54 protein-coding genes and 1 pseudogene (1 of these 55 running past the window's edge) are annotated in these 55,508 nt (G+C 71.8%); 38 read left to right on the top strand and 17 right to left on the bottom strand.

Features of this window, described 5'->3' with window-relative positions; translation table 11 throughout:
- Positions 1-763: the 5' portion of an alpha/beta fold hydrolase gene (locus ACIA8F_RS35680; protein WP_399385182.1), read on the bottom strand. Its footprint begins 14 nt before the window's first position; the window shows 763 of its 777 coding nt (coding positions 1-763); it begins with the start codon at positions 761-763; the stop codon falls past the left edge of the window.
- 100 nt (positions 764-863) lie between these two features.
- Here ACIA8F_RS35680 and ACIA8F_RS35675 point away from each other — a divergent pair, with 100 nt between their 5' ends.
- From ACIA8F_RS35675 to ACIA8F_RS35665, 3 genes are all read left to right on the top strand, one after another.
- Positions 864-1,067 carry a DUF4287 domain-containing protein gene (locus ACIA8F_RS35675; RefSeq protein ID WP_399385181.1) on the top strand — a complete coding sequence of 68 codons (204 nt, stop codon included), beginning with the start codon at positions 864-866 and terminating at the stop codon, positions 1,065-1,067.
- Between the two features lie 120 nt (positions 1,068-1,187).
- Positions 1,188-2,030 carry an NAD(P)H-binding protein gene (locus ACIA8F_RS35670; protein ID WP_399385180.1) on the top strand — a complete coding sequence of 281 codons (843 nt, stop codon included), beginning with the start codon at positions 1,188-1,190 and terminating at the stop codon, positions 2,028-2,030.
- A 54-nt stretch (positions 2,031-2,084) separates the two neighbouring features.
- Positions 2,085-3,011, top strand: coding sequence for an AraC family transcriptional regulator (locus ACIA8F_RS35665; RefSeq protein WP_399385179.1), 927 nt, complete (start codon positions 2,085-2,087; stop codon positions 3,009-3,011).
- 43 nt (positions 3,012-3,054) lie between these two features.
- On the opposite strand, the gene ACIA8F_RS35660 is transcribed toward ACIA8F_RS35665, so the two are convergent.
- Positions 3,055-3,540 carry a GNAT family N-acetyltransferase gene (locus ACIA8F_RS35660; RefSeq protein WP_399385178.1) on the bottom strand — a complete coding sequence of 162 codons (486 nt, stop codon included), beginning with the start codon at positions 3,538-3,540 and terminating at the stop codon, positions 3,055-3,057.
- 158 nt (positions 3,541-3,698) lie between these two features.
- Between ACIA8F_RS35660 and ACIA8F_RS35655 the strand changes: the two genes are divergently transcribed.
- Positions 3,699-4,244 (top strand): anthrone oxygenase family protein, encoded by a 546-nt coding sequence (locus tag ACIA8F_RS35655; RefSeq protein WP_399385177.1) that lies wholly within the window; start codon positions 3,699-3,701, stop codon positions 4,242-4,244.
- On the opposite strand, the gene ACIA8F_RS35650 is transcribed toward ACIA8F_RS35655, so the two are convergent.
- A complete protein-coding gene (locus ACIA8F_RS35650; protein WP_399385176.1) occupies positions 4,241-4,732 on the bottom strand; it encodes a DUF1772 domain-containing protein in 492 nt (163 codons plus the stop codon). The two genes, ACIA8F_RS35655 and ACIA8F_RS35650, sit on opposite strands and share 4 nt — an antisense overlap.
- Before the next feature lie 305 nt (positions 4,733-5,037).
- Between ACIA8F_RS35650 and gdhA the strand changes: the two genes are divergently transcribed.
- Together gdhA and ACIA8F_RS35640 are read left to right on the top strand one after the other, a co-directional pair.
- Positions 5,038-6,402 (top strand): NADP-specific glutamate dehydrogenase, encoded by a 1,365-nt coding sequence (gene gdhA, locus ACIA8F_RS35645; protein WP_399385175.1) that lies wholly within the window; start codon positions 5,038-5,040, stop codon positions 6,400-6,402.
- A gap of 355 nt (positions 6,403-6,757) precedes the next feature.
- Entirely contained in the window at positions 6,758-8,095 is a 1,338-nt protein-coding gene (locus tag ACIA8F_RS35640; RefSeq protein WP_399385196.1) for an AMP-binding protein, read from the top strand.
- A gap of 69 nt (positions 8,096-8,164) precedes the next feature.
- Here the strand turns inward: ACIA8F_RS35640 and ACIA8F_RS35635 are convergent, their stop codons facing one another.
- A complete protein-coding gene (locus ACIA8F_RS35635) occupies positions 8,165-8,635 on the bottom strand; it encodes a MarR family winged helix-turn-helix transcriptional regulator (RefSeq protein WP_399385174.1) in 471 nt (156 codons plus the stop codon).
- 132 nt (positions 8,636-8,767) lie between these two features.
- Here ACIA8F_RS35635 and ACIA8F_RS35630 point away from each other — a divergent pair, with 132 nt between their 5' ends.
- Both ACIA8F_RS35630 and ACIA8F_RS35625 read left to right on the top strand, forming a co-directional pair.
- Complete coding sequence (locus ACIA8F_RS35630) at positions 8,768-9,574, top strand: alpha/beta fold hydrolase (protein ID WP_399385173.1); 807 nt, start codon at positions 8,768-8,770, stop codon at positions 9,572-9,574.
- A gap of 52 nt (positions 9,575-9,626) precedes the next feature.
- Positions 9,627-10,520 (top strand): DMT family transporter, encoded by an 894-nt coding sequence (locus ACIA8F_RS35625; protein ID WP_399385172.1) that lies wholly within the window; start codon positions 9,627-9,629, stop codon positions 10,518-10,520.
- 111 nt (positions 10,521-10,631) lie between these two features.
- Here ACIA8F_RS35625 and ACIA8F_RS35620 read toward each other — a convergent pair whose 3' ends face one another.
- From ACIA8F_RS35620 to ACIA8F_RS35610, 3 genes and pseudogenes are all read right to left on the bottom strand, one after another.
- On the bottom strand, positions 10,632-11,063 hold the full coding sequence (locus tag ACIA8F_RS35620) for a GNAT family N-acetyltransferase (protein ID WP_399385195.1): 432 nt from the start codon (positions 11,061-11,063) through the stop codon (positions 10,632-10,634).
- 36 nt (positions 11,064-11,099) lie between these two features.
- A pseudogene (locus tag ACIA8F_RS35615) lies at positions 11,100-11,810 on the bottom strand (alpha/beta fold hydrolase); the annotation flags it as partial.
- 9 nt (positions 11,811-11,819) lie between these two features.
- Positions 11,820-12,902 carry an endonuclease/exonuclease/phosphatase family protein gene (locus ACIA8F_RS35610; protein WP_399385171.1) on the bottom strand — a complete coding sequence of 361 codons (1,083 nt, stop codon included), beginning with the start codon at positions 12,900-12,902 and terminating at the stop codon, positions 11,820-11,822.
- 768 nt (positions 12,903-13,670) lie between these two features.
- On the opposite strand from ACIA8F_RS35610, the gene ACIA8F_RS35605 reads away from it, so the two are divergent.
- Both ACIA8F_RS35605 and ACIA8F_RS35600 read left to right on the top strand, forming a co-directional pair.
- Positions 13,671-13,880: a hypothetical protein gene (locus ACIA8F_RS35605; RefSeq protein ID WP_399385170.1), complete on the top strand. Its 210-nt coding sequence runs from the start codon at positions 13,671-13,673 to the stop codon at positions 13,878-13,880.
- A gap of 89 nt (positions 13,881-13,969) precedes the next feature.
- Positions 13,970-15,034: an ABC transporter substrate-binding protein gene (locus ACIA8F_RS35600; protein ID WP_399385169.1), complete on the top strand. Its 1,065-nt coding sequence runs from the start codon at positions 13,970-13,972 to the stop codon at positions 15,032-15,034.
- Between the two features lie 22 nt (positions 15,035-15,056).
- Here the strand turns inward: ACIA8F_RS35600 and ACIA8F_RS35595 are convergent, their stop codons facing one another.
- From ACIA8F_RS35595 to ACIA8F_RS35580, 4 genes are all read right to left on the bottom strand, one after another.
- Positions 15,057-16,004, bottom strand: coding sequence for an NAD-dependent epimerase/dehydratase family protein (locus ACIA8F_RS35595; RefSeq protein ID WP_399385168.1), 948 nt, complete (start codon positions 16,002-16,004; stop codon positions 15,057-15,059).
- 140 nt (positions 16,005-16,144) lie between these two features.
- Positions 16,145-16,900: an SDR family NAD(P)-dependent oxidoreductase gene (locus ACIA8F_RS35590; RefSeq protein WP_399385194.1), complete on the bottom strand. Its 756-nt coding sequence runs from the start codon at positions 16,898-16,900 to the stop codon at positions 16,145-16,147.
- Positions 16,901-16,967: 67 nt separating this feature from the next.
- A complete protein-coding gene (locus tag ACIA8F_RS35585) occupies positions 16,968-18,230 on the bottom strand; it encodes a cytochrome P450 (RefSeq protein WP_399385167.1) in 1,263 nt (420 codons plus the stop codon).
- Between the two features lie 155 nt (positions 18,231-18,385).
- Positions 18,386-19,324: a ScbA/BarX family gamma-butyrolactone biosynthesis protein gene (locus tag ACIA8F_RS35580; protein WP_399385166.1), complete on the bottom strand. Its 939-nt coding sequence runs from the start codon at positions 19,322-19,324 to the stop codon at positions 18,386-18,388.
- Between the two features lie 165 nt (positions 19,325-19,489).
- Here ACIA8F_RS35580 and ACIA8F_RS35575 point away from each other — a divergent pair, with 165 nt between their 5' ends.
- The 18 genes from ACIA8F_RS35575 to aroA all read left to right on the top strand — a co-directional run bounded on the left by ACIA8F_RS35575 (position 19,490) and on the right by aroA (position 40,268).
- Complete coding sequence (locus ACIA8F_RS35575; RefSeq protein ID WP_399385164.1) at positions 19,490-20,185, top strand: ScbR family autoregulator-binding transcription factor; 696 nt, start codon at positions 19,490-19,492, stop codon at positions 20,183-20,185.
- Between the two features lie 224 nt (positions 20,186-20,409).
- Positions 20,410-22,023, top strand: coding sequence for a class I adenylate-forming enzyme family protein (locus ACIA8F_RS35570; RefSeq protein WP_399385162.1), 1,614 nt, complete (start codon positions 20,410-20,412; stop codon positions 22,021-22,023).
- Complete coding sequence (locus ACIA8F_RS35565; protein ID WP_399385160.1) at positions 22,020-22,403, top strand: hypothetical protein; 384 nt, start codon at positions 22,020-22,022, stop codon at positions 22,401-22,403. The genes ACIA8F_RS35570 and ACIA8F_RS35565 overlap by 4 nt, the downstream gene beginning before the upstream one ends.
- 198 nt (positions 22,404-22,601) lie before the next feature.
- Entirely contained in the window at positions 22,602-22,880 is a 279-nt protein-coding gene (locus tag ACIA8F_RS35560; protein WP_399385158.1) for a LysR family transcriptional regulator, read from the top strand.
- Positions 22,881-23,239: 359 nt separating this feature from the next.
- Entirely contained in the window at positions 23,240-24,748 is a 1,509-nt protein-coding gene (locus ACIA8F_RS35555; RefSeq protein WP_399385156.1) for a 4-hydroxyphenylacetate 3-hydroxylase family protein, read from the top strand.
- Between the two features lie 80 nt (positions 24,749-24,828).
- Complete coding sequence (locus tag ACIA8F_RS35550) at positions 24,829-25,326, top strand: flavin reductase family protein (RefSeq protein ID WP_266914258.1); 498 nt, start codon at positions 24,829-24,831, stop codon at positions 25,324-25,326.
- A 1-nt stretch (position 25,327) separates the two neighbouring features.
- A complete protein-coding gene (locus ACIA8F_RS35545; RefSeq protein ID WP_399385154.1) occupies positions 25,328-26,371 on the top strand; it encodes a hypothetical protein in 1,044 nt (347 codons plus the stop codon).
- Between the two features lie 188 nt (positions 26,372-26,559).
- Complete coding sequence (locus tag ACIA8F_RS35540) at positions 26,560-28,104, top strand: FAD/NAD(P)-binding protein (RefSeq protein ID WP_399385152.1); 1,545 nt, start codon at positions 26,560-26,562, stop codon at positions 28,102-28,104.
- Positions 28,105-28,211: 107 nt separating this feature from the next.
- Positions 28,212-29,024 (top strand): class II aldolase/adducin family protein, encoded by an 813-nt coding sequence (locus ACIA8F_RS35535; protein ID WP_399385150.1) that lies wholly within the window; start codon positions 28,212-28,214, stop codon positions 29,022-29,024.
- A 66-nt stretch (positions 29,025-29,090) separates the two neighbouring features.
- Positions 29,091-29,738 (top strand): NAD(P)-dependent oxidoreductase, encoded by a 648-nt coding sequence (locus ACIA8F_RS35530; RefSeq protein WP_399385148.1) that lies wholly within the window; start codon positions 29,091-29,093, stop codon positions 29,736-29,738.
- Positions 29,739-29,768: 30 nt separating this feature from the next.
- Positions 29,769-31,046 carry a multidrug effflux MFS transporter gene (locus tag ACIA8F_RS35525; RefSeq protein ID WP_399385146.1) on the top strand — a complete coding sequence of 426 codons (1,278 nt, stop codon included), beginning with the start codon at positions 29,769-29,771 and terminating at the stop codon, positions 31,044-31,046.
- Positions 31,047-31,204: 158 nt separating this feature from the next.
- On the top strand, positions 31,205-32,596 hold the full coding sequence (locus tag ACIA8F_RS35520; protein ID WP_399385145.1) for a class II 3-deoxy-7-phosphoheptulonate synthase: 1,392 nt from the start codon (positions 31,205-31,207) through the stop codon (positions 32,594-32,596).
- A gap of 48 nt (positions 32,597-32,644) precedes the next feature.
- Positions 32,645-33,022: a chorismate mutase gene (aroH, locus tag ACIA8F_RS35515; RefSeq protein WP_399385143.1), complete on the top strand. Its 378-nt coding sequence runs from the start codon at positions 32,645-32,647 to the stop codon at positions 33,020-33,022.
- Positions 33,022-34,146 (top strand): prephenate dehydrogenase, encoded by a 1,125-nt coding sequence (locus ACIA8F_RS35510; protein ID WP_399385193.1) that lies wholly within the window; start codon positions 33,022-33,024, stop codon positions 34,144-34,146. Before aroH ends, ACIA8F_RS35510 begins: the two co-directional genes overlap by 1 nt.
- 129 nt (positions 34,147-34,275) lie before the next feature.
- Positions 34,276-35,463, top strand: a complete 1,188-nt coding sequence (gene aroC / locus ACIA8F_RS35505) for a chorismate synthase (protein WP_399385142.1) — start codon at positions 34,276-34,278, stop codon at positions 35,461-35,463.
- 71 nt (positions 35,464-35,534) lie between these two features.
- A complete protein-coding gene (gene aroB / locus ACIA8F_RS35500) occupies positions 35,535-36,599 on the top strand; it encodes a 3-dehydroquinate synthase (RefSeq protein ID WP_399385192.1) in 1,065 nt (354 codons plus the stop codon).
- 214 nt (positions 36,600-36,813) lie between these two features.
- Positions 36,814-38,991, top strand: a complete 2,178-nt coding sequence (gene tkt / locus ACIA8F_RS35495) for a transketolase (RefSeq protein ID WP_399385141.1) — start codon at positions 36,814-36,816, stop codon at positions 38,989-38,991.
- Entirely contained in the window at positions 38,988-40,268 is a 1,281-nt protein-coding gene (gene aroA, locus ACIA8F_RS35490) for a 3-phosphoshikimate 1-carboxyvinyltransferase (RefSeq protein WP_399385140.1), read from the top strand. The genes tkt and aroA overlap by 4 nt, the downstream gene beginning before the upstream one ends.
- Before the next feature lie 83 nt (positions 40,269-40,351).
- On the opposite strand, the gene ACIA8F_RS35485 is transcribed toward aroA, so the two are convergent.
- A complete protein-coding gene (locus ACIA8F_RS35485) occupies positions 40,352-41,089 on the bottom strand; it encodes a helix-turn-helix domain-containing protein (RefSeq protein ID WP_399385138.1) in 738 nt (245 codons plus the stop codon).
- A 222-nt stretch (positions 41,090-41,311) separates the two neighbouring features.
- On the opposite strand from ACIA8F_RS35485, the gene ACIA8F_RS35480 reads away from it, so the two are divergent.
- The 3 genes from ACIA8F_RS35480 to ACIA8F_RS35470 are packed head-to-tail and all read left to right on the top strand — an operon-like array spanning position 41,312 to position 43,800.
- The gene (locus tag ACIA8F_RS35480; protein WP_399385136.1) at positions 41,312-41,980 is read left to right on the top strand and encodes a DUF4097 family beta strand repeat-containing protein; all 669 of its coding nucleotides are present in this window, start codon (positions 41,312-41,314) and stop codon (positions 41,978-41,980) included.
- A gap of 12 nt (positions 41,981-41,992) precedes the next feature.
- Positions 41,993-43,012, top strand: coding sequence for an ATP-binding cassette domain-containing protein (locus ACIA8F_RS35475; RefSeq protein WP_399385134.1), 1,020 nt, complete (start codon positions 41,993-41,995; stop codon positions 43,010-43,012).
- The gene (locus tag ACIA8F_RS35470; RefSeq protein WP_399385132.1) at positions 43,009-43,800 is read left to right on the top strand and encodes an ABC transporter permease; all 792 of its coding nucleotides are present in this window, start codon (positions 43,009-43,011) and stop codon (positions 43,798-43,800) included. Before ACIA8F_RS35475 ends, ACIA8F_RS35470 begins: the two co-directional genes overlap by 4 nt.
- A 94-nt stretch (positions 43,801-43,894) precedes the next feature.
- On the opposite strand, the gene ACIA8F_RS35465 is transcribed toward ACIA8F_RS35470, so the two are convergent.
- Both ACIA8F_RS35465 and ACIA8F_RS35460 read right to left on the bottom strand, forming a co-directional pair.
- Positions 43,895-44,305, bottom strand: coding sequence for a hypothetical protein (locus tag ACIA8F_RS35465; RefSeq protein ID WP_399385130.1), 411 nt, complete (start codon positions 44,303-44,305; stop codon positions 43,895-43,897).
- A complete protein-coding gene (locus tag ACIA8F_RS35460; protein WP_399385128.1) occupies positions 44,299-44,874 on the bottom strand; it encodes a MarR family transcriptional regulator in 576 nt (191 codons plus the stop codon). The genes ACIA8F_RS35465 and ACIA8F_RS35460 overlap by 7 nt, the downstream gene beginning before the upstream one ends.
- Before the next feature lie 378 nt (positions 44,875-45,252).
- Here ACIA8F_RS35460 and ACIA8F_RS35455 point away from each other — a divergent pair, with 378 nt between their 5' ends.
- Together ACIA8F_RS35455 and ACIA8F_RS35450 are read left to right on the top strand one after the other, a co-directional pair.
- On the top strand, positions 45,253-46,509 hold the full coding sequence (locus tag ACIA8F_RS35455) for a helix-turn-helix domain-containing protein (protein WP_399385127.1): 1,257 nt from the start codon (positions 45,253-45,255) through the stop codon (positions 46,507-46,509).
- An 88-nt stretch (positions 46,510-46,597) separates the two neighbouring features.
- Entirely contained in the window at positions 46,598-46,939 is a 342-nt protein-coding gene (locus ACIA8F_RS35450; RefSeq protein ID WP_399385125.1) for a DUF6415 family natural product biosynthesis protein, read from the top strand.
- Between the two features lie 18 nt (positions 46,940-46,957).
- Here the strand turns inward: ACIA8F_RS35450 and hisC are convergent, their stop codons facing one another.
- From hisC to gap, 3 genes are all read right to left on the bottom strand, one after another.
- The gene (gene hisC, locus ACIA8F_RS35445) at positions 46,958-48,043 is read right to left on the bottom strand and encodes a histidinol-phosphate transaminase (protein ID WP_399385123.1); all 1,086 of its coding nucleotides are present in this window, start codon (positions 48,041-48,043) and stop codon (positions 46,958-46,960) included.
- 133 nt (positions 48,044-48,176) lie between these two features.
- Entirely contained in the window at positions 48,177-49,091 is a 915-nt protein-coding gene (locus ACIA8F_RS35440; RefSeq protein WP_399385121.1) for a pyridoxamine 5'-phosphate oxidase family protein, read from the bottom strand.
- Between the two features lie 81 nt (positions 49,092-49,172).
- Positions 49,173-50,180, bottom strand: coding sequence for a type I glyceraldehyde-3-phosphate dehydrogenase (gene gap, locus ACIA8F_RS35435; RefSeq protein ID WP_383946266.1), 1,008 nt, complete (start codon positions 50,178-50,180; stop codon positions 49,173-49,175).
- Between the two features lie 266 nt (positions 50,181-50,446).
- On the opposite strand from gap, the gene ACIA8F_RS35430 reads away from it, so the two are divergent.
- The 5 genes from ACIA8F_RS35430 to ACIA8F_RS35410 all read left to right on the top strand — a co-directional run bounded on the left by ACIA8F_RS35430 (position 50,447) and on the right by ACIA8F_RS35410 (position 55,379).
- Positions 50,447-51,406, top strand: a complete 960-nt coding sequence (locus ACIA8F_RS35430) for a helix-turn-helix domain-containing protein (protein WP_399385119.1) — start codon at positions 50,447-50,449, stop codon at positions 51,404-51,406.
- A 114-nt stretch (positions 51,407-51,520) separates the two neighbouring features.
- Positions 51,521-52,333 (top strand): class I SAM-dependent methyltransferase, encoded by an 813-nt coding sequence (locus ACIA8F_RS35425; protein WP_399385118.1) that lies wholly within the window; start codon positions 51,521-51,523, stop codon positions 52,331-52,333.
- Positions 52,330-53,991, top strand: coding sequence for an AMP-binding protein (locus tag ACIA8F_RS35420; protein ID WP_399385117.1), 1,662 nt, complete (start codon positions 52,330-52,332; stop codon positions 53,989-53,991). Before ACIA8F_RS35425 ends, ACIA8F_RS35420 begins: the two co-directional genes overlap by 4 nt.
- A 111-nt stretch (positions 53,992-54,102) precedes the next feature.
- Positions 54,103-54,783, top strand: coding sequence for a TetR family transcriptional regulator (locus ACIA8F_RS35415; protein ID WP_399385115.1), 681 nt, complete (start codon positions 54,103-54,105; stop codon positions 54,781-54,783).
- 35 nt (positions 54,784-54,818) lie between these two features.
- Complete coding sequence (locus tag ACIA8F_RS35410; RefSeq protein ID WP_399385113.1) at positions 54,819-55,379, top strand: CGNR zinc finger domain-containing protein; 561 nt, start codon at positions 54,819-54,821, stop codon at positions 55,377-55,379.
- The last annotated feature ends 129 nt before the right edge of the window (positions 55,380-55,508 follow it).

Genomic DNA, 55,508 nt, shown 5'->3' with positions numbered 1-55,508 from the left:
ACGAGGTGGCCGTACGGGGGTCACTACGGCCACCCGGTTGCCGGAGCCCGGACCTTGGCCGGGTCCACCCTGTGAGGAACGCCGACAGCAGGGAGTGCACGACGGCGGGCCGGTCCAGGTGGACGTCGTGGCCGGAGCCGGGGACGGAGACCGCCGTCGTCACGGTGGACGGGTCGGCCGAGTCGAGCATCCGGACGGACTCCTCGGGCGGCACGATGCCCTTCTCCCCGATGACGAGCAGGGTGGGACACCGGACCGCTCGCCACTGCGGCCACCACGCGCGGGTGCTGTTCTCGGTGATGGCCGCGACCATCACCGAGCGTTCGAAGCGCGGGTGCCAGCCGTCCGCGCGCTGCTCCAGGCCGGCTGCCCAGGCCTCGCCGGCCTCGACCAGCACGAGGCCCCGTACGAGCTCCGGGTGGGCGGCGGCGGTGAGCATCGCGGTGTGACCGCCGAGCGACTGGCCCACCAGCACCGGGCGCTGCACGCCGAGCTGTTCGCAGACGGCACGCACGTCCGCGACGAACGCGGCGCGGGAGACGTCCGCGGGACGGCGCTCGCTGGCTCCGTGACCGCGCTGGTCCACCGCCACCACGCGGTGGTGCGGGGCCAGGTGCGCGGCGGCCGCGTCCCATTCGCCCGCGTGGCCCGCGAGACCGTGGAGGAGGACCACCGGGGGTGTGGAGGCAGGGTGGTGGGGGTTCCAGTCGCGGCAGGTCAGGCGGACGCCGGCTCGGGTGACGGTGCGCTCGGTCCACATCATGGGGAGATCATCCGATACTTCTTTCGGTGGGCCGATGAGTTTTCGCGCGGGTCCCGGTCTACCTCTCGTACGTCGCATCGGCAGAGAGAAGAGGACCGTCATGAGCGAGCCGGTGAAGGGCCCCGCCAGCTACTTCCCTTCCATCGAGAAGAAGTACGGCCGCCCGATCGCGGAGTGGCAGGAGCTCATCCGGGATTCGCCGCTGACCAAGCACATGGAGCTCGTCGGCTGGCTCAAGACCGAGCACGGGGTCGGACACGGGCACGCCAACGCGCTCGTGAAGCACACGCTCACCGAGCCGTAGCCGTAGCCGTAGCCGTAGGGCGTGGGCGGGGGGTGCGGGCGAGGGGGCGTGGACGCAGGCGTATGTGGTTGAGCTTCTCGGCGATGTTCCGTCTCAGGCCGCCGGAGTTGACTGGTTCTCATGACGGAGACGACGCAGCAGACGCAGAACGACACCGCCCTCCGCACGCTGGTCATCGGCGGCACGGGCAAGACCGGCCGGCGTGTGGCCGAGAAGCTGACCGCGCTGGGCCGTCCGGTCCGCATCGGGTCGCGCTCCGGTGAGCCGGTCTTCGACTGGAACGAACCCGCGAGCTGGGGACCGGCCCTGGAGGGTGTGGACCGGGCGTACGTCACGTACTACCCCGACCTCGGTTTTCCCGGCGCCGCCGAGCACGTCGGGGCCTTCGCCCGGGCGGCGGTGGCCGCCGGGGTCCGCCGGCTCGTGCTGCTCTCGGGGCGCGGCGAGGAGGCGGCGCAGCGGAGCGAGGAGGCGCTGAAGGAGTCCGGGGCCGACTGGACGGTGGTGCGCGCCGCCTGGTTCAACCAGAACTTCGACGAGAGCTTCTTCCTGGAGCCGGTGCTCGCCGGCGAGATCGCCCTGCCGACGGCCGACGCCGTCGAGCCGTTCGTCGACACCGAGGACATCGCCGACGTGGTGGTGGCCGCGCTGACCGGGGACCGGCACATCGGCCGTACCTACGAGCTCTCCGGCCCGCGGCTGCTCAGCTTCGCCGACGTCGCGGCCGAGCTGTCGAAGGCGACCGGGCGCGAGATCGCGTACGTTCCGGTCTCGGACGAGGCCTACCGGGCGGTGCTGCGGGAGAACGGGCTGCCGGAGGAGTTCGCGGAGCTGTTCACGCTGATCCTGGACGGGCGCAACGCGCACCTGGTGGACGGGGTCGAGGAGGTACTGGGCCGCAAGCCGCGGGACTTCTCGGAGTTCGCGCGGGAGGCGGCTGCCCGCGGCGTCTGGGACGTGTAGGGGATGGGGGGTCGGGCCGCGGGTGGTCGGGGTGCGGGTGGGGAGAATGGGCCGATGGATACGCTGACGGCTCTGCTCGAAGGCCCCAAGGCCACATCGGCCTTCCTCGTGAAGTGCGTGTTCAACCCGCCCTGGTCGGTGCGGATCGAGGACCGTGCCCCGCTGTCGGTGATGACGTCGGTGCACGGATCGGCGTGGCTGCTGCCGGACGGCGACGAGCCCGTGCTGCTCGCGCCGGGCGAGGCGGCCCTGGTGCGAGGACCGCTTCCGTACACCCTGGCCGACGCCAGGGACACGCCGCCGCAGATCAGGGTGGGTCCGGACCAGCGGTGCAGCAGGGTGGACGGCGGGGAGGACGTGTCGGACTCCATGGCCCTCGGGGTACGGACCTGGGGTGCGGCGGAGGGTTCGGCGGTCCTGCTGAGCGGTACCTACCAGGATCCGGGCGAGATCGGCAGCCGCCTGCTCACCACGCTGCCGCGGGTGCTGGTCGGGCCGGTGGACCCCACGCTGGTCGGGCTGCTGGGGGCGGAGATCTCCCGTACGGAGCCGGCTCAGGAACTCGTCCTGAACCGGATCCTGGACCTGCTGCTGATCGGCGTCGTACGCGGCTGGCTCGCGGAGCGCGGCGGCGCCGAGAACGACCCGGTGACCGGTCCGGCGCTGCGGCTGCTGCACGAGAATCCCGCCTACGGCTGGACCGTGGAGTCGCTGGCCCGCAAAGTCGGCGTCTCGCGGGCCGCGTTGGCCCGTCGTTTCACCGAGCTGGTCGGCGAGCCACCGATGTCCTACCTGACGGGCTGGCGGCTGGCACTGGCGGCCGACCTGCTGCGCGACCCGTCCACGACGCTCGCCTCGGCCGCCCACCGGGTCGGCTACGGCTCGGCGTTCGCCCTGTCGACGGCCTTCAAGCGGGTACGGGGGGTCAGCCCGCGGGAGTACCGGGCGGGGGCGGCGGCCACCAACACTGCCGCGGGCTAGCGGCGGCGGCGAGGGCGGACGAACGGGCGGACCGGGCGGGGTACTAAGGGTTGGCGAGTTCCAGGACGCCCACGGTTTCGCCGTCGCTCTGTTCGCCCGTCGGGCGGAAGCCGAGGGAGAGGTAGAAGGGTTCGGGGGTGCCGGGGCCCGGGTGCCAGGTGACGTAGGCGTGGGAGGCGCCCCGGCGGCGGAGTTCGTCGGTGAGCGCCGTGACCGCGAAGCGGCCGTAGCCCTTGGACTGGTGGGCCGCCGAGATGTTCAGGCGCCAGAGGCCGGAACGGATGTCCTCGGGGTCCTCGGCCGGGTTCCAGGCGATGTCGAGGAAGGCCATCAGGAAGCCGACGACCTCGTCGCCGTCGACGATCGCCCTGGGCCAGGCCGTCTCCCCGTGGGCGTAGGCCTCGGCCAGTGACTTCACGACGGGGGAGACGAGGTGCTCCTGGTCGGGGCGGACCGACAGCGCGCAGACGGCGGCGAAGTTGTCGGGAGTGACCGGGGCGAGACGGAGGGAGGTGGTGCGTGCGCTCATCCGCGCAGCCTACGTGTGCGGTACATGCGAGTTGGAGGGGTGGTGCGGCATTGAAGGTTCACTGGCCGGATGGTGCCGGTGATGGCACGATCGGCAGCCGTCGGGGGCGGTGCAGGCCTCCCGGTTCGGATTTCGACGGATATACGGGGGCACAGCTGATGGGATCCACCGGAACCAGACTCTCCACCGCACTGCTCGTCCTGTCGACCGTTCTGGTCGGCCTGATGGCGGGGCTGTTCTTCGCCTTCGACGTCTCGGTGATGCCGGGACTGGCGAAGACCGACGACCGGACGTACGTCACCGCGATGCAGAGCTTCAACGCCGTCATCGACGGGAACCCGCTCTTCGGGACGGTCTTCGTCGTCGCGCTGCTCGCCGCCTTCGCCGCGGCCTTCGTCGAGGCGCGGGCCGGACGCCGCGCGGTCGCGCTGCGGGCCGCGGTGGCCGCGGCGGCGTACCTCGTCGTGCTCGTCGTCACCTTCGCCGTCAACATTCCGCTCAACAACGAACTCGCCGACGTGGGTGATGCCGCGAAGCTGACCGACTTTCCGGTCGTGGAGAAGTTCAAGGGCACCTGGGAGACGGCGAACATCCTGCGCACCCTGCTCTGCGCGGCGGCGCTGACCGCCCTGGCACGGGCGCTCGTGCTGTACGGGCGGGCGACGGGGGCGGCTGCCCGGTCCGATCGGCAAGACACCGCCTAGGCGACGGCCGCCAGGAGGGCCCAGGACTGGCAGGCCAGGGCGGCCGTGCAGAGTGCGGTGCGCCAGCGGTTGGCCGGTACCCACTTCCTCTCGAACGCGGCGCGTACGGCGGCCGGGTCCGCGATCCGCTCGGCGGGACCCGCCGCCTCCAGGGCGTTGTTGAGGGGGATGTTCACCCGGCCGGTGACCGCGACGGCGAGCACGTAGAGGACGAGGGCGCCCGCCAGCGCGGGCACCGGCGCGTGCTCGTCGGAGGGCAGGTGCAGGGCCAGTGCGAGGGCCGTGAACAGGAGCGCGCCCAGGAACGCCAGCATGAACCAGCCGTTGATGATGGACGTGTTCACGCGCTGCATGACGGAGATGAGGGTCCGGTCGTCGGAGCGCTTCAGCGCGGGCATCACCGAGACGTCGAAGGCGAAGAAGAGGCCCGCCATCAGGCCCGTGGTCAGCGTCGCGGCGACGAGGGCGGCGGCCCGTGCGATGTCCATAAGGCCTGTCTATGTCCTGCCTCGTGGTTCTGTCCATGGTGGAGCAGGGCCCGGCCGTGGTGGAGCACGGTCTGTCCCCTGTGGGGCACGACCTGTCCGCGGTGGAGCAGGGGTCGAGTCGTCCGTGGTGGAGTGGGCGTCGATGGGAGCAGGCCGGAATGGCTCGTGGCCGTGGTCGGCGGGAGGGGTACCCTCCCGCTGGGGACTATTTTCGGATAATAATTTCCGCCATGTGGAAATGACGTCCGGAGCTTCGAGCCGCATCTCGAGGCCGGTCCCCGCATCGAGACCTGGAGGAACAGACCGTGACGGACCCCAAGGACCCGCAGGGCCGGCTTGACGCGCTGCGTGCCGACATCGAGCGCCGGAACCCCGCCCAGCCCGAGTTCCACCAGGCCGTACGGGAGGTCCTGGACACCCTGGCCCCCGTGTTCGCGGCGCGCCCCGAGTACGCGGAGCCGGGTGTGGCCCTGCTGGAGCGGCTCACCGAGCCGGAGCGGCAGATCATCTTCCGGGTGCCGTGGCAGGACGACCGCGGTCGCGTCCACGTCAACCGTGGCTACCGCGTCGAGTTCAACAGCGCGCTGGGCCCGTACAAGGGCGGCCTGCGCTTCCACCCGTCGGTGGACATCGGCGTGGTGAAGTTCCTCGGCTTCGAGCAGATCTTCAAGAACGCGCTGACCGGGCTCGGCATCGGCGGCGGCAAGGGCGGCAGCGACTTCGACCCGCACGGGCGGTCCGATGCCGAGGTCATGCGCTTCTGTCAGTCCTTCATGACCGAGCTCTACCGTCACATCGGCGAGCACACGGACGTCCCCGCGGGCGACATCGGCGTCGGCGGCCGCGAGATCGGGTACCTCTTCGGCCAGTACCGGCGCATCACCAACCGCTGGGAGGCCGGCGTCCTGACCGGCAAGGGCCAGGGCTGGGGCGGCTCGCTGATCCGTCCGGAGGCCACGGGCTACGGCAGCGTGCTGTTCGCCGCCGAGATGCTGGCGGTCAAGGGGCTCTCGCTGGACGGGCTGACGGCGGTCGTGTCCGGCTCGGGCAACGTGGCGCTGTACACGATCGAGAAGCTGCAGCAGCTCGGTGCGAACCCGCTGACGGCGTCCGACTCCCAGGGCTACGTGGTGGACGAGAAGGGCATCGACCTCGCGCTGCTGAAGCAGATCAAGGAGGTCGAGCGCGGGCGCGTGAGCGAGTACGCGCAGCGTCGCGGGCCGTCGGCCCGGTTCGTGCCGGGCGGTCGCGTGTGGGACGTGGCGGCGGAAGTCGCCTTCCCGTCGGCCACGCAGAACGAGCTGACCGCCGATGACGCGCGGACGCTGATCGCGAACGGCGTCAAGGCGGTGTCGGAGGGCGCGAACATGCCGACCACGCCGGAGGCGGTGCACCTGCTGCAGGCGGCCGGGGTCTCCTTCGGGCCGGGCAAGGCGGCGAACGCGGGCGGTGTCGCGGTCAGCGCGCTGGAGATGGCGCAGAACGCCGGACGCGTGGCGTGGAGCGCGGAGCGGGTCGAGGCGGAGCTGGCGGGGATCATGCGGGACATCCACGCGGTGTCCTACGCGACCGCCGAGCGGTACGGCTCCGCCGGGGACTACGTGACCGGGGCGAACATCGCGGGCTTCGAGCGGGTGGCGGACGCGATGCTCGCGCAGGGGCTGATCTGAGGCGCTGCTCGGCGATGTTCGGCGTTGCTCGGCGCTCGTCGGTGCTGTGGCGCTGACGGGCTGACGCGCTGGGGTGAGGGGCGGGTACGGGGTGCGGGGCGCCGGTTGTGGGTGGCGCTGCGTGAGGTGGTCCCCGACCCGCCCTTCCTCCGTTCCCGGGGGGCCCCCCCCGCCCCCCCGGGGGGGGGGGGCGGGGGGGGGGGGGGGGGGGGGGGGGGATGGAGTCCGTGGCGGGGCCTGCGGCTTGGATGCCGGCGGGGGTGGGTTTCGGCCCGGACCCCGGCCTCGCGTTCGGCGGGGCGGGGGCGGTCGTAGGGTGGGGCGGTTGGATGTGATCGACTCCGTGGGGGGATCAATGCTGACCGCGCTCACCGGGGTGTACGGAGACCGGCCCGACGCTCTGCGGGTGGCCGGGCGGGACGCCTCCTACGAGGACCTGCTCGGTGCGGCCCGTGCCGTGGCCGCCGATGTCGCCGGGGCGCCCGCCTTCGCGGTGACCGCGACGGCCTCGCTGGAGACCGTCGCCGCCGTCGTCGGGGGGCTGCTGGCCGGGGTGCCCTTCGTACCGCTGCCGCCCGACGCGGGGCCCGCCGAGCGGGAGCACATCCTGCGGGACTCCGGCGCGGTGCTCGTCGACGTGGACTTCGCGCGGCGTGGCGATGCGGGGGGCGGGGTCGCGGCCGGGTCCGAGCGGCCGGCGCTGATTCTGTACACCTCCGGGACGACCGGGCCGCCCAAGGGGGTCGTTCTCACCGCCGAGGCCCTGGCCGCCGATCTCGACGCCCTCGCCGAGGCCTGGCAGTGGAGCGCCGAGGACACCCTCGTGCACGGGCTGCCGCTGTTCCACGTGCACGGGCTCGTCCTCGGGGTGCTCGGAGCACTGCGCACCGGCAGCCGCCTCGTGCACACCGGGCGGCCGACCCCCGAGGCCTACGCGGAGGCCGGGGGCAGCCTGTACTTCGGGGTGCCGACCGTGTGGTCCCGTATCGCGGGGGCTCCGGCGGCGGCCGCCGCGCTGGGCGGGGCCCGGTTGCTCGTCTCCGGCAGCGCCGCGCTGCCCGCGCCGGTCTTCCGGGACCTGGAGCGGCTGACCGGGCTGCGGCCCGTGGAGCGGTACGGGATGACCGAGACGCTGATCACCGTGAGCGGGCGTGCGGGCGGGGAGGTACGGCCCGGTACGGTCGGTACCCCGCTGCGGGGCATCCGCACGCGGATCGCGGCGGAGGCGGGCGCGGAGATCGGCGAGCTGCAGCTCACGGGGCCGACGCTGTTCTCCGGGTATCTGGGCCGGCCCGAGGCCACGGCCGCCGCCTACACCGAGGACGGGTGGTTCCGTACGGGCGACATCGCGGCCGTCGACGAGACCGACGGGGTCCACCGGATCGTCGGCCGGGCCTCCATCGACATGATCAAGTCGGGCGGTTACCGGATCGGCGCCGGCGAGATCGAGAACGCGCTGCTGGACCACCCCAAGGTGAGCGAGGCGGCGGTGGTGGGGCTGCCGGACGCGGATCTCGGGCAGCGGATCGTGGCCTTCGTGGTGGCCGAGGGCGTCACGGGGCCGGAACTGACGGACTTCGTCGCCGCGCACCTGTCAGTGCACAAGCGGCCGCGCGAGGTGCGGTTCGTGGCGGCGATCCCGCGCAATGCGATGGGCAAGCCGCAGAAGAAGCTGCTGCTGGGCGACGGCTGAGGCCTAGGGTCCCTTTCGGGGGAGTGCGGTCAGGCGGTCGCGCGGGGCACCAGGTTCGGGGGAGTGCGGTCAGGCGGTCGCGCGGGGCACCAGGTGGCGGGCCAGGACCTCCAGGGCCCGGGTCAGCTCCGGCAGCCGCTGCGCCTCGGCCTCGCCGAGGGCACGGGCGAGGGCGTCCTCGACCTTGGACGCCCCGGCGGCGCGTACGGCGGCCACGCGCGGGGAGATTCCGGGGGCCTGGCGGACCAGCGTGCGGCGGCGGTCGGCCGGGTCGGGCGAGGTCTCCACGGAGCCGGCCTCGCGCAGGCGGGCGACGGCTCCGGACACCTGGCTCTGCGGGAGGCCCGTGCGCTGGGCCGTCTCGCCGACCGTCGTGCCGGGATGGGCGGCGATGTCGCCGGCGACGATCACGACGGAGCGGGTGCCGCCGGCGTACTGGCCCGGGCCGCCGGGGGGCTCGGGCAGGGCCTCCTCGCCGAGCTTCATCAAAGCGCGGCCCAGCAGGAAGAGTTCGATTCCGTCCACGGGAGCACGGTACATCGGAACCCGGCGAACCATCGAAGAAGATGCATCTTTTTCGATCCATCTCTATTGATGTATCTTAATCGATGGGTTAGGGTGATTGCAGAGAGTGACGGACTGGGGGTCCGGAGCCGCGAGCAAGGAGTTGCCATGAGTGCTGTACTCCACCACCAACTGCAGGGCTCCGGCCCGATGCTGCTCATCGCGCAGAGCGGGGAGGGGGACGCCGACCGCACCGTGGATCTCGTCCCGCACCTCACCGATGACTTCACCGTACTGACCTACGACCGCCGCGGACTCTCGCGCAGCCGGCCGGCGGAGTCCGGCCGGGCCGTGTCGCTCGCCGAGCACGCCGATGACGTCCACCGGCTGCTTGCCTCCGTCACCGACGAGCCGGTGCTGATGCTCGGCTGCAGCCTCGGGGCCGTCATCGGACTGCACCTGGCCGTTCGGCACCCGGAGCAGGTGAGCACCCTCATCGCGCACGAGCCGGTGGCTCCGAGGCTGCTTCCCGAGGGGGAGCGGGCCCGGCACGAGGCGGAGCTCGAGGAATTGCAGGGGATCTACCGGACGGGCGGGCTCGAAGCCGTCTTTCCGCAGATGGCGCGGGTCCTCGGGATAGACCTCGCGCGACGCGATGCGGAGCCGGGGCTCACCCCGCAGCCCCTGGACGAGCGACGGCGTGCCAACTTCGGCTACTTCATCGAGCACGACTTCACCGCCGTCGTGGAGGACACCCTCGACCTGGACGCCCTGACCCGGACCCCGACGCGCATCATCCCCGCGCTGGGTGCCGCCACACCGTCCAGCGTTTTCGACCACCGGTGCGCTACGGAACTGGCGGCTCTCCTGGACACGGAGATACAGGTCTTCCCGGGCGGCCACAACGGCAACACCACGCACCCCCGGGGCTACGCGGAGCGGCTGCGGGGGCTGCTGGCTCCGGCCGGGGCGTAGGCGCTCGGAAAAGGGCAACGGGCCTTTCGGACGGGGCAGGTAGCTTGCTCGCATGGACAAGACGTCTGATCAGGTCAGGGTCGATCGCCGGGCTCTGATAGCCGCTGGAGTGACCGTCGTGCTGTGGGCCTCCGCGTTCGTTTCCATCCGCTCGGCGGCCGCGCACTTCGGGCCCGGAGCGCTGGCGTTCGGACGGTTGCTGACCGCCTCCGTCGTGCTCGGGCTGGTACTGGTCGTCAAGCGGGTGCCGCCGCCGCCGAGGCAGGCGTGGCCCGGGATCCTGATCTCCGGGGTGCTCTGGTTCGGGCTCTACATGGTGACGCTGAACTGGGGCGAGCAGCTCGTGGACGCCGGCACCGCGGCCATGATCGTCAACATCGGCCCGATCGTGATCGCACTGCTCAGCGGCTGGCTGCTCAAGGAGGGCTTCCCGCCCCTGCTGCTGGCGGGCATGGCGGTCTCCTTCGCCGGGGCGGTGTTGGTCGGACTGTCGACCTCGAACGGCGGGTCTGCTTCGGTGGGAGGGGTCCTGCTCTGCCTGGTCGCCGCGCTCACGTACGGGGCCGGGGTGGTCGCGCAGAAGCCGGCACTGGCCCATGCGAGTCCGATCCAGGTGACCACGTACGGCTGCTTCGTCGGTACGGCCGTCACCCTGCCCTTCGTCGGGCAGCTCGTCGATCAGCTCCCCGGGGCACCGCTCGCCGCCGTCCTCAACATGCTCTACCTGGGACTCTTCCCGACCGCACTCGCCTTCACCACCTGGAGTTACGCGCTGTCGCGGACCACCGCGGGGAAGATGGGCGCGACCACCTACGCGGTGCCCGCCGTCGTGGTGCTCATCGCCTGGATCGCCCTCGACGAGGTCCCGGCCGCGCTGACCCTGCTCGGTGGTGCGGTGTGCCTGGCCGGAGTCGCCGTCTCCCGGAAGCGCCGGAGCCCGGCCTAGGCCGTCGCCCGGTGCGAGTCCGCGTCCGCGTAGTCGGGGGTGCGGTTCATGGCGAGGGAGATGCCCGGCAGAAGGTGCGGTCCGCGAGTTCGAGGCGGATCCGGGGGACGCTCAGGCGAGGCGCAGGTCTACGAAGGGCACGGTGTCGCCGGGGAGGACGTAGCGGTCGAACTCGACGAATCCCGCTCGGTGCGCGAACGTCAGGCCCTCGGGGTTGGATGCGAGGACCACGGTCTCGATGACCTCGGCGCCGAGGGAGCGTGCCTGCGCGAGTGCGGAGGAGTACAGCTCCCGGCCGAAGCCCCGTCCCCGGTACGCGGGCAGGACGCGCGCGATCACGGTGGCGGTCGTGGAGCCGGCGGCGGGCGGCCGGACCGTGGTGCACCCGACGAGGGTGTCGCCGAGGTGGGCGAGGTGCAGGACGTGGCGTCCGGAGCGCTCCCGTACCTCCTCCAAGGAGAGGACGGCCGTCGGGATGACGGTGTTGTGGACGTACTGCCAGTCGCTCAGGGCGGCATCGGAAGCGGCGTTCACCGGGTGGATGCGGAGAGCCGAAGCCGGCGGCGGGGTGTCCTGCTCGGCGGCGTCGAGCAGGACACGGGCCAGGGCGGACGGGGCGGAGAACATCGGCCAGTGGCCCGTGTCCAGGGTGACCCACTGCCAGTCCGGGCCGGCGGCCAGGAGCTTCGCCACCTCGGGATGGGGTTCGGCGCCGTCCAGCAGGCATTTGACGTAGGTCGCGGGGAGCTCGGAGAGGGGGTGGGTCAGCACGGCCGGCTCGGTGAGCGTCGCGCCCGGATGCGGGGTGGCACCGGCGAGGAGCCGCTCGGTCTGCTCGGCGGTGAGGCCCTGGCCCTCGCAGTCGGCGGCCTGCAGGGGAGGCCAGAAGCCGTCGTTCGCGGCGATCGAGGCCTCCACGGCGGAGCGGCCGTCGGGCCAGGCGGAGACGAAGGATTCGTCGTGGGCGGGGACGTTGGCATCGACGAAGACCACCCGGTTCAGGCGGGCGCCGATCCGCTCGGCCGCCTGACCGACCGGGATGCCGGAGTAGCTGTGGCCCACGAGGACCACATCGCGCAGGCCGAGTCCGTCGATGGCGTCGACTATGTCCGTGACGTGCGTCTGCTGGCCGGCCGGGCTGCCCTGCTTGTCCGCCAGGCCGGACAGGGTCAGTGCGTGGACCTCGTGGTCGCCGTCCGTGGTGCGGAGTGCGGTGCGGAGTTCGGCGGCCACCTCGTCCCATGCCGCCGCTCCCAGCCACGCGCCTGCCACCAGTACGAATTCAGTCATGACCGTACGTTAATCGAACAGGATCTCGGCGGTGAGGGGCAGGTGATCGCTGGGGGTGGCAGGCAGCGTACGTACGTGGCTGACCGTGCCCGAGCGGGCCAGGATCTGGTCGATCCGGGCCAGGGGGAAGGCTGCGGGCCAGGTGAAGGCGAAGCCGGGGGTGGTGGCGGCGGGGGTTGCCTTGGCCGCCAGGGCGGTGCGGACGGGGGCCAGGCCGCGGTCGTCGGCGGTGCCGTTGAGGTCCCCGAGCAGGACGACGCGGTCGGCGGGTTCCGCGGCGAGGACGGCGCCGAGGAGGACGGCGCTCTCATCGCGGCGGGCGGAGCCGAAGCCGGTGGGGCCGAGGCGGAGGGAGGGCAGGTGGACGACGTAGACGGCGACGGGGCCGTCGGGGGTGGCGGCGGTGGCGCGCAGGGCGCGGTTCCAGTGCGGGTCGTCGGCGAAGGCCGCCGGTCTGATGTCGACGGGGCGGACGTCGGAGAGCGGATACGCCGACCAGAGGCCGACCGTGCCGTGGGTGGCGTGGTGGGGGTAGTCGGCGTCGAGGGTGCCGGTGAAGGCCGTGAGGGCGGCGGGGGTGAGCTCCTCGACGGCGATGAGGGCCGGGCGCGGGGCGGCGAGGGCCTTGGCCGTGCGGGAGGGAGCCTGGTTCTCGTCGCTGATGTTGTGCTGGACGGCGATGAGGGGGGCGGGGTGGGACGCGTGGGTGGTTGCGGGGGAGTGGGCGGCGGTGTGTGCGGGGGTGTGGGGGAGGAGGGTGCCGAACTGGGCCAGCCAGGCGGCGGTGGGGAGCAGGAGGGCCAGGGCGATGGCCGCGGAGCGGCGTCGGAGGGCCAGGGCGAGGAGGAGGGGGACGGCCAGACCGAGCCAGGGGAGGAACGTTTCCAGCAAGCTGCCTGGGTGGCCAGGAGTGTTGGGGACGAGGGAGGGGCGGGTGAGGAGTGCGGCGAGGAGTAGGGAGAAGAGGAGGGGGAGGGCCGTCGGCCAGGGGAGGGCGTTGGTGTTGGAGCGGGGGAGGAAGTGAGGAGGGTGGGGGTCGGGGTCGGGTCGGGAGGCGGAGGTGTAGGGCGGGCCCTGGTCTGCCTGGGTCATGGGGCCGTTCCTGCCTGTGCGTTCGGAGTGTGGGCCGTGGTGGGTGTGGTGTGGTGTGGCTGGTACGACGACGTCGGTGGCGGGGAGCCGGTTCCCGTGAGGGTGTGCGTCCCGGGGGCAGGCGGGATCCGGCAGGGCGGGGGCCGGGCGGGGCCCTGCGGGGCTGTCCCCCACCCCGCCCCTTCCCGAAACCGGGGCTCCGCCCCGGACCCCGCTCGGGGCGGAGCCCCGGGGCCCGCTACCGGGGGCTGCACCCGGGCCTTGAGGCGGGGGCTGCGCCCGGGCTCTGAGGTGGGGACTGCGCTCGGGCTCTGAGGTGGGGGCTTCGCCCCGGGCTTTGGCTTGGGCCTGCGCCCCGGGCCTTGAGGTGGGGCCTGCGCCCCGGGCCTTGAGGTGGGGGCTGCGCCCCGGGCCTTGAGGTGGGGGCTGGGCTCCGGGCTCTGAGGTGGGGGCTCGGCCCCGGGCTCTGAGGTGGGGGCTCGGCCCGGGGTTTGAGGTGGGGGCCTTGTCGGGCGGGCGTCTCTTATGGTCTGGCCATGGACGGATACCAGGGTCTGACGGTGTTGATCGAATCGGCCTGGGAGGAGTTCAACGGCTCCGCTGAGGGGCGCCGGGACCTCTGTCTGGATGCCGTCGGCGACGTCCTGGCGACGGGCCGCCTGACGTCGGATGATGTCGAGCGGGCCGTCGAGCGCCTCGTCACGGTCGCGCTTTCTTGTGAGGGCTACCCCGTGCGGGAGTCCGCGCTGCACGCAGCCTGCCGCATCCGTGTACTACGAACTTCCCTACCGGGTGGTGGAGCCGCTCGCCGTCGGTGCGGACGGCTTCGAACCCTTGCTCCTGGACTACCTCCTGGCGATCCTCGGTTCGACGCACGATCAGGCGGCACTGCCGGTCGTCGAGCGGTTCCTTCACCACCCTGACCTCGGTGTGCGCAAGGGGGCGGCGGAGGCGGTGAACGAACTGCTCTGGGGGTAATCGGTTTTGTCCTGGGGTGGTGGGGTGGGTCGAATGGGGGGTCGGTGAGGGATGGAGAGGGGTGCGTTGTGGGTGGGGCGGGCGTGCGGGTGGGGGTTCTTGTGCCGTTGACGCGGCCTGGGTGGGTTGATGCGGGGAGGCAGTTGCTGGCGGGGATCGAGCTTGGCGTGCGCGAGGTCAATGACGCGGGCGGGGTGGGCGGGCGGCCGCTGGAGCTCGTGGTGCGGGACACCGCGGCCGATCCGGAGCGGGCCGTGGCGGCCGTCGAGGAGCTGGCCGGGCTGGGGGCGGCCGCTGTGGTGGGGGAGTACCACAGCGTGGTCGCCCGGGCCGCGGCTGAGCGGGCCGAGGCGCTCGGGATGCCGTTCCTGTGTTCCTCGGCGGTGCTCGACGCGCTGACCGAGCAGCCGGCGCAGTGGGTCGCGCGGATCGCCCCGGCGCAGTCCCACGGGTGGAGGACGTATGCGGACTTCCTGCTCGGGGCCGGTCATCGCCGGGTCGCCGTGGTGGTTCAGCCGAGCGTGTACTGGGCTTCCGGTACCCGCATCCTGCGGGAGTGTTTCGCCGCCCGCGGCGGCGACGTCGTGGAGGTCGGTGTGGGGGAGGGATCCGCCGGGGAGCTGTGCGACAGGCTCGTGGAGGAGGGGAGTACCGCGCTGCTCCTGCTCGTCGGGTATCCGGAGCCGGCGGCGGCGGTCGTCAGGGCCGTACGGGGTGACCGGCGGCTCGGGGAGATCCTGATCGGGGCTCCGGCCGGGCAGCCGGAGTTCGCCGGATGGGCCGGTGCGCTGGGTGAGGACGGCGCCGGGGTGCCCTTCCTGCGCTACCTGCCCGAGCGGCTCGGTCCGCTCGGGGAGCGGGTGGGGAAGGAGCTCCGTGAGCGGCTGGGCGAGGAGCCCTCGTTCGTGGCCTTCGAGGGCTGGGACAGCGTCACCGTCCTCGCGGAGGTGTTCCGTTCGTACGGCACGGACCGGGCGGCCGTCGCCGGGGCATGGCCGCGGGTGCACGTCGAGGGCAGCCGCGGGCCGATCCGGTTCTCCCGGACGCCGGGGACCGGTGTCTGGCAGTGGGTCTGGGCACCGGTCCGGGTGGCCGACCGGGATCCGGCGGATCTCGGCCGCTTCCGGATCCGCTACGGGGAGGGCGCCGGCTGAGGCGGCCGGGCGGCGGCCTGCTTCAGGCGCCCGCCAGGTGGGCGCGGTACCAGGGGGCGGCCGAGGGCAGCAGGGAGAGGGGCGTGGACGTGGGGCGCAGCCGGGTCAGCCGCCAGATGGAGTCGGCACGCTGGTGGTAGTCGCGGGCCAGCAGGGAGAACTGCCGTTCCGTCACCCGGCCGGGGCGTCTGCGGAGCTGTTCCAGGCAGCGTTCCCAGGACCACTCCTCCCGCACCGGCGGCAGGATCCCCTCGTCGGCCAGGGCCGACACGAGGTCCGCGCTGGTCACTGCGGCGGGGTGGCTCGCGTGGTGGATCCCGCCCGGGACGGGGTCGGGGGCCGTGGCCAGGGCGTCGATCAGGCGGGCCAGCTCGCCGACGTCGACCACGGACAGCAGTGCGCGGCCGCCGTCCCAGCTGGCCGGTACCCGGTCGATGAGCTCGGCCAGGGCCGGAACCACCCAGCGGTCACCGGCGCCCAGTACCAGGCCCGGCCGCAGGACGGTGCCGCCGGCGGCCAGCACCGGGGCCTCGGCCGCCAGCCGGGAGCGGCTCGCGGCGGACACGGGATCCGGGGCCACCTCGTCGACCTCGATCCCGCGGTGCGGGAGGTTTCCGTAGACCGCGGCCGTGGACAGGTGGACGATCCGGCGCACCCCGGCCCGCAGGGCCTCCGCGAGGAGGGCCCCGACGCCCAGGACGTTGACCGTGTGGCAGAGCTCCTCGTCGCGCCCGATGTAGGAGGCCAGGTTCACCAGCGCGGCCGCGCCCTCACAGACACCGTGCAGCGAGCCCGGGTCGCACAGGTCCGCGCGCACCCACTCCACGCCTTCGCGCTCCGCACCGGGCGTGCGGGCGAGGGCCCGCACCAGGACACCGGGACGGCGGGCCAGGGCGTCCAGTGCAGCCGAGCCGATGAAACCGGTGGCTCCCGTCAGGACGATCACTCTGGGTCTCTCGTACATCTGCATGGGGTGATTTTATCGGCGCCGGGGTGGCCCGGTGGGGCGGCCCGAGGCGTCCGTGCAGCTCTTCTTCTCTTCTTCGTCTCGGTGTTCCGCGGTGTTCCGCCGCCTTGCGGCCGGACGCCGGACACCGCGGTGGGGGGCCGTCAGCGGGCGGTCCAGCCGCCGTCCACGGGGACGGTCGCGCCGACCACGAAGGAGGCCTGGTCGCTCAGCAGCCATGCGGCCGCGTGCGCGATCTCGCGCGGGTCCGCCGTGCGCGGCAGCGGGGCCATGGTGTGCAGGTGCTCCTCCAGACCGGGGTTCAGGTCGAACCACTGGGCCATCATTTCGCTGCGCGTGGTGCCGGGGGCGATGGCGTTGACCCTGACGCCCTGGGCCGAGTACTCGGAGGCGGCCTTCGTCAGCCCGATGACGGCGTGCTTCGAGGCGATGTACGCGGCGGCCGCCGGAGTGCTGACGAGGCCCGCGACGCTGCTGTTGTTCACGATCGCCCCGCCGTTCGGCAGCATCGCGGCGATCTCGTACTTCATGCAGTTCCACGTGCCGCGGACATTGGTGGCCATGACGGCCTCGAAGTCCGCGTCCTCGGTGAGGTGCAGCGGCGCGGGCACGGTGCCCAGCCCCGCGTTGTTGAAGGCGGCGTCCAGACCCCCGAAGAGCTCCACCGCCTTGTCCACCGCCGCCTTGACCTCTTCGGCGCGGGCCACGTCCACCACCGCGTAGGCGGCGGTGAAACCCTGGTCCGTCAGTTCGCGGGTGAGGGTGGCCAGTTCCTCCTCGCGCCGGGCGGTGAGGAGGACCGAGGCCCCGTTCTCGCAGAACACCCGGGCGGCGGCCGCCCCGATACCGCTGCTCGCGCCGGTGATCAGGGCGCGCCGGCCCGTGAGGAGGCCGGTCATTTCCGTCATGGTGAGTCTTCTGTCTGCCGCGGTCCGGTGGAGTCTTCAAAGAGGGATCGCTCCGGCACTATTGGCCGGAAACAGCCCCTTGGCGAGGGCTGGAGGGGCCGAGGATCACGGGAACCGTCCGGTGGCCGTTCGAGACGAACGAGAACTTCGGCCGGAGCTCGGAGCCGGGCACGGCCAGGGAGATGTCGGGGAACCGCTCGAAGAGCGCCGACAGCGCGATGGCGACCTCCATCCGGGCCAGGTTCACGCCGAGGCAGTGGTGGGCCCCGTACCCGAAGGAGACGTGGTCGGCGCGGGTGTCGCGGGTGATGTCGAAGAGGTCCGCCCCGTCGCCGTGGTGGAGCGGGTCGCGGCCCGCCCCGGCGAAGCAGATGACGATCGGGTCGCCCTGCGGGATCCGCACGTCGTCGTCGATCTCGATGTCCTCGACGGCGTAGCGCAGGATGCTGTGCGCGCCGGGCGGGTCCACGCGCAGGGACTCGTCGATCACGTCCTCCCACGAGGCCTTGCCGGCCCGTACGAGTTCGAGCTGCTCGGGGTGGGTGAGCAGGGAGACGACCGCGTTGTCGATGAGGTTCACCGTCGTCTCGTACCCGGCGGTGAAGAGGAGGATGAGGTTGTCGAGCAGTTCCTTCTCGCTCATGTCCGCCGCGCCCGAGTCGCGTGCGGCGACGAGTCCCGAGGTCAGGTCGTCGGCAGGGTTCTCCCTCTTGTGCGCGACGACCTCGTTCAGGATCTCGTACATGGCTGTGCCATTGGCCATGGCGTCCTCGGGGGTGATCGAGGTGGCGAAGAAACTGTCGATGATCTTCTGGAGCGGGTCGCGTGCGGAATGCGGAATTCCGAAGAGTTCGCAGACGACCGCGTGCGGAAGTACGTGGGCGAATTCCTTGCGGAGGTCCACGGAAGGTCCCGCCGGGAGTTGTTCCAGGCGGTCCAGCAATCCGGCGGCGATCTCCTCGACCCGGGGCCGCAGGGCGGCCACCCGGCGCATGGTGAACTCCCCCGCCACCGGCTTGCGCAGGCGCGTGTGCTCGTCGCCGTAGGCGGTGACCATGTTCTGTACCGAGACCCAAATGGCCAGCGGCCACTCCTGGTCGACTTCTCCGCTGATCCAGGCCGGCCAGTGCCGGTAGGCGTCCTTCGACACCCGCGGATCGGTGAGCAGGCGCTTCACGAGTGCGTAGTCCGTGACGGACCACGCCTGCACACCGCCGGGGAGCACGATTTCGACCGCGCGCCCGAGGGAGCGTATTTCCTTGATCTCTCCGTGAATGTCCTGGCCTAGCGGATCGATGACGAACGGGCACTGCCTGCTCACAGAAGTATCCCCCCTACACATGCTGGTGACGGTGAGTCGGGTGACGTCACAGGCTGGCACGCCGACGGAGTTCCCGCCACTTCGAGCGTGGGTGTCTCGCACAGTGGATCACGAGGAATCTGCTCCCGATTCACTGGAATGGGAGGAGACCGGTCCTAAACGGGAATTGCCTCGAGCGCGGCGAGGAAGACGCGTCGGCCGCCCTGGTGGCCGGTGACCTTCAGGGAGAGGGTGTTGTCGAGGCTCCGGGTGACCGGCTGTGCCTGCACCAGACAGGGGGAGTTGAACTCCGCGTACCGGTCGAAGATCAGTCGAAGCGCGGTCGGGTACATCCGGGTCGTGCCGGCGACCGCGAAGGCGGCCTGGTGGGAGGCTTCCAGCAGGGCCATGCCCGGGACGTGGTCGTTCTCGTATGCGAACAGCGTCCTGCTCGTGGTGTGCGGCCGCAGCGTCCAGCACCGGGGGTCCCTGGTGGGGGCCAGCAGGACGTGCGCGGGGTCGGTGCGCAGTACGAGGGCGGGGTGCACGGGCTCCGGTACGGGCAGGAGCGGGCGGGCGTCCGCGTGCTCGCCCCGCATCCGGCGGTAGGCGCCGGGGGAGGTGCACGCGAGACTGCCGCCGCCGGTGGCGATGACCTGGCCGTCCCGGATCACGGTCATGTGGCAGATCATGCTGGACAGCCGATCGCCCCTGCGCTTGATGCTCGTGCAGGTCACGTCGATGTGCGCGAGGGAGTCGCCGTCCGATCCGAGCAGTTCGGGATCGATCCGGTAGTGGATGTCGGACATGAGGAACCGGTGCCCGAGCGGGACGCCGTACTCGGCGTGCGCGAGCAGGATCCCCGTCTGGCGGATGGCCTCCGCGATCACGACCGGCGAACGAAAACCGTGCAGCGCGGTATGAAAAGGATGGTTTTCCGGCCAACGCAGGGACACAACGAACCGGTCGGTACCGGTCCGTTCCCAGTCGGAGAGGAACACCTCGGAGGTGTCCGGGCGGTGCACAAGCCAGCTCGGTACGGCCGGAGGCCTTGTATCTGAGACCCCGACCGACGGTCTTTGGGTGTTTGCGGTCTGAAATGGCGTGATTAACATGAACTCCCCCTCGGGGCTCCAGGCAGGTTTGAGCCGCTGATGGTATGTCCCGGTCGCCGCAAGATACGTGCTGGCTGGTATAATTTGCAACGGCTGTTTTCGGTGACATGCTCGTACCCCCGAGGAGGTGCAGGATTGGCCGCCAGCAGCGTGGAAGGAGCGAGGGTGTCTCAGAGGGAGGCTTCTCGGCGCACCCGGCAGCTCATCGTCGAGGCGGCCGGCGCCGTGTTCGCGGAGAAGGGCTTCAACGGGGCCACGATCGCGGACGTGTACCAGCGGCTCGGCCTCACCAAGGGTGCGTTCTACTACTACTTCAAGGGCAAGGAAGAGCTGGCCCAGGCCGTTCTGGCGAGCCAGATCGACACGCTGGGCTTCCCGCTCGTGCCGCGGAGCACCCGGCTCCAGGAGCTGATCGACAAGGGCATGCTCTTCGCCGTTCAGATCCGCAGTGATCCGATCGTGCAGGGCAGCCTGAGGCTCTCGCTGGAGCGGGGAAGCCACCACGCGGACCGCTTGCGGCCGTACCAGGACTGGATCGAGCACAACCGTTTCGCGCTCGGGCTGGCCCGGGAATGCGGTGAACTCCACGCCCACGTGGACCTGGACGCGGTCGCCAACCTCTTCGTCGGAGCCTTCACCGGAGTGCAGGTGCTCTCGGAGGTCCTGACCGACTGGGAGGACCTGGAAGTACGGGTGTCCGTGCTGCTCAGGCACATCATGCCGATCATCGCCCTGCCGACGGTACTGGCCGAACTGGACATGGCCCCGGGCCGTGCCGAGCGGGTCGTGGCCGACCTGGAGAAGCACCTGCGGCAGCGGGCGGAGACCGAAGCCGACGAGACGGCCGAGCTCCAGGACTAGTACCTCCGGCCGCCGGTCCGCCCTTCGCGGCGACCGTCCTGCCCCCTTCACCTCCGCCGGGCGTCCTCGACGCCCGGCGGAGGTGTTTTCGCACCTGGTTCGGGGCTTGGGACGACCACATCAGATCTTCCGATGACGGTTGCCTACCTTCATGCAGGTTTGTTTCCATGGATGAGGCCTCGAGTCACACACGAGGCTCTCTTGACCGACCACGGAGAAGCCACATGATCAAGCTCGATGACATCCGCCGTCACGCGGCGGGCGGCGTGACGCGGGATGCCTTGGTCGACGGCCAGGTACGGCTGACCTGGGGCCAGTTCGCCGACACCGTGGAGCGGACGGCGGCCGGACTCGCCGAACACCTGCCCGCCGAGGGCGCGGTCCGGGCGGTCTTCCTCGCCGGGAACAGCTGGCAGCTCACCGTGGCGATGAGCGCCTGCGCCACCCTCGGCGTCTCCTGCACCGGTCTCGACCCGCAGAGCGGCACGGACGATCTGGGCCAGGTGCTCTCCTGGCTGGAGCCGTCGGTGGTCTTCGTGACCTCGGAGCACCGCGCCACCCTCGACCAGCTCGTGTGGCCCAGCGGCCCGCAGGCCGTGCACGTCCTGCTGGACGGGATCACGGCTCCCGGCGCCCCGGCCGCACCCGGCAGGCACCAGGCGCTCAACTTCGACCTGCTGACCTCGGCCGAACCCCTGCGCACCCTGCCCGCGCCCCGGCCGTACGAGTCCTTCGCGGTCGGTGCCCGCAGCGAGGGTCCCTCCCGGATCGCCGTGCGCCGCACGCCCTCCGAGGGCCGCCACCTGGTCGACCTCGTCGACGAGTTCGGGCTCAACCGGGACGACGTCCACCTGGCCTCGGCCCCGCCGACCGAGCCCACCGCCCTCGCGCTGGCCCGCACCATGCTCGGCATCGGCGCCACCGTCGTCCTCGCGGACGGAGCCGGCCCGGACACCCTGGCCTCCCTGCTCGTCGCCGAGCGCGTCAGCACCGGCGTGATCACCCCCTCCACCCTGCACGGTGTGCTCGGACTGCCGGAGAACGCCGAGCCCTCGCCGCGCACCCGCCACCTGCGCTTCCTCCTCACCCCCGGCGCCCACCTGGGCCGATGGACCGTCAACACCGCCTGGGAGCGGCTCGGCCCGGTGCTGCACACCGCGCTCGGCAGCGCGGAGACGGGGCTGACCGCGGTCATGGGCCCGGAGGAGCTGCTGGTCTCGCCGCCGCGCTCGGGCCACACCACGCTCGGCACCACCGTCGCCGTCCTCGGCGAGGACGGGCAGCCGGTGCAGCAGGGCGAGAGCGGCCGCCTGGCCTTCGCGGGACACCAGGTCATGGACGGCTACCTGGACGGCGAGACCCAGGTCGCCGAGCTGGACCTCGGCTGGGGCACGGAGCGCTTCCTCGTCACCGACGAGTCCGGGTACGTGGACGAGACCGGCCGGCTGCTGGTCACCGGGCGGGTCACCGAGGTGCCCGTGGTGGTCCGCGATTCGGCGGTCGACACCGAGCTGTTCCGGCTGGAATCGGACCTGCTCAACCTGCCCTGCCTGCGCGACACCGCCGTCATGCGGGTCAGCAGCGCGGTGCTGGGCGACGCGATCGTGGTGCCCTTCATCGCCGTGGCGGTCGGCCGCGAGGCCACCGGCTACCAGGCGCTCAGCGCGGCCTGCGCCCGCCGGGTGCCGTCGCTGCCCGCGCACGTCATCGCCGTCGACACCATCCCGTACAGCCCGACGGGCCGCATCCGCACCGGGGACCTCCTCGACGCGGTCCTGCCCATCATCACCCTGAACCTGCAGCTTGAGCAGTCGATGCAACAGGAGATGTCCGCGTGAACCTGCCCTCCTTCGACGACCGGCAGTACGACGAGGTGCTGGTGGAGGACTTCGAGACGGCCTTCTTCGCGCTCGAACTCGAACTCCTCGACCTGCCCTGCGTCCAGGACATCGCGGTGATGCGCACCCGGCTGCCCGAGGTGGGCGAGACGCTGGTGGTGGCCTTCGTACCGCTCCTGGAAGAGGACCAGGAGGCCGGCGGACGCCAGGCCGCGCTGGCCGCCTGTGAGCGGCGCATGCCGTGGGTGCTCTCGCACGCCGTGGCCGTCGACGCGATCCCGCGCGCGGCCGACGGATCCGCGCGCACGGGGCTCCTCATCGACCGTCTGCTCCCGCAGATCGCCCGGGACCTCCTCTCACCGATGGAGATGTCCGACTAAGTCCACTCCGCCCAACCCGCTGTCAACCACGAAGCAGCGGCTGACCTGTGGCCATGCCCTCCCTGCGGGCATGGCCACAGGTATGTCCGCAGTCGTACGAGAAGGTGAACGGCGAATCCTCGTACTGCAGTTATACCTGCACCGTGGTATGTTCCTACCCTCCGAGGCTCTGGAGCCTCGCAGAAGGGAGCCCCTGCCGTGCAGTTCCAGCAGTTACGCTCGTTCCGCGAAGTAGCCGCCGAGATGAGCTTTACTCGTGCCGCTCGCAACCTCCACTACTCGCAGCCCAGCGTCACCGCCCACATCAAGAACCTCGAGGACTACATCGGAGCCGCGCTGTTCCATCGCGCCGGCGGCCGGGTCCAGCTCACCGAGGCGGGCATGCGGCTGCTGCCGCACGCAGAGAAGATCATCCTGATAGCCGAGGCCGCCTGTATCGACGCGGCCTCCGCCGGTCAGGCCCGTCCCGCCGCCTGACCAGCCGCCGGACAGCTTTTTGCAATTCTTTTCATTTTGGCCCGGCTGTGTATCCGAATGATATGGATCAAGGCCGGGCCAACGTTATTTCAGGGCATTCGGAATTCATGATTCCGTCATATTGAGAAGCGCGACCGGCTCTTCTCTGTGAGGTCAACCAGGCTTCTTCGCCTCGTCGTTGACATACCCCCCTGATTGTGATGGCGCCAGGGTTGGCGTAGATGGGCAATTGTCCGTGCGCAGCCCCGCAAGAGCCGATCGGCGGCCGAGCCTACGCTCGGATCAATCGAACTGTGCGCCCGGCAGCGGTCGCGTGTATTACCCCTGGAGAGGACATCAAAATGGGTCAGGTCCCGATAGTGGATGAGGCTCCGAACGACCTCATGACGGGCGACTCCTACCTGGAGAGCCTGCGTGACGGCCGTCAGGTCTTCGTGAACGGCGAGCTCGTCAAGGACGTGACGACGCACCCGGCCTTCGCCATGGCCGCGCGGTCGACCGCGCACCTCTACGACGCGCTCCACCACCCGGACACCAAGGACCTGATGACGACGGTCGACCGGTACACGGGGTACCGCGTCCACCGCTTCTTCACCCCGGCGCACTCGGGCGAGGACCTCATCAAGGCCCGCGACGCCATCGAGCACTGGGCCCGCCTGAGCTACGGCTTCATGAACCGCACGCCCGACTACAAGGCGTCGTTCATGGCCGGCCTGGCCGTCACCCACGACTTCTACGAGCCCTTCGGCGACAACGCCCGCGCCTGGTACGAGAAGTACGCCCGCCAGGGCCTCTCGATCAGCCACGCGATCGTCAACCCGCCGGTCGACCGCAACAAGCCGGCGCACGAGATCCGCGACGTCTACCTCAAGGTCGTCGAGGAGCGCGAGGACGGCATCGTCGTCGAGGGCGCCAAGCTCATGGCCACCGCCTCGGCGCTCAGCAACGTCGCCTTCGTCGGCCAGATCCACCTGGCCAACCTCGAAAAGGGCAAGGCCGAGGACATGGCGCTGGCCTTCCTGGCCCCGCTGAACACCCCCGGCATGAAGGTCGTCTGCCGCACCCCGTACGAGGCCAAGGCCTCCAGCCCCTTCGACAACCCGCTCTCCAGCCGGTTCGACGAGAACGACGCGGTGCTGGTCTTCGACAAGGCCTTCATCCCGTGGGAGAACGTCCTGATCTACCGGGACACCGAGAAGATCCACCAGTACTTCCCGCGCTCCGGCCTGCTCTCCCGCGGCTTCTTCCAGGGCGCCATCCGCATGTCGGTCAAGCTCGAGTTCATGGCGGGCGTCCTCGACCGGGGCACCCGCATCAACGGCACCGACGGCTTCCGCGGCGTCCAGGCCGGCCTCGGCGAGCTGCTCGCCTGGCGCCACCAGACCTGGGCCGTCACCACCGCCATGGCCCTGGACCCGGAGGCCGGCCCCGCCGGCACCGTCCTGCCGCGCATGGACTACTCGGCCGGCTACCGGGCGCTCGCCCCGCTCAGCTGGGAGCGCACGCACCGCTTCTTCGAGGAGCACCTCGCGGGCGCGCTGCTGATGACCCCGTCCAGCGCCAAGGACCTGCAGAACCCCGAGCTGCGTCCGCTGCTCGACCGCTACTACCGCGGCACCGGCGCCACGGCCGAGGAGCGCACCAAGCTCTTCAAGCTGGCCTGGGACGCGATCGGCACCGAGTTCGGCGCCCGCCACGAGCTGTACGAGCTCAACTACGCCGGCGGTCCCGACCAGGTGCGCCTCGACACCCTGAACTGGTCGCGCGGCGCCGGTCTGCTCGACAACTACGGCGACCTCGTCCAGCGGGCCCTGGACGACTACGACCTCGACGGCTGGACCCGCGGCCGCTGGGCCCAGGACAACTGACCGTCAAGCCCGCGTACGGACGGGTGCCCGCGGCCGAAGCGCCGCGCGCACCCGTCCGCGCCCAGCAGAGAGGCCCGGCCATGAACCACGACCTGCGCGATGTGATGCGTTCCTTCGCCACCGGGGTCTGCGTCGTCAGCACCTACACCGACCAGGACGGTGTGCGCACCCACAACGCGATCACCGTCAACTCGCTCACCTCCGTCTCCCTGGAACCGCCGCTGGTGTCCCTGAGCTTCCGTCACGACTCGGAGTTCTTCGCCGAGCTGCTGCGGACCGGTGTCGTCGGGATCTCGATCCTCGGCGCCGAGGGCGAGTCCACGGCCCGCGCGTTCGCGCGCCGGCGGCCCGAGCGCGACCAGGCGCTGACCGAGGTGGCGGGAGCGCCGGGCGAGGCCACCGGGACGCTGCTGTTCGACGCGGCCGCCTGGATGGAGTGCAGCCTGCGCGACCACGTGGTGGCGGGTGACCACGTGATGGTCATCGGAGAAGTCGTCGCCATGGGTGCCCGCGAGACCCAGACCCCCCTGATCTTCCTTCAGGGCGGATTCCACAGATTCGAATTGGAACAGGTGTGAAGTGCGCGCGAAGAAGCTGTTGAGCTGGCGGGTGTTCCTCGGAGCGGCCCTGGCCATATCGGCCCTGACCCTGCTGATCCTGCCCGGTGACCCGGCCCAGGCCACGGACTCCACCGCGGAGGCCGCGGCGCGTACGTCCGGCTCGGTGACCGTCTGCCTGGTGACGCGGGACGCCCCGACCCGCGAGCGCACCGTCAATGTCGCGCAGTGGGCCTCGCAGGTCCTGCTCCAGGAGACGCTGTCCTACGCAGGGCCCTGTGCCTCGTACGGCGCCCCGAGCGCGCTGGGCAACGGCACCGTGCGCACGTACGCGCAGATCACCGGCACCACCCCGAAGACCGTCGGCTTCGTCTTCCCCAAGAACACGCTGACCGGCCTGCCGACCACCATGACCGACGGCCACCACTGCTTCGACATGGACGGCAACGGCGCGGTCAACGAGCACACCGAGTGCGTCGGCGGCCACGAGCGGCCGCTGGAGCTGCCCTCGCAGCTGACCGCGCTGCCCGGGATGCCGCTCAAGTGGGCCCTGTTGAACTACAACCCGATGGGCCACGGGCCGGAGCACATCTACGACACCCCGCACTTCGACTTCCACTTCTACACGCAGTCCAAGGCGGAGCGCGACGCGATCCGCAGCGGCCCCTGCGGCCTGGCCATCAACTGCGACGACTACGCGACGGCGATCAAGCCGATCCCCCCGCAGTACCTGCCGGCGGACTACGTGAACAACAACGTGGCCGAGGCGGCCATGGGCAACCACCTGGTCGACATGAACTCGCCCGAATGGCACTCCACCGCCTTCACCCAGACCTTCATCTACGGCGCCTACGACGCCAAGATCAACTTCCTTGAGCCGATGATCACGAAGGCCTGGTTCGAGGGCATCGCCACCGGGGTCAACCCGAGCCGCTGCTGGTCCATCAAGCAGCCGCAGCAGTGGCAGATCGCCGGCTGGTACCCGCAGGAGTACTGCATCGACTACCGCGCCAACCGCGGTGACTACACCGTCTCGATGAAGAACTTCAAGAACTCCGCCGCCTGAGTCGCACGGACCACGGCCGCAGAGACACACAACCACTGGCCGACCGGCCCGCCCCCGCCGCACCGGGGGCGGCCGGCGGCTCCCACTGAATCCCCGGAGTAGGCGAGGAAAGGGCCAGCGTGATCGCGGACAGCAAGGCCGGCGCACGACGACCCCGCGCCTTCCACGAATTGATAGGTGACTGACACATGTCCCGTGGATTCTCGATCGGTATCGTCGGAGGAGGCGCGGCTGCAGTCTGCTTGATCGACGCGTTGTCGCGAACACAAAGCGAACCGGGCAGCCTCACGGTCTTCGAACCGTCGCCGCACCTGTGGCGCGGGCGTGCCTACCAGGTCGACACCGAGACCCTCAAGGTCAACGCGACCCCCGACGACATGTCCGTGCGCGCCGGCGACCTCCAGCACTTCGAGAACTGGCTGGAGACGCGGGACAAGGTCATAGGGGTCCGCACCGGAGTCGACCGCTGGTCCGGGAGCCGCTTCGCGCCCCGCACCGTGTACGGCGAGTACCTGGAGCAGACGGCCTACGCCGCGCTCGGCGAACTGCGCCGCCAGGGCTGGCGGGTCGACCTCGTCGGCGAGGGCGTCACCTCCGCGAGCCGCGCCGCCAACCGCGTGCTGCTGCGCACCGGCAACGGCCGCGCCCGCGCCTTCGACTACGCCATCCTTTGCGTCGGCGGCGACAGCCCCAAGGACGTCTACGGACTCGGCGACACCCCCGGCTTCGTCGGGGACCCGTACCCGATCGTCAACAAGCTGGCGGACGTCGGCGAGCGGGAGCACGTCGCGATCATCGGCAGCGGCCTGACCGCCATCGACATCATCCTGTCGCTGGCCGCCCAGGGACACCAGGGCAAGATCAGCCTGCTGTCCCGGCGCGGGGTCCTGCCCGGCGTACGGCAGAAGGCGGTCCCCTTCGAGCTGCGGCACTTCACCCCGCACCGGATGGAGGAGCTGGCCGCGATCCACCCCGAGGTCACCCTCGAGGACATCGCCACGATCATGCGGGCCGAGTTCCGCGATGTGGGCGCCGACCTCGACGCGGTGGTCTCGGAGATCATCCGGGTCGACCTGGAGGACCCGGTCGAGCGGCTGCGCCGGCAGATCGAAGAGGTCGACTCCCCGCACATGGGCCTGCGCATCCTGCAGCGCGCCGTCCCCGAGACCGGCCCCGACGTCTGGCCGATGCTCCGCGAACAGGACAAGGTCCAGCTGCTGCGCGCCCACTACCGCACGATCATGAGCCTGTGCTGCCCCATGCCGCCCGGCAGCGCCGGAGTCCTCCTCGACCTCGTCGAGGCGGACAAGCTGGAGATCGTCGCCGGCCTGCAGAACATCACCCCCCACCCCGAGGCCGGCTTCGACGTCGTCACCGCCGAGGGACACGACTTCCGGGCGGACCGCGTCATCAGCGCGGTCAACGCCTCCGAGGGGCGCATCCCCACCAGCGCCGCGCCCCTGGTCACCTCACTGATGCGCAGCCGCGTCGCCAGCCGCCACCCGCACGGCGGCCTGCACATAGCGCGCCCGACCAGCCAGCTGACCACCAACGGCCGGCCCGACCCGCGCCTCTACGGGCTCGGCAACATCGCCGCCGGCTCGCTCTTCTTCACCTTCGGGATCCCCTCCCTGGTCGACCGCAGCCAGGACATCGTCGGCGCGATCCTGCAGCACGCCGAGACCGTCACGGCCGCGACCCAGGAGAACGAGGACGTCCTGCTCACGGTCTAGCCGCGAGCGGGGGACCACCCCGCTCCCGGCCGGGCCGCCGCCCGCACCAGCACCCGTACCGACACCGGAAGACGACCCGGAGATTCCGGAGATGAGGACCCCCGAGCATGAGCGTCACCGAGACCGACCGGCCCGCCTACCTGGCGGACACGCACACCGGCCTGCCGATCCCCAGCGAGCCGGTCTTCGCCACCCACGAGGAGACGCGCCGTCACCGCAAGCAGCGGCTCGCCGCCGCGCTGCGGCTGTTCGGCAAGTACGGCTTCGGTGAGGGCATCTCGGGCCACATCTCGGTCCGCGACCCGGAGCACGAGGACCGCTTCTGGGTGAACCCCTTCGGCGTCTCCTTCAACCTGGTCCGCGTCGCCGACCTCATCTGCGTGGACTCGGCGGGCACCGTCGTCGAGGGCAGGCACCGGGTCAACCCCAGTGCGTTCGTCATCCACTCGGCCATCCACGAGCTGGCGCCGGGCGCCACCGCGGCCGCCCACGGCCACACCGCGCACTCCCGCGCGCTGGGAGCCCTGGGCCGCCTGCTGGACCCCATCGACCAGGAGTCCGCCGCCTTCTACAACCGCCAGGTCCTCTACGAAGAGTACGAGGGCCCCTCGGTCTCGGCCGAACTCGGCCGAGACATCGCGGAGAAGCTGGGCGACAACCGCGCGATCCTCCTGCGCCACCACGGCCTGATAACCGTCGGCGGATCGCTCGACGAGGCCGTGCACTGGTTCTTCACCTACGACAGCTGCGCCCAGGTGCAGCTGCTCGCCCGGGCGGCGGGCACGCCCAAGAGCTTCACCCATGAGCAGGCCGTCGCCGCTGGGGACGGCTTCGGCAACGAGCAGCTGGGCTGGTTCAGCTTCCAGCTGCTCTGGGACGAGATCATCCGCGAGCAGCCCGACTTCCTCGAAGAGGACTAGCCCTCGCGCACGTCTCCTCGTCCGGTACCACCCCCGAAGAATCACCGAGGAAGAAGAGGCACCACCATGAACATCCTGCTTTTCGGAGCCAGCGGACACATCGGCAGCGCCATTGCCGGCGAACTGCTCTCCCGCGGCCACGCCGTCACCGGCGTGACCCGCACCGGCGAGATCGCGGGCACCAGCCACGAAGGCCTCAAGGTGATCGCCGGCGACGCCACCAACGCCGACACCGTGGCCGAACTGTCCGCGCAGGGCTACGACGCCGTGGCCTCGGCCGTCGGCCCCAAGATCGGCGTCGACGACGACCACAAGATCATCGTCGGTGCGGCCAACGCACTCATCGAGGGCCTCACCCGCAGCGGCGTACGCCGTGTCGTGGTCCTCGGCGGCGCCGGCAGCCTGGAGGTCTCCCCGGGCGTCAAGGTCATCGACAACCCGCACTTCCCGGCCATGTGGAAGCAGAACGCACTCGCCCAGAGCGAGGCGCTCGCCCTCTACCGTCAGGCCGGCTCCCTGGACTGGACGTTCATCTCCCCCGCCGCCCAGATCGAGCCCGGTGAGCGCACCGGGACCTATCGCGTCGGCGGTGAGCAGCTGCTGGTGGACGCCGAAGGCAAGAGCCAGATCAGCATCGCGGACTACGCGGTCGCCTTCGTGGACGAACTGGAGCGCGGCGACGCGATCCAGGCCCGCATCACCGTCGCCTACTGATTCCGCGTTCCCCCGGAGGGGATCAGAAACATGACTTCATCCGCCACACCGAAGAGCGCCGGCATCGTCCGGTTCGCCATCATCCTCGGTGCACTCACCGCCCTCGGCCCGCTGGCCAACGACGCCTACATGCCAGGCCTCCCGCAGATCGCGGAGGACCTGAACACGAGCGCCTCGGCAGCCCAGCTCAGCCTCACCGCCTGCCTGCTCGGCCTCGGCATCGGCCAGCTCATCGCCGGACCCGTCAGTGACGCGCTCGGCCGCCGCCGCCCGCTCATCGCCGGTCTGGCGCTGTTCGCCGTCACCGCCCTGCTGTGCGCCTTCGCCCCCAACATCTGGACGCTGGTCGGGCTGCGCGCCCTCCAGGGCCTCGGCGGCGCCACCGGCATCGTCATCGCCTCCGCGGTCGTGCGCGACCGGCACACCGGGCCCGCCGCGGCCCGGTTCTTCGCGATGCTGATGCTGATCACCGGCATCGCGCCGATCCTGGCCCCGATCCTCGGCGGCCAGCTGATGCTCGTCACCTCGTGGAAGGGCATCTTCGTCGCCCTCGCCATCATCGGCGCCCTGATGCTCATCGGCGTCGCCGGCGCCCTGCCCGAGACGCACCCCGCCGAACGGCGCGTCAGCGGCGGCCTCAAGGCCACCGGGCCGATCTTCCGGCGGCTGCTCGGCGACCGGGTGTTCGTCGGCTACAACCTGGCCTGCGGCTTCGCCTTCGCCGCGATGTTCGCGTACATCTCCGGCTCGACCTTCGTGCTCCAGTCCATCCACGGGATGTCCCCGCAGGGCTACAGCGTCGTCTTCGGCGTCAACGCCCTCGGCCTGGTCATCGCCGCGCAGGTCAGCGGTCGCATCGTGCACAGGACCGGCCCGCGCGCCCTGCTCGCCACCGGTCTGGCCGTCTCCGCGGTCGGCGGCCTCGGACTGCTCGCCGTCGTCCTCACCGACGCCGGTCTGGCCCCGCTGCTCGTCGCGCTCTTCCTGGTCGTCTCCAGCGTCGGCCTCGTCCTGCCGAACTCCTTCGCCCTGGCCCTCCAGGACCACGGCGACGTGGCCGGATCGGCCGCCGCGCTGCTGGGCCTGTCCCAGCACCTGATCGGCGCGGCCGTGGTCCCGCTCGTCGGCCTCGCCGGCGAGGACAGCGCCGTGCCGATGGGCATCGTCATCGCCGTCCTCGGCGTCGGCGGTCTGCTCTTCTTCGGCCTCACCAAGGGCCACAAGGCCGCCGGTGAGGAAGCCGAGGCCCAGCCGTCCGAGGGCCAGGCGCCTTCGGCCCGGACCGCCGAGGTCCACGAGCCGGTCTAGGCCCCTGGCGAGACAGGCTCCTGCAACGGATTGCCCACCGGGGGTCCGTACGGCCGCACCACCGTACGGACCCCCGGTACCCGGGGCCGCCATCCCGGGCGGCGACAGGCCCACACCTCTTCCCTTTTCCCACCGAAACCGATCGAGGCACAGCCACCATGACCCTCGCCACGCACGCCACGGCCGTCGACACCTGGCGGCTGCTGCCCGCCGCCCAGCAGCCGACCTACCCCGACCCCGTCGCCCTGCGCTCCGCGCTCGACGACCTCGCCTCCTACCCGCCCCTGGTCTTCGCCGGCGAGTGCGACCGGCTGCGCGACCGGCTCGCCGACGTCGCCCGCGGCGAGGCCTTCGTCCTCCAGGGCGGGGACTGCGCCGAGACCTTCGACGCCGTCAGCTCCGACCAGGTCCGCGACAAGGTGCAGACCCTGCTCCAGATGGCCGCCGTCCTCACCTACGCGAGCTCCGTGCCCGTGGTGAAGATCGGCCGGATCGCCGGGCAGTACTCCAAGCCCCGCTCCAAGCCCACCGAGATCCGTGACGGCGTCGAACTGCCCGTCTACCGCGGCGACTCCGTCAACGGCCTCGCCTTCACGCCCGAGTCCCGCACCCCGGACCCCGAGCGGCTCAAGCGGATGTACCACTCCTCCGCCGCCACCCTGAACCTCGTACGGGCCTTCACCACCGGCGGCTACGCCGACCTGCGCCAGGTCCACGAGTGGAACCGCGACTTCGTCGCCGCCTCCCCGGTCGGCGAGCGCTACGAGCGCCTCGCCGGGGACATCGACGACGCGCTCACCTTCCTCGCCGCCTGCGGCGCCGACCCGGCCGCCGTCCACTCCTCCGAGATCTTCGCCAGCCACGAGGCACTGCTCCTGGACTACGAGGCCGCGCTCACCCGCATCGACGCCCGTACCGGCCGGCCGTACGACGTCTCCGGCCACATGATCTGGATCGGCGAGCGCACCCGCCAGCTCGACGGCGCCCACATCGAGTTCGCCTCCACGGTGCAGAACCCCATCGGAGTCAAGCTCGGCCCCACGACCTCCGCCGACGAGGCCCTGCGCCTCATCGACAAGCTGGACCCGCAGCGCGAGCCCGGCCGCCTCACCTTCATCACCCGCATGGGCGCCCGCAACATCCGCGAGATCCTCCCCGAGCTCATCGGAAAGGTCACCGCCGAGGGCGCGCGCCCCGCGTGGATCTGCGACCCGATGCACGGCAACACCTTCGAGGCGCCCAGCGGCCACAAGACCCGGCACTTCGACGACGTGCTCGACGAGGTCACCGGCTTCTTCGAGGTCCACCGCGCGCTCGGCACCCACCCCGGCGGCATCCACATCGAGCTGACCGGCGACGACGTCACCGAATGCGTCGGAGGCGGCGCCGAGGTCCGGCTCACCGACCTCGGACAGCGCTACGAGTCCGCGTGCGACCCGCGCCTGAACCGCAAGCAGTCGCTCGACCTGGCCTTCCGGGTCGCCGAGCTGTACCGCAACCGCCAGGCGGCCGGCGAGCCCCGCCGCGAAGCCGTACCGGCCGCCGCCTGATCCCGCGCGACCGATCGACGTACCGTCCTGAAGCAAAGGGAGAAGCCCATGTCCGTGCGTGCCCTGCGCGGTGCCATCCAGCTGGAAGTCGACGAGCGGGGCCACCTGCTGGACGGGGTCCGAACGCTGTTCCAGGAGATGCTCGCCGCCAACGGGCTCGACCAGGAGGAGCTGGTCAGCCTGTTCTTCACGGCGACCCCCGACCTGGTCAGCGAGTTCCCGGCGGTCGCCGCCCGTGAACTGGGCGTGACCGACGTGCCGATGATGTGCGCGCAGGAACTGGACATCGCCGGGTCCCTGCCCCGGGTCGTGCGGATCCTCGCGTACGCCGAGACGGAGCTGACCAAGCGCCAGATCAAGCACGTCTACCTGGGCGGTGCGGCAGCCCTGCGCCGGGACTTGGTCACCGCCGGGGATCCCAGATGATCCGCTCCGCCGCGGTGGTGGGTACGGGCCTCATCGGAACCTCCATCGCACTGGCCCTGTCCCGCCGCGGGGTCGCCGTTCACCTCATCGACGAGAACGACTCGGCCGCCCGCACCGCCGCCTCGCTCGGCGCCGGCACCGTCGGCGCCCCGAAGAACACCGTGGACCTGGCCGTACTGGCCGTCCCGCCGGCCCAGGTCGGCACCGTGCTCGCCGCCCAGCAGAGACTGGGCCTGGCCCACTCGTACACCGACGTCGCCAGCGTCAAGACCGAGCCGGAGATCGGGGTTCTCGCCGCCGGCGCCGACCCCGTCAGCTTCATCGGCGGACACCCCATGGCCGGCCGGGAACGCTCCGGCCCGCTCGCCGCCTGCGCCACCCTCTTCGAGGGCCGCTCCTGGGTGCTGACCCCCACGGCCCACACCAGCCGCGAAGCGCTCAACATGGCGCTCATGATGGTCTCCCTGTGCGGGGCCGTGCCCGTCGTCATGGACAGCGACGTCCACGACCGGGCCGTCGCCCGCGTCTCGCACACCCCGCACGTGGTCGCCTCGCTGATGGCCGCCCGCCTCCAGCACCTCCCGGAGGACGCCTGCCGCCTCGCCGGGCAGGGGCTGCGCGACGTGACCCGGATCGCCGGGGGCGACCCCCGGCTGTGGAGCGACATCCTGGAGTCCAACGCCACCGCGGTCGCCGACGTGCTGACCGAACTCGCCGAGGACCTCCAGGTCACCGTGGCCGCCCTGCGGGGCCTCGCCACCGACGACGCCGACGAACGCGCCCAGGGCACCACGCTCCTGGCCGACCTGCTCGGCCGCGGCATCAGCGGCCGCGACCGCATCCCCGGCAAGCACGGCCACCCCGTGCCCGCCTGCGCGCCGGTCCGGGTCCTGATCGGGGACCAGCCCGGCGAACTCGCCCGGCTCCTCGCGAACGCCGCCGAACTCGGCGTCAACATCGAGGACATGACCATCGACCACTCGCCCGGCGACGAGAGCGGCCTGGTCGAGCTGATGGTCGCCCGCGGGACCGCCGTCACCGTGGCCCAGGGCCTGTTGGGCGCCGGGTGGCGGGTCCAGCGGATGGGGCCCATCGAGGCCCCGCCGGTGGCCGTCGGGGTCTGACCCGGGCCCGCGGATCCCGTACGACCCGTTCCGCCGTCCTTCCCCCTCCACGGGGACCCGGCCGCCCCACCGGCCGGGTCCGCACGCCCACCCCGCCGGCCCACCACGCCGCATGACAGAGGATCACCCTTGAGTACTTTGCGATGGCTCACCGCGGGCGAATCGCACGGCCCCGCCCTCACCGCCGTCCTCGAAGGCCTGCCCGCCGGGGTGGAGATCTCCACCAAGGCCGTCGCCGACTCCCTCGCCCGGCGCCGCCTCGGCCACGGCCGGGGCGCCCGGATGGCCTTCGAGCGGGACGAGGTGACCTTCCTCGGCGGCGTCCGCCACGGCCTCACCCAGGGCGGGCCCGTGTCGGTCCAGGTCGGCAACACCGAATGGCCCAAGTGGGAGACGGTGATGGCCGCCGACTGCGTGGACCCGGAGGAGCTGGCCGGGCGGGCGCGCAACGCCCCGCTCTCGCGCCCCCGCCCCGGCCACGCCGACCTCGCCGGGATGCAGAAGTACGGGTTCGACGACGCCCGGCCGGTACTGGAGCGGGCCAGCGCCCGCGAGACCGCCGCCCGCGTCGCCGTCGGCGAGGTCGCCCGCGCCTTCCTCCAGCAGGCGTACGGGATCACCGTCGTCAGCCACGTCGTCTCCCTCGGCGCGGCCAGTGCCCCCGAGGGAGTGGTCCCGGGACCCGGCGACACCGAACGCGTCGACGCCGACCCGGTGCGCTGCCTGGACCCGCAGGCCTCCGCCGCGATGGTCGCCGAGGTCGACCGGGCCCACGAGAACGGCGACACCCTCGGCGGAGTCGTCGAGGTCCTCGTCTACGGACTTCCGCCGGGCCTGGGCAGCTACGTCCACGGCGACCGGCGCATCGACTCCCGGCTCGCGGCCGCCCTCATGGGCATCCAGGCCATCAAGGGCGTCGAGTTCGGCGACGGCTTCGGCCTCGCCAAGGTCCCCGGCTCCCTCGCCCACGACGAGATCGAGCGGGACGAGGAGGGGGCCGTCCGCCGCCGCACCGCCCGCTCCGGCGGGGTCGAGGGCGGCATGACCACCGGCGAACCCCTGCGGGTGCGGGCCGCGATGAAGCCCATCGCCACCGTGCCGCGCGCCCTGGCCACCGTCGACGTCGCCACCGGCGAGCCGGCCGTCGCCCACCACCAGCGCTCCGACGTCTGCGCGGTGCCCGCCGCGGCCGTCGTGGCCGAGGCGATGACGGCGCTGGTCCTCGCGCACGCCGCGCTGGAGAAGTTCGGCGGGGACTCCGTCGCCGAGACCGCCCGCAACCACCGGGGCTACCTCGACCACCTGGCCGTCCGGTGAGCGCCCCGACGCTGAACACGCCGACGCTGGAGTCGCCGGGGGTGGAGTCGCCGACGCCGGAGTCGCCGGCGCTGACGGGGAGCACCCGGATCCCGGTCGGCGGTGAACGGCCCTACGAGGCCGTCGTCGGCTACGGGCTGACCGGTGAGACCGGCCGCGTCCTCGGCTCCGAACCGCTGCGGGTGGCCGTCGTGCACTCCCGCACCCTGCTGCCGACGGCCCGGCGGATCGCCCGCGAGCTCACCGACGAGGGACGCATCGTCGTCTCCCTCGAGGTGCCCGAGGGCGAAGCCGCCAAGGACATGACCGTCGTGGTGGGCCTGTGGCGGGCCCTCGCGGACGCCGGGTTCACCCGCTCCGACGCCGTCGTGGCCGTCGGCGGCGGGGCCACCACCGACCTCGCCGGGTTCGCCGCCGCCGGCTGGCTGCGCGGCGTACGGCTCGTCCTGGTACCGACCACCCTGCTCGGCATGGTCGACGCCGCCATCGGCGGGAAGACCGCCGTCAACCTGCCCCAGGGCAAGAACCTCGTCGGGGCCTTCCACCCGCCCGCCGGGGTGCTGTGCGACCTGGACCTGCTGGACACCCTGCCGCACGCCGACTACGTCAGCGGCCTCGCCGAGGTCGTCAAGGCCGGGTTCATCGCCGACCCGGAGATCCTGCGCCTGGTCGAGGAGGACCCGGCCGGCGTCGCCGTCCACACCCGGGAGCTCGTCGAGCGCGCCATCCGGGTCAAGGCCGAGGTCGTCACCGAGGACTTCCGGGAGGACGGCCGCCGCGAGCACCTCAACTACGGCCACACCCTGGGCCACGCCATCGAGCGGGTCGCCGGCTACCGGGTCCGGCACGGCCACGCGGTGGCCGCCGGCATGGTCTTCGCCGCCGAACTCGCCCGGCTCGACGGCCGGCTGTCCGCCGCGGACACCGAGCGCCACCGCGGGCTCCTCGCCGCCGTCGGCCTGCCCACCACCCACGCCGGAGCCTGGGCCCCGCTGCGCGACGCGATGGGCATCGACAAGAAGACCCGGGGCAACCGGCTGCGCTTCGTCGTGCTCGACGCCATCGCCCGCCCCGCCCTGCTCACCGCCCCGGACGAGGCCCTGCTCCGGGCCGCCTACGAGCGGATCTCCCGGTGAAGTGCGCCCCCGTCCGCTACGCCCGTGCCGGCGCGGTCCGCCGTGCCCGCGCGGTCCGCCACGGCGGATCGGTCCGCCCGGCGGGGCGGGCCGGCGGGGGCGCAGCAACGGAACGCACCGCAGGCCCCGTACGCGAAGAAGCGGTGGGGCCCGCGGGACCCGCACGCACACCCGTACCCGAATCCCCCGGATCCCCCGAACAGGAAGGCCCGTCATGACCGTCGCCACCGCCCCGCAGGGCACCGCGCCCGCCCTGCTCTGGGGGGACGCCGACCGCCGGGCCGTCGAGGTCGCCCGCGCCCTGACCGTGGACGCCGTCGAGGCGGCCGGCCACGGCCACCCCGGTACCGCCATGAGCCTCGCGCCCGCCGCGTACCTGCTCTTCCAGCGGCTGCTGCGGCACGACCCCCAGGACCCGCGCTGGGCCGGCCGCGACCGGTTCGTGCTCTCCTGCGGCCACGCCAGCCTGACCCTCTACACGCAGCTCTACCTGTCGGGCTACGGGCTCACCCTCGACGACCTCAAGGGCCTGCGCACCGAGGGAAGTCTGACCCCCGCGCACCCCGAGTACGGGCACACCCCGGGCGTGGAGACCACCACGGGTCCCCTCGGCCAGGGCCTGGCCAACGCGGTGGGCATGGCCATGGCCGCCCGCCGCGAGCGCGGCCTGTTCGACCCGCAGGCCGCTCCCGGCGAGAGCCCCTTCGACCACACCGTGTGGGCCATCGCCTCCGAGGGCGACCTGGAGGAGGGCGTCGCGCACGAGGCCAGCTCGCTCGCCGGACACCAGCGCCTCGGCAACCTCGTGGTCCTCTACGACGAGAACCGCATCTCCATCGAGGACGACCGGCAGATCGCCCACTCCGAGGACACCCTCGCCCGCTACCGGGCGTACGGCTGGCACGTCCAGGAGGTCGACTGGACCGCCGGAGGCGAGTACCGGGAGGACGTCGAAGCCCTGCACCGGGCGCTCGTCACCGCCCGCGAGACCACCGACCGGCCCTCCCTCGTATCGCTGCGCACGATCATCGGCTGGCCCGCGCCGAAGAAGCGCAACACCGGCGGCATCCACGGATCCGCCCTCGGCGCCGAGGAAGCGGCCGCCGCCAAGGCCGCGATGGGTCTCGACCCCTCGCTCTCCTTCCAGGTCCCCGCCGAGGTCCTGGCCCACGCCCGCAAGGTCGCGGACCGCGGGGCCGAAGCCCACCGCCAGTGGGACAAGACCCTCGCCGACTGGCGCGCCCTCGACCCGGAGCGCGCCGCGCTCTTCGACCGGCTCTCCGAGCGCCGGCTGCCCGAGGGCTGGCAGGACAGCCTGCCGGTGTTCCCCGGCGGCGGCCAGATCGCCACCCGCAAGGCGTCCGGTGAGGTGCTGAACGCGCTGGCCTCCGTCCTGCCCGAGCTGTGGGGCGGGTCGGCGGACCTGGCGGAGTCGAACCTCACGACGATGAAGGGGGAGCCCTCCTTCGTCCCCGAGGAGCTGTCGACCGAGGCGTACTCGGGGCACCGGTACGGGCGGACCCTGCACTTCGGCATCCGCGAGCACGCCATGGGCGCCATCCTCAACGGGATCGCCCTGCACGGCGGGACCCGGCCCTACGGCGGGACCTTCCTGGTCTTCTCGGACTACATGCGCCCGGCCGTGCGCCTCGCGGCCATGATGAAGCTGCCCGTCACCTACGTCTGGACCCACGACTCCATCGGGCTCGGCGAGGACGGCCCCACCCACCAGCCGATCGAGCACCTCTGGTCGCTGCGCGCCATCCCCGGCCTGGACGTGGTCCGGCCCGCCGACGCCAACGAGACCGTCGTCGCCTGGCGCACCATCCTGGAGAACGACGACCGCCCGGCGGGCCTGTGCCTGTCCCGGCAGAACCTGCCCGTGCTGGAGCGCACCGAGGAGAGCGGGCTGTCCCCCGCCGAGGGCGCCGCGCGCGGCGGGTACGTCCTGGCCGAGGCCGAGGGCGGGCGCCCCGAAGCCATCCTCATCGCCACCGGCAGCGAGGTGCCCATCGCGCTCGACGCCCGCCGCATCCTGCAGGAGGAGGGCCTCGCCACCCGCGTCGTGTCCATGCCCTGCCTGGAGTGGTTCCAGGCCCAGGAGGAGGCCTACCGCGAGGAGGTGCTCCCCGCCGAGGTGGCCGCCCGGGTCTCCGTCGAGGCGGGCTCCAGCCTCGGCTGGTACGCCCTGGTCGGTGCGGCCGGCACCTCGCTGGGCATCGACTCCTTCGGCGCCTCCGCCCCGTACCAGTCCCTGTACGAACTCCACGGCCTGACGGCGCCGAAGGTCGCCGCGGCCGCCCGTGCGAGCGTCGAGCGCGCGCAGCGGGGCCGGCAGGGGTCCCAGCAGTGGTCCCAGCAGAGCTCACAGAGAAAGGCCGCCGCCAGATGAGCGCCGCCACCACCGTGCTGGAGGCCCGGATCCCCGGGTCCAAGAGCATCACCAACCGGGCGCTGCTCCTCGCGGCCGCCGCCCCCGGCCGCAGCCGCCTCGGCGCGCCCCTGGTCAGCGACGACACCCTCGCCTTCCGGGCCGCGCTGACGGACCTGGGCACCGGGGTGCGCGACATCGGCGACAGCGGATACGGCTACGGGGACGGCTCCGGGTACGGCGACGGCTCGGGCGAGGTCTGGGAGGTCACCGGGCGCGGCGCCGGACCGGCCGGACCCGGCCGGGTGTGGTGCGCCGACGCCGGCACCGCGGCGCGCTTCCTGCCGCCCTTCGCGGCCACCGGGCGCGGGGAGATCGCCTTCGACGGCTCCGACCAGTTGCGGGCACGCCCGCTGCGGCCGCTGCTGGAGGCGCTCGGCGGGCTCGGGGCGAAGGTGCGCGGTACCGGCCTGCCCTTCACCCTGACCGCGCGGGGGCTGGCCGGCGGCCGCATCGAGCTGGACTCCGGGCTCAGCAGCCAGTACCTCTCCGGGCTGCTGATGGCCGCGCCGCTGATGGACGGACCGCTGACGGTGGACGTGCCGCGGCTGGTCAGCCGTCCCTACGTGGACATGACCCTGTCCCTGATGCGGCACTTCGGCGCCCGGGTCGAGGAGGAGGGCAGCGCGATCACGGTCCACCCGGGCGGCTACCGGCCCACCGACCTCGACATCGAGCCGGACGCCTCGACCGCCTCGTACTTCTTCGCGGCGGCGGCCGTCACCGGCCGCACCGTACGGGTCCGGGCCCTGGGCGAGGGCAGCCTGCAAGGCGACACCGCGTTCGTGGAGGTGCTGCGGCGCGCCGGGGCACGGGTCACCAGGGGCACGGACTGGACCCAGGTCACGGGCACCGGCGCGCTGCGCGGCGGATTCAGCGTCGACATGGGCGACATCTCCGACACCTTCATGACGATGGCCGCCATCGCCCCGCTCGCGGACGCCCCGGTCACCATCACCGACATCGCGCACGCCCGGCTGAAGGAGTCCGACCGCATCGCCGCCGTCGCGGGGAACCTCCGGGCGCTGGGCATCCGGGTCGAGGAGGGTCCGGACCGCATCACCGTGCACCCGGGCACCCCTGCCCCGGCGACGGTCGACTGCCACCGGGACCACCGCATCGCGATGTCCTTCTCGGTACTGGGCCTGCGCGCTCCCGGCATCACCCTCGACGACCCGGCCTGCGTCGCGAAGACCTTCCCGGGCTTCCACGAGGAACTGCGCCGGCTGTTCGGCTGAACGGAGGCCGGAAGGCGGCCGCGCGCTCCGGTCGAGGTGGTCACCGAACACACCTCGCCGACCACCGGGCGGGCAGAGACGGCCTAACGGGGATCGCCGGCCGGGGGCGTTTCCGGTTTCGTGTGCAGGATCTCGCGGGCCTGCTCCGCGGCGCGGGCGATGCTCTCGGAGACGAAGTCGAGGAAGCGGGCGATGTTCTCCATGCGGGTGCCGGCCGGGGTGCCGGGGCCGAGGACGCCGACGCCCTGCCGCGCGGTGTCCACTATCCGGGCCGTGGAGCGGGCGCTGGCCATCATCGACTGGTACCAGATGTCGTCGTCGACGACGTAGCGCTCGCGGCGGCCTTCGTCGCGCTCCCGGCGCACCAGGCCCTGCTCCTCCAGGAACGTGATCGATTTGGAGACGGACGCGGGGCTGACCTGGAGGTGCCGGACCAGTCCGGCCGCGGTGAGGCTGCCCGAGTCGGTGAGGGTCAGGCAGGCCATCACCCGGGCCGTCATCCTGGGCATCCCGGACGCCATCATGACGGTGGTGAACACCTCCTCGTAGGCCTGCACGGCCCCGGCGTCGCGTCCGTGGGCCTGTGGGGGTGCCTCCGGTCCGCGGGGCACGGCCTTGCTGCGCCGGTGGGCGCGGGCCTCGGTGGCGCGGTGGGCCAGGTCGGCGCGGTACGCGCCGGGGCCGCCGTTGCGCATGACCTCGCGCGTGATGGTCGATGTCGGACGGTCCAGGCGTCTGGCGATCTCCGCGTAGGCGAGGCCGTCTGCCACTCCCAGCGCGATCTGCTGGCGTTCCTGCTGGGTGAGCCTGCCTCCCGGCATCGCGGTCTCCTTCGTGGTTCGTCGTGGCTCCAGTATAGCGTTCACCTTCAGTCCATTGCAACGCTTGGACGTGCTGTCGTTGCATTTTGTTTCAGGCATTCGCAACGATGTCAACGCTCTCACCTGCATGAATAAGGTTTCATCGCAACGAACTTCTTGCAGCGACTTGGAAAGCAACGTAGCTTTTCCTTCATCGGAAACAACAAGTCGCAGGAGAACATCATGCAGAAGTTCGACACCCCCGCCCCGATCGCCACCGTCCTGGACATCCCCGCCGGCCGGGTCCGCTTCATCGCCGCCGACCGCGCGGACACCGCGATCGAGGTCCGGCCCGCGGACGCTTCCAAGGGCCGCGACGTGAAGGCGGCGGAGCAGACGAAGGTCGCTTACACCGACGGCGTGCTGCGCATCGAGGCCTCGGCCGGGAACCAGTACCTGGGCGCCTCCGGCGCCGTCGAGGTGACCGTCCAGCTGCCGGCCGGCTCCCGCATCGAGGCCAAGATGGCGAGCGCCGAGTTCCGGGGGGTCGGACGCCTCGGCGACGTCACCTTCGAGGGCGCGCAGGCCACGGTCAAGATCGACGAAGCCGCGAGCGCCCACCTGACCCTCGCCGCCGGCGACATCACGGTCGGCCGCCTGTCCGGCCCCGCACGGATCACCACCCAGAAGGGCGACCTGCGCATCACCGAGGCCCTGCGCGGCACGGTCGAACTGCGCACCGAGTACGGGCAGATCGAGGTCGGCGTCGCCCGCGGGGTCCGCGCCACCCTCGACGCCGGCACCGGCCACGGCCGGATCCACAACGCCCTCGACAACAGCGACGGTGCCGCCGTCGGCCTCAGCATCCACGCGACCACCGCCTACGGCGACATCGCCGCCCGCAGCCTGTAAAGGACCCCTCCCATGACGAACCTGGCCATCACCGCGAACGGGCTGCGCAAGTCCTACGGGGACAAGGTCGTGCTCGACGGCATCGACCTGGCCGTCCCCGAAGGCACGGTCTTCTCCCTGCTCGGCCCGAACGGCGCCGGCAAGACCACCGCCGTCAAGATCCTCTCCACCCTCGTCTCCCCGGATCCCGCCTCCGGCGAGATCCGGGTCGGTGGCCACGACCTGGCCACCGACCCGCGGGCGGCCCGTGCCGCGATCGGGGTCACCGGGCAGTTCTCGGCGGTCGACGGGCTGATCACCGGCGAGGAGAACCTGCTCCTCATGGCGGACCTGCATCACCTGTCCAAGGGGGAGGGGCGGCGGGTGGCCGCCGAACTCCTCGAGCGGTTCGACCTGGTGGAGGCGGCGAAGAAGCCCGCCTCGACCTACTCCGGGGGGATGAAACGGCGGCTGGACATCGCCATGACGCTGGTCGGGGATCCGCGGATCATCTTCCTCGACGAGCCGACCACGGGGCTCGATCCCCGGTCCCGGCACACCATGTGGCAGATCATCCGCGGGCTCGTCGCGGGCGGAGTGACCGTCTTCCTCACCACCCAGTACCTGGAGGAGGCCGATCAGCTCGCCGACCGGATCGCGGTGCTGAACGGCGGCAAGATCGCGGCCGAGGGTACGGCCGAGGAGCTGAAGCGGCTGATCCCCGGAGGCCACGTACGCCTGCGGTTCTCCGACCCGGCCGTCTACCGGTCCGCCGCCACCGAGCTGCACGAGGCCGCCCGGGACGAGGAATCCCTCACCCTGCGGATCCCCGGCGACGGCAGCCAGCGCGCGCTGCGCGACCTGCTCGACCGGCTGGGCTCGGCCGGCGTGGAGGCGGACGAACTGTCCGTGCACACCCCCGACCTCGACGACGTGTTCTTCGCCCTGACCGGCACCGACCCGCGCCCCGGCCGGTCCGACCTGAACGACCTGAACGACCTGAACGACCTGAACGACCTGAACGACCACCAGAACCAGGAGACCGACCGATGAGCACCCTCGCCCTCGCCGTCCGCGACTCGTCCACGATGCTGCGCCGCAACCTCCTGCACGCCCGGCGCTACCCGTCCCTGACGCTGAACCTGCTCCTCACACCGATCATGCTGCTCCTGCTCTTCGTCTACATCTTCGGCGACGTGATGAGCTCCGGCCTGGGCGAAGGCGGCGGGGACCGCTCCGCCTACCTCGCCTACCTCGTGCCGGGCCTGCTGCTGATGACCATCGGCAGCACCACGATCGGCACCGCGGTGTCGGTCTCCACCGACATGAGCGAGGGCATCATCGCCCGCTTCCGCACGATGGCGATCCACCGCGGGTCGGTGCTCATCGGGCACGTCGTCGGCAGCGTGATCCAGTCGATCGCGAGCGTGGTCCTGGTCGGGGCCGTCGCGGTGGCCATCGGCTTCCGGTCCACGGACGCGACGGCCCTGGAATGGCTGGCGGCGTTCGGGCTCCTCGTCCTGTTCGCCCTGGCGCTCACCTGGATCGCCGTCGGCATGGGCCTCGTCAGCCCGAACGCCGAGGCGGCGAGCAACAACGCGATGCCGCTGATCCTGCTGCCGCTCCTGTCCAGCGCCTTCGTCCCGGTGGAGGGCATGCCGGGCTGGTTCCGTCCCATCGCCGAGTACCAGCCCTTCACCCCGGCCATCGAGACCCTGCGCGGGCTGCTGCTCGGCACCGAGATCGGCAACAACGGGTGGATCGCGGTCGCCTGGTGCCTGGGCCTCGCGGTGCTCGGCTACTTCTGGGCGGCGGCGAAGTTCAACAGTGACCCGAAGTAGCGGCCGGGGCGCCGAGAGCCCCCCGCGCCCCGCCCGCAGGCGGCGTACCCCGACGACAGGTCGGAGTGCGCCGCCTCGTTCGTGTAGGTGCGGGTTACGCGCCGCGGACGGCCCGGAGTTCTCGGTGCTGCCTCTTGGGGGGCGCGGTTTCGTAGCGGGGGGCCGACGGTTCGCCGAGCGTGCCGTTCGCGATGCTGCGGGCTGCTTCCCGTACCGCGGCCGCGAGGGCTTCGACGGACTCGTAGCCCGCGATGTAGGGATGCAGGATGTAGGTGCGGTAGCTGTGCTCCGGTCGCAGGACGAGGTGCCGGTCGACGAGCGCGGCCATGGCGGTCGAAGCGGCGTTCTTGCCGAGACCCACACGAGCCGCGAGCTCCTGCTGGGACACCCGGACCTCGCCACCCGGCTCCTGAAGGTCGATCAGCGCGCTCAGAAGGTCCTGGGCACCGCGTGAGAGCCCCAGCCTGTGGAGCATTCCGTGCCCGAAGGTCGCCTGGATCAGCATGCCGTCTCCTCCTGGTCCCGGCCGAGTTCCAACTGTGTGCTTCGTGGGGCGGGCGGCGCGTTGAGCAGGGGAAACGCGTTCTCCGGGGTCCCTTGGCGCAGCTTAGCCAGGATCTCCTGCTGACGGTCTCCGTTGCCCATGAAGCCGATCAGGGGATTCACGAAGAGGACACCGGGACGGACCTTCTGGATCATGTGCCACTCCTCCAGGCGCCTGACGGCCCGGCTCACGTTGGCCCGCTCGACTCCGAGTCGTTCGGCGATCAGCTTGTGCGTCGCCTTGACCCAGCCCTCCTTCTGCTTGCCGATGCACCAGACCAGGACGGCGGACTGGATGGGCGACATGCCGTGCTGGGCGATGAGGACGGCGAGGACGTCGCTGAGGAACTCGTTGCTGACGGCGCTGAAGCCGGCCGTTCCGTACATCTCGTGCGGGGCCCTCTGGGTGACCCGGACGGCGACGTCGACCCGCTGGACCGGCCGGCCCCGTACAGGGGTTTCTCCGATGAGGTCCGCGAACTTCTCGGTCAGGGTCTCCCTGAACTCCTCGCCGGAGGCGGAGACGGGCACGAGGGGAGGCTGCGAGCCGGAGGCTCGGCGGCTGGGTCGGGGGCGCGCCATGTGCGTGGGTTCCGTCCTGACGTACGGGGAAGTCGTCACGCAGCCTAGCGGTTTGTCCCAGCCCACCGGGACAAAATCTCCCAGGGTTGGCTGCGCCCTGCGCTGCGCTCCGGTGCTCGCTTCTTCGCTTCGGTCGGCCAACCGGTGGCTGGCCGAGTGGGGTTGCGCAGGAAGCAAGCAGCACAGTGGCTGATGCCGTCTGTGGTGCGGAGTAGCACCCGTACGCCGGATGCGGGGTGCGGGCCGCACTGGGCGCACCTTCTGTGGCTGGGCCCGATACGGGCCTAGGCTGGTCAGTGTCGAGCTGCACAACGAAGGGGCAAGGCCGTGTCTTCCGATGCTCCCCCCGACCCGTACGACAACCCCGTCGCGTTCGGGCAACGCGTCCAGATCTACCGCAACCGCCGAGGCATGACCCGCGAGCAACTGGCCGGCCTCCTCGGCCACCACGCCTCGTGGGTGAAGAAGGTCGAAACCGGCAGCATAGGAATGCCGCGCCTGCCGGAGATCCTCCGCATCGCCGAAGTGCTCCGCGTCCGCCGCCTGAACGACCTCGTGGGCGATGTCGGCGCCGAACCGCACACAGACCTGTTCCTCGGGCCCGGTCACGATCGTCTCCCCGCAGTCCGTGCTGCACTCTCCGCATACCCGGCGCCCGGCACCCGTGAGGCCCCCACGAAGGCATATCTGCGGGCCGCGCTGGATGCCGCATGGGCCGCCCGCCACGGGGCGCCCAACCACCGCGAGATCATCGGCCGGTTGCTGCCGGGACTGCTCCGTGACGCGCAGCTCGGAGTCCGCCAGGCCGATACCGCGAGCGATCGCCGCGCGGCCCTCGCCCTCCAGGCCGAGACGTTCTTCCTCGCCCAGTTCTTCGTCGCCTACCAGCCGGACCCCTCCTTGTTGTGGCGGGTGGCCGAGCGTGGCATGGTCGCCGCGCAGGAGTCCGAAGACCTGCACGTGATCGGAGTGGCAGCGTGGCTGGCTGCCCAGGCTCATAGGGACTCCGGGCCGGGGCACTACGACGAGGCGGACGAACTCGTCATGCAAGCACTGCGACTGCTGGAGCCCGGGCTACCCGACGCCCCGCTCGACGTGCAGGCGATCACGGGGGCTCTCCGTGCCGAGGCTGGAATCACCGCTGCGAAACGCCGTGACACCGGTACCGCGTGGGGGTGGTGGGACCGGGCAGGTGGTGTCTCCCGGCAGCTGCCCGCGGACTACTTCCACCGGGTGACGTCCTTCGGCAGAGCTGTGATGGGGGCGCACGGCGTCACCGTCGCGGTCGAACTCCGAGCCGGCAGAGAGTCCGTACGGCAGGCCAACCAGGCTGAGACCGACGCGATCCCGTCCCGGCCGCGCCGGGCTCGGCACCGCATCGAGCAGGCTCGCGCCTACTACCTCGATGGGCAGCGCGAGACTGCTCTGGCCGCGTTGGAGCAGGCGCACGCGGCCGCTCCTGAGACGATCCGCTACAACGGGTACGCCCGCTCGATCGTCTTGGAAGAGACCGCGTCGCGGGTGCCGGAGCGCCGACAACGGGCCAGTCGACTGGCCGTCGACATCGGCATGCTGGCCGCGTAGGGAGAGGGGCCCAAATCGGGCCCCTTTTCCAGTTGCCTCGCCGTCACCCTGATTCCACCACCCGCTGACGACGGTAGGGAGCATCAGGATGAACCCCAGCAGGACACCGACGGTTGAGGAACTTACGGCGCGAGCTCTGGCTCCCTATGCGGAGCGCCCCGACGCCGAGAATGTGGCCCGACTGGTCGATGATCTGATCACGGCGGGGTGCCAACTTCATACCGAGGTGTGCCGGATTCCGGCGGCCCAGCGGACCGAACGTGCGGGAGCCGCGCTGAGCGAGTGGTCGTACTTCATCGACGTGGGTCCATCGACCCGCGGTGACCACGCGAACTGGAACCATGCCAGGGCCTTGGCCCGCATCCTGCGGAACCTCGCGGAAGCCGTCGGGGACCGGGAGCCGGTACGAGGTGATGAGGCGACCGGATGAGGTGTGAGGCCGGTGGTGTCAGTGGTCCCAGTCGGCCGCGGTCTTCAGGAGGCGGTCGTTCGCGTCCGGGGAGCCGATCGTGATGCGGACGCCCTCGTCGCCGAAGGGGCGGACCATGAGGCCGGCCGCCTCGCAGGCGTCCGCGAAGTAGGAGGTGCGGGCGCCGAGGCGAAGCCAGACGAAGTTGGCGTGGCTTTCGGGGACTTCGTAGCCCTCCGCGCGCAGGCCCGCGCTGACGCGCTCGCGTTCCGCCACCAGGTCGGCCACGCGGGCGCGGAGTTCCTCGGTGGCGCGGAGGGAGGCCAGGGCGGCGGCCTGGGCGGGGCCGCTGACGCCGAGGGGGACGGAGCAGGCGCGCAGGGCGGCCGTCACGTGCGGGTGGGCCACCGCGTAGCCGACGCGGAGCGCGGCCAGGCCGTAGGCCTTGGAGAAGGTGCGCAGGACGGCGACGTTGGGGCGGTCGCGGTAGAGGTCGATGCCGTCCGGGATGTCCTCGGCGTCGACGAACTCGCGGTAGGCCTCGTCGATGACGACCAGGATGTGCGGGGGCACGCGGTCCAGGAAGCGCTCCAGTTCGGCGCGGCGGACGGCGGTGCCGGTGGGGTTGTTCGGGTTGCAGACGAAGATCAGGCGGGTGCGGTCGGTGACCGCGTCGGCCAGGGCGTCCAGGTCGTGGGTCTCGTCGCGCAGCGGGACCTGGACGGAGGTCGCGCCGGCGGCCCAGGCCAGCAGCGGGTACGCCTCGAACGAGCGCCAGGCGAAGACCACCTCGTCGCCCGGGCCCGCGGCGGCGGCGACCAGGTGCTGGGTGATGCCGACCGAGCCGGTGCCCAGTACCAGGTGGCCGGCGGGTACGCCGAGGCGCCCGGAGAGCTCCGCGACCAGCTCGGCCGCGGTGGGGTCGGGGTAGCGGTTGAGGCGGCCCAGCCAGGTTCCGACCGCCTCCATCACCGACGGGAGCGGCGGGTACGGGTTCTCGTTCGAGGAGAGCTTGTCGACGAACTCGTCGCGGGCCGCGCGGCCCGGCACGTAGGCGGGGACCGTCGAGACGTCGGCGCGCAGCCGGGGCAGGACCGGACCGGGCGTGGCGGGCGTGGTGGGCATGGGGCTCAATCCTTAGGGGCAGTGTGCCGGACGGGGCGTACGACACCGTCCGGCCGTACCGACGGGGGAGACGGCACGGCCGGACGGTGACCAGGGGGCTGGGGCGAGGGGACGGCGCGGGGCTGAGGGGGGATCAGCCGCGGGCCGCTGCCGGCGGGTTGTAGGGCGAGGGACCGCCGAACGCCCAGCGCAGCCGGGTCGCCCCGTCGATCTGCACCACGCGTTCGATGTCGAACTCGCACATCCGCAGGGCCCCGGGCACGTCCGCCCGGTCGCCCTCGGCCCAGTTGATCCGCGCCTTGCCCGTCAGCTGCAGGGTGTGGCCGGACTCCCAGTCCAGGAAGAGCAGTCCGCAGTTCTCGTTGAGCTGCAGATTGCCCAGGGTCATGTAGAAGGAATTGCCGAAGTAGTCGGGCCATACGAGCCTGCGCGGTCCGGCCACCGTGACGAAGCCGGCGTCGCCGCCCCGGTGCGAGGAGTCCGCACCGTAGCCGTCGGCCTGGCTGGCGATGAAGAAGGTGTCCGCCCCGCGGATCCACTTCTCCTGCTCGGGCGTCAGCGCGTCGCCGTCCCGGGTCTCCCGGGTCGCCGACGCGGGTCCGTCCGCGACCGGGACCCGCACCTGGAGGTACTTGGGGCAGTTGCCCAGGACCTGTTCGGTGCGGATGTGCAGCGCATCGCCTTCGCGCCGCGCCACGCCGTTGATCCGGATCCGGGTCGTCGTGTGCGGTTCGAGGGCGAGCAATCCGATGTCGGCCGTCTCCGTGAAGGCCTCCGCGAGCGGATCGCCCGGTACGGGCAGGGAGGACAGCGTGATCGTGCGCCGGCTCGTGGGGAGGGCGAAGCCGGGGTCGCCCGTGACCAGCGAGGACCACATGGCGCCCGTGGAGTCGGCGCCGCCCAGGAAGAGCATGCGCTGGCGCATCAGGTACTGGTCGAAGCCGGGCTGGATCACGTCGTCGAACATCGGCGAGCCCCAGCCGGGACCGCCTTCGCCGGCCTGCTTCTGGACGGCTTGTTCACCCTCGTGATGGGGGGTCTTGATCACGGGAATCGGGAACCTCCGGTCGGGACGGGCGCCGTGGCCGACGGGATCGCCGTCGGCGGGCGCCCGTCTACGGGGCGCCGGTCAGCGGGCGCCGATCAGCAGGGCGGTGTCCACGACACGGTTGGAGAAGCCCCACTCGTTGTCGTACCAGCCGACGATCTTGACCTGGCGGCCGTCGCCGATCACCTTGGTCAGGCCCGAGTCGAAGATGCACGACGCGGGGTCGGTGACGATGTCGCTGGAGACGATGGGCTCGTCGGTGTAGGTGAGGATGCCCGCGAGGGCGCCCGCGGCGGCCTTCGCGAAGATCTCGTTGACCTCCTCGACCGTCGTCGCGCGGCCGACCCGGACGGTGAGGTCGGTGGCCGAGCCGGTGGGGATCGGCACGCGCAGCGCGTACCCGTCGAGCTTGCCCTTGAGCTGCGGCAGGACCAGGCCGATCGCCTTCGCGGCGCCGGTGGTGGTCGGCACGGTGTTCGTCGCCGCCGAGCGGGCGCGGCGCAGATCGCTGTGCGGGCCGTCCTGGAGGTTCTGGTCCGCGGTGTAGGCGTGGACCGTGGTCATCAGGCCGTGCTCGATGCCGAGCGCGTCGTCGAGGACCTTGGCCAGCGGGGCCAGGCAGTTGGTCGTGCACGAGGCGTTGGAGACGATGTCGTGCACGGCCGGGTCGTAGAGCTCGTCGTTGATGCCGAAGGCGATCGTCAGGTCCTCGTTCTTCGAGGGCGCGCTGATGATGACCTTGCGGGCACCGGCCTCCAGGTGGGCGCGGGCCTTGTGCGCGTCGGTGAAGACGCCGGTGGACTCGATGACCACGTCCACCTCCAGCTCGCCCCACGGAAGCTTCGCGGGGTCGCGCTCGGCGGTCACGCGTATGGTGCGCCCGTCGATGACCAGGTTGCCCTCGACGGCCTTCACCTCGTGCCCGAGCCGGCCGAGCGTGCTGTCGTACTTGAGCAGGTGGGCCAGCGTCGCGGCGTCGGTGAGGTCGTTGACGGCGACCACCTCCAGGCCGGTGCCCCGCTGAAGGGCGGCGCGGAAGAAGCTGCGGCCGATGCGGCCGAATCCGTTGATGCCGACCTTGATCGTCACGTGATACCCCTCGTTCGGAAACTACATCCATGACCGCACGTGAAGCCGCGTCGTCCGGCCAGTCCTCGTCCTCAACTGTACCGGCCGACTTGTGGGACGGCTTGCGTAAATGCGCCTGTTCATGGCGGGTTTACGCATGAAAGCCGAGGTGAGGCCTTGTGTATCGAAACTTCTGATGGCGTACGAGTACCTGCATGCAGGTATGTTTTTATGGGCGTGCCTGTCACGATGACACGACGCTTCCCGGAGCGAGGAGAACGATGGACATGCTGCCCCTTCGCGGGCCGAGCGCATTCGTGCCGGACCGCAGTCCACCGCTCGCCGCGCCCGCCCCGCCCGCCATGGGTACGACGGCGCGGGTGATCCGAGCACACGGCGAGTCCGTGTACGGGACCACCGTCCGCCGCGAGTTCGGAGACGTCACCATCTCCCTCGTCACGGGGGAGGCCCACGAGGCCGTACGTCCCGGCCGCCACATCCGCCCCGACCCGTCCGAGTCCCTGAGGGTGTTCCGGGCACTGGCCGGCGAGATCCACGTCCACCAGGACGGCCGCCGGGGCCAGGCGAGCGGCCCGCAGATCATCTGCTGCGACACCAGCCGCCCGTACCGCCTCATCCTGCCCAGGCCCTTCCACCTGGTCGAGGTCCAGCTGCCGCACCGTCACCTCGGCATGTCGGCCGCAGACACCGCGAAGCTCACCGCCACCGGCTGGTGCGGACGGATGGGCGCCGGAGCCCTGCTCTCCCAGCTCCTCGCCGGACTCCACGACCACGGCACCGAGATCCACTCCGCCGTCGACCGGGTCGGCGCCACCGTGGCGGGCCTGACCGCGGCCGTCCTCGCCGACCGGCTGCGCCACGTGGCCGCCGAGGACGAGGTGGCCCGGCACGACCTCATGCTCAACATCCAGGGGTTCATCCGCGCCCGGCTCTCCGACCCCGACCTCACCCCGCAGGCGGTCGCCGAGCACCACAACATCTCGCTGCGCTACCTCCAGCGGATCTTCCAGGAGCACGGCACCAGCCCCGCCCGGTGGATCCGGGACGAACGCCTCGCCCGCTGCCGGTCGGAGCTGCGCGATCCGCGGCTCGAGCACCTGCCCGTCGGGGTGATCGGCGAACGGTCCGGCCTCTACCAGGCCTCGCACTTCAGCCGGCTCTTCCGCGACCGGTACGGCCTCACTCCGCGCGGCTACCGCACGATGCGCGAGGCCGTGCCCACGTAGGCGACGCGGGCGACGCCGGCCGCGGGGGATGGCGCCGATGAGCACCGCCGACCGACGAGCACAGACGCGTACAGCCGACTACAGCCGACCGACGAGCACTGACATCCGAGGAGGATGACGGATTTGACCGGCACGAGCTTCGAATTCCCCGGTGAGTACTACGAGATCATGCGGAAGGACTTCCGCAACCTCGACGCCGAGACGGAGTTCCTCGCGTCCTTGCTCCCCGACGCGGGCACCGTACTCGACCTGGGCTGCGGCACCGGTTCCAACCTGCGCGCCCTGCGCGAGCGCGGCCACCGCGGCACCGGCGTCGACCAGAGCGCGGCCTTCCTGGAGTACGCCCGGGCCGCCGGCGACGAGGACATCTCCTACGTGGAGGCCCGCGCCGAGGAGTACCGCACCGACGAGCGGTACGACCTCGTGTACAGCCTCTTCATGACGCTGAACTACCTGGACCGCGGCGGGCTCCCGGCCGTCCTGCGCTCCGTCCGCGAACTGCTGAACCCCGGCGGCCAGGTCGTCCTGGAGTTCGGGCACCTGCTGAACTTCGTCGACTCCTTCCAGCCCAACAGCGTCGGCCACCACCGCCGCGACGGGGTCCTCATCACCCGCCTCGCCCGCCAGTTCATCAACGCGCACGCCGCGAACTGGCGCAACGAGGAGACCCTGCTGGTCCGCACCGCGGACGGCACGGTCGCGATGTACGACAACTTCTTCGACCAGGCCGTCCTGACCGGGCCCGAGGTCCGCGAACTGCTGGCCGCGGCGGGACTGACCATCACGGCCGAGTACGGCGGGTTCCGCAAGGAGCCCGCGCCCTTCCACGGCCGGGGCCCGCTCGTCATCGTGGCCACCGCGACCCCTGCCGACACCGCGTCCGACACCGCGTCCGACACCGCTCAGCAAGAGGAGAACCAGGCATGACCGGCACCGGCATATCGCTGCTCGACGGCGGGCCCGCCCCCGAAACCGGCGTCGCGCACCTCGGCGCCGCCCTCGTCCGCGCCGTCGCCGAGAGCGAGGCCGACGGACGCGGCGTGACGTACATTCGCGCCGACGGCACCGAGGTCCACCAGAGCTACGCCGAGCTCCTCGACGGCGCCTCCCGCGTCCTGGGCGGCCTGCGCGCCTCCGGCGCGGCGGTCGGCGAGAAGATCATCCTGCAGTCCGCCGACGACGCGGACCTCCTCGCCGGCTTCTGGGCCTGCATCCTCGGCGGCTTCCTGCCGCTGCCCGTCAGCGCCGACGCGGTCCACGGCCCCGGCCTGCTGGAGCGCGTCTGGGCCGGCTACGGCCGCCCCCGCGTCCTGACCGGCACCGGCCAGGAGCTCGCGCCCGCCGTCACCGCCGACGCCGGCTGGACCGCCGCCCACCTGGGCGACGTGGCGAGCCTGCGCGCCGCCCACGAGCCGGACCTCGCCCGGCACGAGCCGGACGCCGTGGACCCGGCCGTCCTGCTGCTCACCTCCGGCAGCACCGGCGTGCCCAAGGCCGTCAGCCTGACGCACCGCAACATCCTCACGCGCAGCGCGGCCACCTCCCGCGTGAACAAGCTCGACGCGAACACCCGCACCTTCAACTGGATGCCGCTGGACCACATCGGCGGCCTCGTGATGTTCCACGCGCGCGACGTCTTCCTCGGCGCCGCCCAGGTCCACGCCAAGATCCAGTGGGTGCTGGAAGACCCGCTGCGCTGGCTCGACGCCGTCTCCGCCCACCGGGCCGACACCACCTGGGCGCCCAACTTCGCCTTCGTGCTCGTCAACGACCAGGCCGACCGCTTCGAGGGCCGCGGCTGGGACCTGAGCCCGCTGCGCTACATCATGAACGGCGGCGAAGCCGTCCGCTCCGGCGTCGTCCGCCGCTTCCTGGACCTGCTGGCCCCCTACGGGCTGCCCGCCACCGCCATGTTCCCCGGCTGGGGCATGTCCGAGACCACCGCCGGCGTGGCCGACTGCCAGTTCACCGAGGCCGCCGCGGGCGACGACCGCTACGTGCCCGTCGGCCGCCCGCAGCCCGGCACCCGCATCCGGGTCGTCGACGAGCACGGCGCCCTCGTGCCGTGGGGGGTCACCGGCCGCCTCCAGGTCACCGGGTCGACCATCACCTCCGGGTACTACGACAACCCCGTGCAGAACCGGCAGTCCTTCACGGACGACGGCTGGTTCAAGACCGGCGACCTGGCGTACGTCGAGAACGGCATCCTCACCGTCACCGGCCGCACCGACGACGTCATCCAGCTCGGCGAGATCGCCTACCACGGCCACGAGATCGAGGCCGCCGTCGAGGAACTCGACTTCATCGAGCCCTCGTACACCGTCGCCTCCCTGGTCACGGCCGAGCCCGGCGGTGCCGAGGAGCTCGCGGTCTTCTTCAGCCCGCGCGCCGGCAGCATCACCGGCGAACAGGGCGAGCGGATCCGCGAGCGGGTCCGCGAGCGGCTGGGCGTCGACGTACCGCACCTGCTGCCCGTCGACCGGTCCGAGATCCCCAAGACCGGCATCGGCAAGCTCCGCCGCGCGCAGCTCCGCAAGAGCTTCGAGGACAGCCTGGCCACCGTCCCGGCCGGCACCGCGGCCTGACCGTGCGGGTGGTGGCGGGGGGGGGGGGGGGGCCCCCCCCCCCCGCCCCCCCCCCCCCCCCCCCCCCCCCCCCCCCCCCACGTCTCCACCCCCTACGCACGAGGAGCGCCCATGGCGCAGCAGGAGCGAGCCGAGCGGACGCGCAGGGCTCTGATCAACGGCGCCGCCAAGGCCATCGACCTCTACGGCTACGAGGGGGCCTCGCTCGCCGTCATCTGCACCGCCGCAGGAGTGACCAAGGGCGCCTTGATGTACCACTTCCCCGCCAAGGACGACCTGATCAGAGCGGTGCGCACCGAAGCGCGGCAGGCGGTCGTCAGCGCCCTGAGCGCGGTGCCGCACCGCGGGATCCGGCCCTTGCAGGCCGCCGTCGACATGACGCACGCCGTCGCCGGGCGGCTCGGGCACGACCCCGTCGTACGGGCGGGCGCCCGGCTGACCCGGGAGTTCGTGCACTACCCCGACGGCAGCGTCTCCTGGACCGATGCGGTCCGCGAGGAACTGGCCGACGCGCTGGCCGGAGCGGCCGATCCCTGGGGGACGGCCGCGCAACTCGTGTACTCCCTGATCGGGATGGACGTGTGCCTGCGCGCGGAGGAGCACCGCCCGGGCCGCTCCTGCGGGCCGCTGCGCGGGAACCTGACCCGGCTGTGGCAGCTGATCCTGCCGGGGATCCTCGCGGCGCCGCAGGCCGTGGAGCTGTACCGGGCCGAGGGCTCGTCGCCGTACTGCGCCTTCGCGGCCGGTCCCGCGCCGGTCCCCGCACCCGCGTACCTCGGGCCGCGGGGATGAGCGCGGACCGGGTTGGGGCGGGGGTGGGGGCGAGTGTGCCCGATCCGCGTCCGCTCACCGGTGAGCCGCTCAGCCTGGACCTCCTCAACACCCTCTGGCACGACCGGTACGGCCGCTACGACCTGCTGGACTCCACCGCCGGCCTCGCGTGCTGGCTGGCCGGGTCCCGGGTGGCCGCCGCGTACGCCGGCGGCGAGCTGCGTGCCGACCGGGCCACCCTGACCGCGGCCCGGGCCGCGCGCACCGCACTGGCCGGTGTGGCCGGGCGGCCCGATGCGGGGCCGGGGGCGCTCGACGCCTTCAACCGGCTGCTCGACGCGGGGCGGATCCGGCGGCTGCTCACGGCCGCCGGGCCCGTCGAGCGGCTGGAGGCGCCCGACTCGGGGCGGCTGTTCGGGTACCTCGTGGCGGCGGATTACCTGCGGTTGCTCAGCACTGCGGGGGACCGGCTGCGGAGTTGTGCCGATCCGACGTGCGGGTCGTGGTTCCACGACGTCAGCCGGAACGGGACTCGGCGGTGGTGCACGAGCACGGGGTGCGGGAACCGGGCGAAGGCGGCGCGGCACTATGCGCGGCGGACGGCGTCTGCGTCCTGAGGCCCGTCGGGTGCGGCGCCGTTGCCGGGGACTCTGTCCCCGGGCCCCTGCGCCTCAAGCGCCGGCGGGGCTGGGGTGTTGTCGGGGCTTGGTGGCTGCGGCGGGTGGGGCGGTGCCGGGGGCGGGGTG

The sequence above is a fragment of the Streptomyces sp. NPDC051563 genome (assembly GCF_044454225.1).
In the GTDB taxonomy this organism is placed as follows: Bacteria; Actinomycetota; Actinomycetes; order Streptomycetales; family Streptomycetaceae; genus Streptomyces.
This window is presented reverse-complemented; position numbering and strand designations above follow the sequence as displayed.

Excerpts from the sequence above, each read along its gene's own strand:
- ACIA8F_RS35485 (WP_399385138.1), bottom strand. The coding sequence starts at position 41,089 with ATGCCGGGAGGCAGGCTCACCCAGCAGGAACGCCAGCAGATCGCGCTG.
- ACIA8F_RS35525 (WP_399385146.1), top strand. The coding sequence starts at position 29,769 with ATGACTTCATCCGCCACACCGAAGAGCGCCGGCATCGTCCGGTTCGCC.
- ACIA8F_RS35520 (WP_399385145.1), top strand. The coding sequence starts at position 31,205 with ATGACCCTCGCCACGCACGCCACGGCCGTCGACACCTGGCGGCTGCTG.
- ACIA8F_RS35660 (WP_399385178.1), bottom strand. The coding sequence starts at position 3,540 with ATGAGCGCACGCACCACCTCCCTCCGTCTCGCCCCGGTCACTCCCGAC.
- ACIA8F_RS35470 (WP_399385132.1), top strand. The coding sequence starts at position 43,009 with ATGAGCACCCTCGCCCTCGCCGTCCGCGACTCGTCCACGATGCTGCGC.
- ACIA8F_RS35625 (WP_399385172.1), top strand. The coding sequence starts at position 9,627 with ATGGACAAGACGTCTGATCAGGTCAGGGTCGATCGCCGGGCTCTGATA.
- ACIA8F_RS35430 (WP_399385119.1), top strand. The coding sequence starts at position 50,447 with ATGCTGCCCCTTCGCGGGCCGAGCGCATTCGTGCCGGACCGCAGTCCA.
- ACIA8F_RS35535 (WP_399385150.1), top strand. The coding sequence starts at position 28,212 with ATGAGCGTCACCGAGACCGACCGGCCCGCCTACCTGGCGGACACGCAC.
- ACIA8F_RS35635 (WP_399385174.1), bottom strand. The coding sequence starts at position 8,635 with ATGTACCGTGCTCCCGTGGACGGAATCGAACTCTTCCTGCTGGGCCGC.
- ACIA8F_RS35420 (WP_399385117.1), top strand. The coding sequence starts at position 52,330 with ATGACCGGCACCGGCATATCGCTGCTCGACGGCGGGCCCGCCCCCGAA.
- ACIA8F_RS35670 (WP_399385180.1), top strand. The coding sequence starts at position 1,188 with ATGACGGAGACGACGCAGCAGACGCAGAACGACACCGCCCTCCGCACG.
- hisC (WP_399385123.1), bottom strand. The coding sequence starts at position 48,043 with ATGCCCACCACGCCCGCCACGCCCGGTCCGGTCCTGCCCCGGCTGCGC.
- ACIA8F_RS35590 (WP_399385194.1), bottom strand. The coding sequence starts at position 16,900 with ATGACCGGCCTCCTCACGGGCCGGCGCGCCCTGATCACCGGCGCGAGC.
- ACIA8F_RS35610 (WP_399385171.1), bottom strand. The coding sequence starts at position 12,902 with ATGACCCAGGCAGACCAGGGCCCGCCCTACACCTCCGCCTCCCGACCC.
- ACIA8F_RS35640 (WP_399385196.1), top strand. The coding sequence starts at position 6,758 with ATGCTGACCGCGCTCACCGGGGTGTACGGAGACCGGCCCGACGCTCTG.
- ACIA8F_RS35530 (WP_399385148.1), top strand. The coding sequence starts at position 29,091 with ATGAACATCCTGCTTTTCGGAGCCAGCGGACACATCGGCAGCGCCATT.
- ACIA8F_RS35595 (WP_399385168.1), bottom strand. The coding sequence starts at position 16,004 with ATGCAGATGTACGAGAGACCCAGAGTGATCGTCCTGACGGGAGCCACC.
- ACIA8F_RS35570 (WP_399385162.1), top strand. The coding sequence starts at position 20,410 with ATGATCAAGCTCGATGACATCCGCCGTCACGCGGCGGGCGGCGTGACG.
- ACIA8F_RS35475 (WP_399385134.1), top strand. The coding sequence starts at position 41,993 with ATGACGAACCTGGCCATCACCGCGAACGGGCTGCGCAAGTCCTACGGG.
- ACIA8F_RS35650 (WP_399385176.1), bottom strand. The coding sequence starts at position 4,732 with ATGGACATCGCACGGGCCGCCGCCCTCGTCGCCGCGACGCTGACCACG.
- ACIA8F_RS35540 (WP_399385152.1), top strand. The coding sequence starts at position 26,560 with ATGTCCCGTGGATTCTCGATCGGTATCGTCGGAGGAGGCGCGGCTGCA.
- ACIA8F_RS35550 (WP_266914258.1), top strand. The coding sequence starts at position 24,829 with ATGAACCACGACCTGCGCGATGTGATGCGTTCCTTCGCCACCGGGGTC.
- ACIA8F_RS35450 (WP_399385125.1), top strand. The coding sequence starts at position 46,598 with ATGAACCCCAGCAGGACACCGACGGTTGAGGAACTTACGGCGCGAGCT.
- ACIA8F_RS35665 (WP_399385179.1), top strand. The coding sequence starts at position 2,085 with ATGGATACGCTGACGGCTCTGCTCGAAGGCCCCAAGGCCACATCGGCC.
- ACIA8F_RS35675 (WP_399385181.1), top strand. The coding sequence starts at position 864 with ATGAGCGAGCCGGTGAAGGGCCCCGCCAGCTACTTCCCTTCCATCGAG.
- aroH (WP_399385143.1), top strand. The coding sequence starts at position 32,645 with ATGTCCGTGCGTGCCCTGCGCGGTGCCATCCAGCTGGAAGTCGACGAG.
- ACIA8F_RS35465 (WP_399385130.1), bottom strand. The coding sequence starts at position 44,305 with ATGCTGATCCAGGCGACCTTCGGGCACGGAATGCTCCACAGGCTGGGG.
- ACIA8F_RS35655 (WP_399385177.1), top strand. The coding sequence starts at position 3,699 with ATGGGATCCACCGGAACCAGACTCTCCACCGCACTGCTCGTCCTGTCG.
- ACIA8F_RS35425 (WP_399385118.1), top strand. The coding sequence starts at position 51,521 with ATGACGGATTTGACCGGCACGAGCTTCGAATTCCCCGGTGAGTACTAC.
- ACIA8F_RS35480 (WP_399385136.1), top strand. The coding sequence starts at position 41,312 with ATGCAGAAGTTCGACACCCCCGCCCCGATCGCCACCGTCCTGGACATC.
- aroA (WP_399385140.1), top strand. The coding sequence starts at position 38,988 with ATGAGCGCCGCCACCACCGTGCTGGAGGCCCGGATCCCCGGGTCCAAG.
- ACIA8F_RS35415 (WP_399385115.1), top strand. The coding sequence starts at position 54,103 with ATGGCGCAGCAGGAGCGAGCCGAGCGGACGCGCAGGGCTCTGATCAAC.
- ACIA8F_RS35630 (WP_399385173.1), top strand. The coding sequence starts at position 8,768 with ATGAGTGCTGTACTCCACCACCAACTGCAGGGCTCCGGCCCGATGCTG.
- tkt (WP_399385141.1), top strand. The coding sequence starts at position 36,814 with ATGACCGTCGCCACCGCCCCGCAGGGCACCGCGCCCGCCCTGCTCTGG.
- ACIA8F_RS35580 (WP_399385166.1), bottom strand. The coding sequence starts at position 19,324 with ATGTTAATCACGCCATTTCAGACCGCAAACACCCAAAGACCGTCGGTC.